The 57671-nt window shown below is 62.6% G+C and carries 50 protein-coding genes and 1 pseudogene (2 of these 51 cut by a window edge); 29 read left to right on the top strand and 22 right to left on the bottom strand.

All coding sequences use genetic code 11. The features are described 5' to 3' along the window. From prmC to B5G43_RS02145, 8 genes are all read right to left on the bottom strand, one after another. Window positions 1-701, bottom strand: the 5' portion of a protein-coding gene (gene prmC, locus B5G43_RS02180; protein ID WP_087258658.1) for a peptide chain release factor N(5)-glutamine methyltransferase. It extends 163 nt beyond the left edge of the window; only the first 701 of its 864 coding nucleotides appear in the window; it begins with the start codon at window positions 699-701; its stop codon lies off the left edge, out of view. A 25-nt stretch (window positions 702-726) separates the two neighbouring features. Next, a complete protein-coding gene (locus tag B5G43_RS02175) occupies window positions 727-1707 on the bottom strand; it encodes a DUF1385 domain-containing protein (RefSeq protein ID WP_164488726.1) in 981 nt (326 codons plus the stop codon). 91 nt (window positions 1708-1798) lie between these two features. Next, window positions 1799-3223, bottom strand: coding sequence for a HAMP domain-containing sensor histidine kinase (locus B5G43_RS02170; RefSeq protein ID WP_087258656.1), 1425 nt, complete (start codon window positions 3221-3223; stop codon window positions 1799-1801). 34 nt (window positions 3224-3257) lie between these two features. Then, entirely contained in the window at window positions 3258-3944 is a 687-nt protein-coding gene (locus B5G43_RS02165) for a response regulator transcription factor (protein ID WP_087258654.1), read from the bottom strand. Between the two features lie 22 nt (window positions 3945-3966). Then, window positions 3967-5346 carry a hypothetical protein gene (locus B5G43_RS02160; RefSeq protein ID WP_087258652.1) on the bottom strand — a complete coding sequence of 460 codons (1380 nt, stop codon included), beginning with the start codon at window positions 5344-5346 and terminating at the stop codon, window positions 3967-3969. 189 nt (window positions 5347-5535) lie between these two features. Beyond that, window positions 5536-7278, bottom strand: a complete 1743-nt coding sequence (locus B5G43_RS02155; protein WP_087258650.1) for a M56 family metallopeptidase — start codon at window positions 7276-7278, stop codon at window positions 5536-5538. Further along, window positions 7275-7655 (bottom strand): BlaI/MecI/CopY family transcriptional regulator, encoded by a 381-nt coding sequence (locus B5G43_RS02150; protein ID WP_087258648.1) that lies wholly within the window; start codon window positions 7653-7655, stop codon window positions 7275-7277. Before B5G43_RS02150 ends, B5G43_RS02155 begins: the two co-directional genes overlap by 4 nt. A gap of 114 nt (window positions 7656-7769) precedes the next feature. Next, entirely contained in the window at window positions 7770-8675 is a 906-nt protein-coding gene (locus B5G43_RS02145; RefSeq protein ID WP_087258646.1) for an NYN domain-containing protein, read from the bottom strand. A 316-nt stretch (window positions 8676-8991) separates the two neighbouring features. Between B5G43_RS02145 and B5G43_RS02140 the strand changes: the two genes are divergently transcribed. After that, entirely contained in the window at window positions 8992-10452 is a 1461-nt protein-coding gene (locus B5G43_RS02140; RefSeq protein ID WP_087258644.1) for a carbon starvation CstA family protein, read from the top strand. Between the two features lie 49 nt (window positions 10453-10501). On the opposite strand, the gene B5G43_RS02135 is transcribed toward B5G43_RS02140, so the two are convergent. After that, a complete protein-coding gene (locus B5G43_RS02135) occupies window positions 10502-11260 on the bottom strand; it encodes a CPBP family intramembrane glutamic endopeptidase (protein ID WP_143382819.1) in 759 nt (252 codons plus the stop codon). A 270-nt stretch (window positions 11261-11530) separates the two neighbouring features. On the opposite strand from B5G43_RS02135, the gene B5G43_RS02130 reads away from it, so the two are divergent. The 3 genes from B5G43_RS02130 (at window position 11531) to B5G43_RS02120 (ending at window position 14866) form a co-directional block, all read left to right on the top strand. Beyond that, on the top strand, window positions 11531-13795 hold the full coding sequence (locus B5G43_RS02130) for a vitamin B12-dependent ribonucleotide reductase (RefSeq protein ID WP_087258639.1): 2265 nt from the start codon (window positions 11531-11533) through the stop codon (window positions 13793-13795). Between the two features lie 119 nt (window positions 13796-13914). Next, window positions 13915-14565 carry a MerR family transcriptional regulator gene (locus tag B5G43_RS02125; protein ID WP_087258636.1) on the top strand — a complete coding sequence of 217 codons (651 nt, stop codon included), beginning with the start codon at window positions 13915-13917 and terminating at the stop codon, window positions 14563-14565. Next, window positions 14546-14866 (top strand): YbjQ family protein, encoded by a 321-nt coding sequence (locus B5G43_RS02120; RefSeq protein WP_087258633.1) that lies wholly within the window; start codon window positions 14546-14548, stop codon window positions 14864-14866. Before B5G43_RS02125 ends, B5G43_RS02120 begins: the two co-directional genes overlap by 20 nt. Before the next feature lie 59 nt (window positions 14867-14925). Here the strand turns inward: B5G43_RS02120 and B5G43_RS02115 are convergent, their stop codons facing one another. Beyond that, entirely contained in the window at window positions 14926-15990 is a 1065-nt protein-coding gene (locus B5G43_RS02115; RefSeq protein WP_087258630.1) for a GntR family transcriptional regulator, read from the bottom strand. A 566-nt stretch (window positions 15991-16556) separates the two neighbouring features. Between B5G43_RS02115 and B5G43_RS02110 the strand changes: the two genes are divergently transcribed. The 9 genes from B5G43_RS02110 to B5G43_RS02070 all read left to right on the top strand — a co-directional run bounded on the left by B5G43_RS02110 (window position 16557) and on the right by B5G43_RS02070 (window position 26786). Continuing rightward, window positions 16557-17696: a sugar-binding protein gene (locus tag B5G43_RS02110; RefSeq protein WP_087258628.1), complete on the top strand. Its 1140-nt coding sequence runs from the start codon at window positions 16557-16559 to the stop codon at window positions 17694-17696. A gap of 172 nt (window positions 17697-17868) precedes the next feature. Beyond that, on the top strand, window positions 17869-19419 hold the full coding sequence (mmsA, locus tag B5G43_RS02105) for a multiple monosaccharide ABC transporter ATP-binding protein (protein WP_087258625.1): 1551 nt from the start codon (window positions 17869-17871) through the stop codon (window positions 19417-19419). Beyond that, the gene (gene mmsB, locus B5G43_RS02100; protein WP_087258623.1) at window positions 19419-20618 is read left to right on the top strand and encodes a multiple monosaccharide ABC transporter permease; all 1200 of its coding nucleotides are present in this window, start codon (window positions 19419-19421) and stop codon (window positions 20616-20618) included. Before mmsA ends, mmsB begins: the two co-directional genes overlap by 1 nt. A gap of 28 nt (window positions 20619-20646) precedes the next feature. Next, window positions 20647-20934 (top strand): hypothetical protein, encoded by a 288-nt coding sequence (locus B5G43_RS02095; RefSeq protein ID WP_087258620.1) that lies wholly within the window; start codon window positions 20647-20649, stop codon window positions 20932-20934. 14 nt (window positions 20935-20948) lie between these two features. Further along, entirely contained in the window at window positions 20949-22544 is a 1596-nt protein-coding gene (locus tag B5G43_RS02090) for an FGGY-family carbohydrate kinase (protein WP_087258616.1), read from the top strand. Window positions 22545-22576: 32 nt separating this feature from the next. Then, the gene (araA, locus tag B5G43_RS02085; protein ID WP_087258613.1) at window positions 22577-24046 is read left to right on the top strand and encodes an L-arabinose isomerase; all 1470 of its coding nucleotides are present in this window, start codon (window positions 22577-22579) and stop codon (window positions 24044-24046) included. Window positions 24047-24113: 67 nt separating this feature from the next. Then, window positions 24114-25154, top strand: a complete 1041-nt coding sequence (locus B5G43_RS02080; protein WP_087258610.1) for an aldose epimerase family protein — start codon at window positions 24114-24116, stop codon at window positions 25152-25154. Window positions 25155-25227: 73 nt separating this feature from the next. Continuing rightward, window positions 25228-26148: an AEC family transporter gene (locus tag B5G43_RS02075; protein ID WP_087258607.1), complete on the top strand. Its 921-nt coding sequence runs from the start codon at window positions 25228-25230 to the stop codon at window positions 26146-26148. A gap of 143 nt (window positions 26149-26291) precedes the next feature. Further along, window positions 26292-26786: a hypothetical protein gene (locus B5G43_RS02070; protein ID WP_087258603.1), complete on the top strand. Its 495-nt coding sequence runs from the start codon at window positions 26292-26294 to the stop codon at window positions 26784-26786. Between the two features lie 41 nt (window positions 26787-26827). Here the strand turns inward: B5G43_RS02070 and rlmD are convergent, their stop codons facing one another. Next, window positions 26828-28186, bottom strand: coding sequence for a 23S rRNA (uracil(1939)-C(5))-methyltransferase RlmD (gene rlmD / locus B5G43_RS02065; RefSeq protein ID WP_087258600.1), 1359 nt, complete (start codon window positions 28184-28186; stop codon window positions 26828-26830). Then, the gene (locus B5G43_RS02060; RefSeq protein WP_087258597.1) at window positions 28174-29001 is read right to left on the bottom strand and encodes a DUF3298 and DUF4163 domain-containing protein; all 828 of its coding nucleotides are present in this window, start codon (window positions 28999-29001) and stop codon (window positions 28174-28176) included. The genes rlmD and B5G43_RS02060 overlap by 13 nt, the downstream gene beginning before the upstream one ends. Before the next feature lie 265 nt (window positions 29002-29266). Here B5G43_RS02060 and B5G43_RS02055 point away from each other — a divergent pair, with 265 nt between their 5' ends. The 14 genes and pseudogenes from B5G43_RS02055 (at window position 29267) to B5G43_RS01990 (ending at window position 41950) form a co-directional block, all read left to right on the top strand. Next, window positions 29267-30613: a butyryl-CoA:acetate CoA-transferase gene (locus tag B5G43_RS02055; RefSeq protein ID WP_087258594.1), complete on the top strand. Its 1347-nt coding sequence runs from the start codon at window positions 29267-29269 to the stop codon at window positions 30611-30613. Between the two features lie 150 nt (window positions 30614-30763). After that, entirely contained in the window at window positions 30764-31222 is a 459-nt protein-coding gene (locus B5G43_RS02050; RefSeq protein ID WP_087258591.1) for a MarR family transcriptional regulator, read from the top strand. Continuing rightward, the gene (locus B5G43_RS02045; protein WP_087258587.1) at window positions 31219-32550 is read left to right on the top strand and encodes an MATE family efflux transporter; all 1332 of its coding nucleotides are present in this window, start codon (window positions 31219-31221) and stop codon (window positions 32548-32550) included. The genes B5G43_RS02050 and B5G43_RS02045 overlap by 4 nt, the downstream gene beginning before the upstream one ends. A gap of 336 nt (window positions 32551-32886) precedes the next feature. Further along, window positions 32887-33090, top strand: a pseudogene (saoT, locus tag B5G43_RS02040) (thioredoxin-like (seleno)protein SaoT); the annotation flags it as partial. After that, window positions 33087-34196, top strand: a complete 1110-nt coding sequence (saoE, locus tag B5G43_RS02035) for an efflux transporter SaoE (RefSeq protein WP_087258580.1) — start codon at window positions 33087-33089, stop codon at window positions 34194-34196. The pseudogene saoT and the gene saoE, both read left to right, overlap by 4 nt. Window positions 34197-34210: 14 nt before the next feature. Beyond that, window positions 34211-34744, top strand: a complete 534-nt coding sequence (saoC, locus tag B5G43_RS02030; protein ID WP_087258577.1) for a Cys-Cys-COOH (seleno)protein SaoC — start codon at window positions 34211-34213, stop codon at window positions 34742-34744. 22 nt (window positions 34745-34766) lie between these two features. After that, window positions 34767-35582 carry an ABC transporter substrate-binding (seleno)protein SaoB gene (saoB, locus tag B5G43_RS02025; protein ID WP_087258574.1) on the top strand — a complete coding sequence of 272 codons (816 nt, stop codon included), beginning with the start codon at window positions 34767-34769 and terminating at the stop codon, window positions 35580-35582. Window positions 35583-35630: 48 nt separating this feature from the next. Then, window positions 35631-36572, top strand: a complete 942-nt coding sequence (gene saoA / locus B5G43_RS02020; RefSeq protein ID WP_087258571.1) for an ABC transporter ATP-binding protein SaoA — start codon at window positions 35631-35633, stop codon at window positions 36570-36572. A 60-nt stretch (window positions 36573-36632) separates the two neighbouring features. Continuing rightward, the gene (gene saoD, locus B5G43_RS02015; protein WP_087258567.1) at window positions 36633-36965 is read left to right on the top strand and encodes a DsrE-related protein SaoD; all 333 of its coding nucleotides are present in this window, start codon (window positions 36633-36635) and stop codon (window positions 36963-36965) included. A gap of 72 nt (window positions 36966-37037) precedes the next feature. Continuing rightward, entirely contained in the window at window positions 37038-37664 is a 627-nt protein-coding gene (locus tag B5G43_RS02010; RefSeq protein ID WP_158097333.1) for an ABC transporter permease subunit, read from the top strand. 364 nt (window positions 37665-38028) lie between these two features. Continuing rightward, on the top strand, window positions 38029-38691 hold the full coding sequence (locus B5G43_RS02005) for an ABC transporter permease subunit (protein ID WP_158097332.1): 663 nt from the start codon (window positions 38029-38031) through the stop codon (window positions 38689-38691). Window positions 38692-39003: 312 nt separating this feature from the next. Then, on the top strand, window positions 39004-40284 hold the full coding sequence (gene saoX, locus B5G43_RS17935) for an ABC transporter substrate-binding subunit SaoX (protein ID WP_263598084.1): 1281 nt from the start codon (window positions 39004-39006) through the stop codon (window positions 40282-40284). Between the two features lie 46 nt (window positions 40285-40330). Next, the gene (saoX, locus tag B5G43_RS01995) at window positions 40331-41650 is read left to right on the top strand and encodes an ABC transporter substrate-binding subunit SaoX (protein WP_158097331.1); all 1320 of its coding nucleotides are present in this window, start codon (window positions 40331-40333) and stop codon (window positions 41648-41650) included. 27 nt (window positions 41651-41677) lie between these two features. Beyond that, a complete protein-coding gene (locus B5G43_RS01990) occupies window positions 41678-41950 on the top strand; it encodes a DUF3343 domain-containing protein (RefSeq protein ID WP_087258553.1) in 273 nt (90 codons plus the stop codon). Window positions 41951-42113: 163 nt separating this feature from the next. Here the strand turns inward: B5G43_RS01990 and B5G43_RS01985 are convergent, their stop codons facing one another. The 7 genes from B5G43_RS01985 to B5G43_RS01955 form a co-directional block, all read right to left on the bottom strand. After that, on the bottom strand, window positions 42114-46433 hold the full coding sequence (locus tag B5G43_RS01985) for a S8 family serine peptidase (RefSeq protein ID WP_087258550.1): 4320 nt from the start codon (window positions 46431-46433) through the stop codon (window positions 42114-42116). 116 nt (window positions 46434-46549) lie between these two features. Further along, a complete protein-coding gene (locus B5G43_RS01980) occupies window positions 46550-47545 on the bottom strand; it encodes an oligopeptide/dipeptide ABC transporter ATP-binding protein (RefSeq protein WP_087258548.1) in 996 nt (331 codons plus the stop codon). Continuing rightward, on the bottom strand, window positions 47542-48561 hold the full coding sequence (locus B5G43_RS01975; RefSeq protein ID WP_087258546.1) for an ABC transporter ATP-binding protein: 1020 nt from the start codon (window positions 48559-48561) through the stop codon (window positions 47542-47544). The genes B5G43_RS01980 and B5G43_RS01975 overlap by 4 nt, the downstream gene beginning before the upstream one ends. Before the next feature lie 11 nt (window positions 48562-48572). Beyond that, entirely contained in the window at window positions 48573-49511 is a 939-nt protein-coding gene (locus B5G43_RS01970) for an ABC transporter permease (protein WP_087258543.1), read from the bottom strand. A 16-nt stretch (window positions 49512-49527) separates the two neighbouring features. Beyond that, complete coding sequence (locus tag B5G43_RS01965; RefSeq protein ID WP_087258540.1) at window positions 49528-50460, bottom strand: ABC transporter permease; 933 nt, start codon at window positions 50458-50460, stop codon at window positions 49528-49530. 107 nt (window positions 50461-50567) lie between these two features. Continuing rightward, on the bottom strand, window positions 50568-52229 hold the full coding sequence (locus tag B5G43_RS01960) for a peptide ABC transporter substrate-binding protein (protein WP_087258537.1): 1662 nt from the start codon (window positions 52227-52229) through the stop codon (window positions 50568-50570). An 83-nt stretch (window positions 52230-52312) separates the two neighbouring features. Then, window positions 52313-53002, bottom strand: a complete 690-nt coding sequence (locus tag B5G43_RS01955) for a GntR family transcriptional regulator (protein ID WP_087258534.1) — start codon at window positions 53000-53002, stop codon at window positions 52313-52315. Between the two features lie 262 nt (window positions 53003-53264). Here B5G43_RS01955 and B5G43_RS01950 point away from each other — a divergent pair, with 262 nt between their 5' ends. Next, window positions 53265-54305 (top strand): M42 family metallopeptidase, encoded by a 1041-nt coding sequence (locus B5G43_RS01950; protein ID WP_087258531.1) that lies wholly within the window; start codon window positions 53265-53267, stop codon window positions 54303-54305. A 146-nt stretch (window positions 54306-54451) separates the two neighbouring features. On the opposite strand, the gene B5G43_RS01945 is transcribed toward B5G43_RS01950, so the two are convergent. Then, window positions 54452-55639, bottom strand: coding sequence for a glycine C-acetyltransferase (locus B5G43_RS01945; RefSeq protein ID WP_087258528.1), 1188 nt, complete (start codon window positions 55637-55639; stop codon window positions 54452-54454). 18 nt (window positions 55640-55657) lie between these two features. Beyond that, the gene (gene tdh / locus B5G43_RS01940; protein WP_087259008.1) at window positions 55658-56683 is read right to left on the bottom strand and encodes an L-threonine 3-dehydrogenase; all 1026 of its coding nucleotides are present in this window, start codon (window positions 56681-56683) and stop codon (window positions 55658-55660) included. Between the two features lie 219 nt (window positions 56684-56902). Here tdh and B5G43_RS01935 point away from each other — a divergent pair, with 219 nt between their 5' ends. After that, window positions 56903-57100, top strand: coding sequence for a hypothetical protein (locus B5G43_RS01935; RefSeq protein ID WP_087258525.1), 198 nt, complete (start codon window positions 56903-56905; stop codon window positions 57098-57100). 147 nt (window positions 57101-57247) lie between these two features. Here B5G43_RS01935 and B5G43_RS01930 read toward each other — a convergent pair whose 3' ends face one another. Then, window positions 57248-57671 carry the final stretch of a LysR family transcriptional regulator gene (locus tag B5G43_RS01930; protein WP_087258522.1) on the bottom strand. Its footprint extends 515 nt past the window's final position, so 424 of the gene's 939 nt are visible here — the last part of the coding sequence; its start codon lies beyond the right edge, outside the window — the gene reads right to left on this strand; it ends in the stop codon at window positions 57248-57250.

Here is a 57671-nt window from a genome sequence, read left to right as displayed (position 1 = left end):
CAGTTCTGGGCGATGGCGCGGTAGAAGTCCAGGCCGTCCAGCCCGCCGTCCAGGGCCAGGTGGGGCTCGTAATCCCGTACCGAGGCCTCCAGCCCGGCGATGTCGCCGGTGGGGATGTAGGGCGGGTTGCAGGCGATGACGTCAAAGTCCCACAGCTCGGCGGTGGGCTTCTGCATGGCGTCGGTGTGGATACAGGTGACGCGGGCGCTCAGGTCGTTGCGGCGGATGTTGCGCTTGCACAGGCGGATGGCGTCCTCCGACACATCGGCCAGCACCACCCGGCAGTCGGGCACATTGGCCGCGACGGCCAGGCCCACGCAGCCGCTGCCGCAGCACAGGTCCAGCACCCGGGCGCCCTCTCCGGCGGCACGGGCCAGGAGGATGGCCTGCTCGGCCAGCACCTCGGTGTCCATCCGGGGGATGAGCACCGCCGGGGACACCTCCAGGGGCAGGCCGTAGAACTCCCACTCCCCCACCAGGTAGGCCACCGGCTCGCCGCCCAGACGGCGCTCCACCAGCTCCTGCACCCGCTGTTCCACGGGGTCGGAGGCGTAGAGCATCAGGTCCCGGTAGAACTGCTCCCGGCTCTTCTCCGCCGCGGCGCACACGATCTCCCGGGCCTCCAGCTGGGCCGACTCGATGCCGGCATGCTTGAGCCGCTTCCTGGCGTCCAAATACAGATTGTTATATGTGGTCGCCATATGATCCCTCTCTTATCGTTCTCTCTTACCAGGCGTCCTTGCCCGCTTCGCTGGGGAGCACCAGCTCAAAGGAGCGGATACCCACCTCGATCATGGAGTCATCGGGCTCGAAGGTGGTCCAGTTCTGGAGCCACAGGCCCGGCGCGGTGAAGAGGCGGCTGAACCAGTTGTCGTGCCGCCCCATCCAGCGGTTGATCTCATAGGTGATGCTGACCACCACGGGGAGCAGGACCAGGTGGGCCAGCATGCGGGCAAAGACGTTCGTCAGCTCCACAAAGGAGAAGAACACACTGGAAATGAGGATGGAGATGACAATCACGACGAATAGGAAGCTGGTGCCGCAGCGGGGGTGGTGCCGGGGCTGCTTGCGCACGTTTTCCACGGTGAGGGGGAGCCCCGCCTCATAGCAGAAGATGGTCTTGTGCTCGGCGCCGTGGTACTGAAAGACCCGGTGCATGTCCTTGGTCTTGGAGCAGAGCATCAGATAGCCCATAAAGATGATGATGCGCACCACGCCCTCCAGGAGGTTGCGCAACCACATGGGCATGCCGTTGGTGAGCCAGGCGATGCCGCCCACCACGGCGGTGGGCAGCAGGATAAAGAGGCCGATGGAGAAGGCCAGGCCCAGCACCATGGCCAGGGTGACCACCAAAGAGTAGAGCTTCTCGCTGCCCAGGCGCTTCTCCAGCCACTGTTCGAACTTGGAGGGCTCCTCGTCGGCCTCCTCGTCCTCCGGGTAGAACTCGGCCGAGAACATGAGGGCCTTCACGCCGTTGGCCAGGGAGGAGCCGAAGTTGAAGATGCCCCGGATAAAGGGCACGCCAAAAATGGGGTGGCGGTCCTTGATGAGGATGCGGTTTTCCACCTGCTCCTCCAGCCCGCCGTCGGGGCGTCGGACCACCACGGCCTTCTTTTCGGGCCCCAGCATCATGATGCCCTCGATGAGCGCCTGTCCGCCGATCATGGTCTTGTAGGCGGGACAGGCGCGCTGCTTTTCTTCTGACATAGTATCTCCTTACATCTTACGGGGGTGAACGGTTGATCCGCCGCCCCTATGGTATCAAATTTTCCGCCCTCTGGCAAGAGGAAAATCGAACTTACGTTCCAATCGGGAAGTGGATGGTCACCAGGCAGCCGCCGCCGGGGGCGTTGCCGATGTCCAGAGTGCCCTGGTGGCGGGTGACGATCTCCTCGCACACGGCCAGGCCGATGCCGGAGCCCCGGGCCTTGGAGCTGCCCTTGTAGAACTTGGTCTTGACGTGGGGGAGCTCCTCCTCGGGGATGCCGGGGCCGTAGTCCCGGATGGTGATGACCACGGTGTTCTCCTCGCCAGGGGCGATGGCGGTGTCGATGCGCTTGCCGGAGCCGCCGTGCTTGGAGGCGTTGTCCAGGAGGTTGCAAAAGACCTGCCGCAGCCGCTCGGGGTCGGCGTTCATCAGGGGGAACTCCTCCTCGCAGTCGGTGTAGGTCAGCTCGATGCCCTCCTTGCGGAAGAACTCCCGATAAGTGTACACCGCGTCCTCCAGCTCGGCCTTGATGTCCACCGGCTCGATGGACAGGGTGAAGCGGCCGTCCTGGATGCGGGAGAACTCCAGCAGTTCTTCCACCATGTTGGTCAGGCGCCGGGCCTCGCTGACGATGATGCCCATGCCCTTCTTCACGTCGGCGGCGTTGCGCACCTCGCCCCGCATGATGGTCTCCGCCCAGCCGTTGATGGCGGTGAGGGGGGTGCGCAGCTCGTGGGAGACCGAGGAGATGAACTCATTTTTCATCTGCTCGGCCTGCTTGATCTTTTGGGACATGTCGTTGATGGCGTCGATAAGGTCGCCGATCTCGTCGTCGAATTTTTTCTCCATCTGCACGCCGTAGCTGCCGGCGGCGATACGCTCGGCGGTTCCGGTGACCTCAGTGACCGGGTCCACGATGGAGCGCAGGAAGTAGAGGTTGGAGACGTAGATGATGGCCACGATCACCAGCCCCACCAGCAGGGCCGCGCCGATGATGAAGATGATCTGCCGGTCCACCCGGTTGAGGGAGGTGACCAGGCGGATGACGCAGGCCACCTCGCCGTCCACCATCAGGGGGCAGGAGACGGCCATGATGTGCTCGCCGGTGTTGGGGTCGGAGCCGGTCCAGACCTTCATCATGGGCTTTTCGGTCTCATTGTTCCCCAGGGCGCAGTCGATATCGGGGGTACTCGGCGCGTAGCCGGAGGACTCAAAGAAGCTGGAGAAGCGCACGGTGCCGTCGGTGTCCACCAGCTGGAAGTCCAGCTTGTCCTTCTCCTGGAACTGGTAGTTGATATAGGTGTAGGCGTTCTGGTAGAAAGCCTCCTCGGTCTTGTAGCTGCTGAAGAAGCTGACGGCGGAGCTGGCCTTTTCCTGGAGCTTGTTGCTCATGCTCTTGTAGTAGTAGCTCACCATGGACACCGAGAAGGTGGCCACGGCCAGCAGCACGATGAGCAGGGCGGAGCTCAGGCTGTTCACGATCCAGCGTTTGCGGATGCCCTTCAATTTTCTCATGGATGCACCACCCTGAAGCGTTGATAGGAGCCCGTCATGCGCCCCACTTGTACCCGTAGCCCCACACGGTGTTGATATAGGTGGGGTTGGTGGGGTCGTCCTCGATCTTGATGCGCAGGCGGCGGATGTTCACGTCCACGATCTTGAGCTCACCGAAGTAGTCCCTTCCCCACACGGTGTCCAGGATGTCCTCCCGGGAGAGGGCCTTGCCGGGGTTGTCCATAAAGAGCTTGATGATGGCGTACTCCACCTGGGTGAGTTTGATGCGCTGGCCGTTCTTCTCCAGGGTGCGGTTGCGGGTGTTGAGGAGGAAGGGCGGCTGGTTGATCTCGTCGGCGTTCTCGGCGACGGCGCCGCCGGTGCGGCGGTAGAGGGCGTCCACCCGGGCGGTGAGCTCAGCCGGGGAGAAGGGTTTCGTGACGTAATCGTCGGCGCCGGTCATCAGGCCGGTGACCTTGTCCATCTCCTGGGTGCGGGCGGTGAGCATGATGATGCCGATCTGGCTGTTGCTGGCCCGGATGCGGCGGCAGACCTCGAAGCCGTCGATGCCGGGGAGCATGATATCCAGCAGGGCGACCTTGATGTCGGGGTTGCGCTTGAGCTCCTCCAGGGCCTCCTCGCCGGTGCCGGCCTCGATGGTCTCGTAGCCGGCCCGCTTCAGATTGATGACTACAAAGCTGCGAATATTGGACTCGTCCTCCAATACCAAAACCTTTTTCATAGTAAACTCCTTTACTCCGGGATCAGCTCAGGCCGTCCCAATCGGCGCGGATGACCTGGAAGGACTCCTTCAGGCTCTCCTCATCCAGGCCGCAGTCCCAGCTGTTCTCCTCAAATTTGGCGGCGTAGAGGATGCTGGGCTCATCCTCTCCGCTGTCGCCCAGCAGGAACCGGCCGGGGAGCTTGGCCCGGGTCTCCCGGTTGCTGCCGCTCAGGCGGTAGATGGTGAGGAAGGGGATGGGCTCCACGCTGTTGTCCCCCTCCCAGTAGGAAAAGACCACCGCCCGCTCCCCGCCGCCGGCGGCGTCGTTGCGGGAGAGGGTGATGTTGCCCAGCCAGTGATCCGGGAGGATGAGATACCACCCGTCCTGGTTGTTGTAATAGGTGGTGAACACCGGCCAGGCGGTGCCTTTGATGTCGTACTTATACCAGCGGTTGATCCAGAAATTGGAGGCGGAGCTGGTCTGCCGGTACTCTTGGATGGCGGTGGAGATGGGGATCTCCATAATGGAGTCCTTGTCGATGTCGGTGGGGCCCACCACGGAGTAATAGCCCCAGGTGGAGGCGCTGAAGCCCTGTTCCTTGTCCAGCGTCACGTTGGAGAGGGTCTGGGTGGCCGTATCCCAGGCGAAGATGTCGGTGATGCTGCTGTTGCCCGTCTCGCCATAGGCGCAGGTGAGGAAGAGGGCGGGCACCAGCCCCTTCAGATAGCCCCGGCGCAGCTCCCCTTCGGCCACATCGGTGATCCCGGCGGAGAGGGGCGCGGAGGACTGCATCTGCATCATGCCGCCGTTGAAGTTGTACAGCTCCATATCGCCGCCGCCCTCGGTGGCGGCCTTGAGGACCACGATCTCCTGATCGCCGTTCTGGTCCATGTCCATGATCTGGTAGCTGGTGTAGTCGGTGCTGAACAGCTCCACCACCTGGTCAGGGGCCACGGAGTAGGCGGCCAGGAGGTAGACCTTTTCGCTGATCTGCCAGCTGACCACGATCTCCTTGTCCGGGTCGTCGTCCAGGTTGACATAGGAGACGCTGTGGATGTTGGTCCCCGCGCCCTCGATGACCGACTGGAGCTCATAGGAGTCCTCATGCTGGCGGTAAATATAGATTTTCAGGGGTTTTTCCTCCCCGCCCATGCGGAAAAAGGCCAGGGCGGACTCCGACTCGCCGTCGCCGTCCAGGTCCTGGAGCTGGATGTTCTGGATGTTCTCCCCGGTGAGGGGGGCGCTGTACTCGGCGCCCTGGTCGATGACGGCCTGGGTCTGGCTGGTCAGGTCCTGGTAATCCTTGGGCATCTCCGGCAGCTGATAGAGATCCTCCTCCGCCAGAAAGGCGGAGCAGCCGGTGGTACACAGCAGCGCCGCGGCCAGTACGGCGGCGCGCAGGAGCTTGGTCACTCTCATGGAAGGCCTCCTCGGGCGGGGACCGTCGGGTGGACGGTCCGCCGTCGTTCGGTTGATGGAATCCTTTTTATTTTAGCATACTCCCGCCCTGATTGGTATGCCCTATTTGTAAATTTCCCACCGCTCCGCCGGGAAAAACAACAGGGCCGCGGGCCGGAAACTCCGGTCCGCGGCCCTTCGCCGCACGCATTATCCCGCCTGATAGGGGGTCAGCCACTGGGCCTCCACGATGGCGCCGTCCACCACCGTCATACGCAGGAGGCAGTCCCCCTCCGAGTTTTCCAGCGGCTCAGCCCGAAAGACGTTCTGGAGATAGGTCTCCCGGTCCAGCTCTGTGCCGTTGGCGGGCAGGGAGATGGGAGGCAGTTGGGCCTTGGAACTCAAGGAGAACATCCAGGGCCCCTCTTCCCTCTCTTTCCAGGTCCGGGCATCCGGGTCCACTGTCAGAGGATAGAACTGGAAGGTCTGTGCCTCTCCGTCCCAGGTGCCGCAGCGGGCCCAGGTCACGCCGGTCCAGCTGCTACCCTGACAGGGGACCCAGGCCAAGCCGCTCACCGCGCCCCCTTTGTTCCAGTCGCAGAAGAGGACCCAGGACTCCCCGCTCACCGCCGGCCAGGCCAGGAAGTCGGCCAAACCGCCGCTTCCCTCCCACCGGAGCTCTACCTCCTCGGCCAGGGTCAGCTTCTCCCCCACGGCGTCCTCCGGGAGCCGAGCGCTCAGAAGACCCGACCCACTGGTCTCTACCGGAAACACCTCGATGGTCCGCTCCTCCAGGTCATACCCCTGGAGGAGATAGCCGATCTGGCCGGTCCAAATATCCGCTTCCGGGGTGGCACTGGGAGCGGGGGGCTCCTCCCAGAGCTGGACGCTGGCGGTGGGCTGCAAGCTCTCCACCGCGCCGGGCGCTTCCTCGGAACAGGAGACCAGCGTGCCCCCCAGCAGCGCCAGGCACAGCGCCAGAGCCAGGCTGCTCCGGCCGAAGGGGCGGCGGCGCTCCTCCACCAGGGCGGCGAAGCGCTTTTTGAGCCCGCTCATCCCCAGGGCAAAGCCGGTGGTCATGGCCCCCGCCGCCCCCATGGAGCCGGTGATGGTGTGGAGGAGGGCCTGCCCGTACCGCTGCCGGTACTCCAGGTCCTTTCCCTCCAGCACCGCCTCGTCGCAGGCCATCTCGATGTCCCGCTCCCCCGCCTGGCGGAGGAGCCAGGCCGCCGGGTTCCACCAGTGCAGGGCGTTGGCGGCCAGCAGGAGGAGCTTGCGCCACAGGTCGCTCCGGCGGAAGTGGGTGTACTCGTGGAGGAGGGCGAAGTCCCGGTCCTCCCCCTCCATGCCCCGGGGCAGGACGATGGTGGGATGGAGGAACCCCAGCAGCAGCGGGGTCTCCACCGCCAGACACTCCGCCACGGGGAGGCCCTCATAGGTCCCCGCCGGGCGGCTCCACCGCCGCACCCGCCGGGCAAAGCGGACATAGGCCACGGTGTGGACCCCCGCCATGGTCACAGCCCCCAGCCCCCACAGCAGGAGAAGGAGGGCCTCTGCGGGCAGTTCCCCGCCGCGTCCGGGCGTCACTTCCCCATCCAGGACCACCGCCCACTCCTGGTCCATGAGCTCGGTGTCGGCGGTGCCGGGCTGGATGGTGTCCGCCTCGAAATACTGCACCATCCCGTCGTTTTGAATCGTCATCTCCGCGCTGCTCTCCACCGCCGCCGTGGGGGTGGGGCGCTCGGAATCCACGGGGAGAAAGAGCTGGAAGGGGGACCAGGGTCCGCTCAGACTCCAGGGCAAGACCAGCCGGGCGGCCAGGATGAGCCACACCCAGCACCGCCACCGGGCGGGGCAGGCCCGCTCCAGCAGGGGGCGCAGCAGAAACAGCAGCAAAATCACCGCGCCGGTGCCCAGAGAGACCTCAGCCCAGTGGGAAAACAGGACGGTCACGGCCTCTTCCCCCCTTTCAGGATGGCCTCCAGCTCGGCCACGTCGTCCGAGGTGATGGCGCGGCTCTCCATCAGCGCGGCCACCAGACTGGGCAAGGAGCCGCCGTGGAGTTTTTGGAAGAACCGCCCGCTCTCGGCGGCCAGGTACTCCCGCTCGTCCACCAGGGGGCGGTAGCGGTTGTTTCGTCCCTCCTTCTCATTGGCCACAAAGCCCCGCTCTTCCAGGCGGGAGAGGAGTTTCAAGAGCGTGGGCAGCCGCCAGTGCCGCCCGGAGAGCTTCTCCATTAGCTGGGCGGAGGTGACGGGGTAGGGCTCCAGCTGCCACAGGGCCTGCATGACCTCCAGCTCGGCGTCGGGCAGGCGTTCCAGTTTCCGCATCGCGTTCCCATCCTTTCATTAGACATTTGTCGTTATAGTTATTTTACAATTGTCTAGTCGTGAAGTCAAGAGAAAACTCCGCCGGTGGAAGGAGCTTCCTCCGGCGGAGCCAATTTATGCCTTTTCCTCTTTGTCCCGCACATACATCTGCTTCACATGGGGCAGATTGGTGGGGCGGATGTCCAGCTCGAAGCGCTCCAGGGATTTAAAGAGCTGGCTGAGCTTGGAGAAGCCGAAGTTGCGGGGGTCGAAATCGGGCTGCTTCTTCACCAGAAGGTTGCCCACATCGCCCATGAGGGCGTAGCCGTCCTCGTCGGCCACGCTCTCCACCGAGTCGACCAGCAGCTCCACCACCGCCCTGGGCACCCGCTCCTCCTCCGGCTCGGAGGATTTGGCCTGCTTCTTGGCGCTGCGCTTGGGGTTCTTGGGCTCGGGGGCGTTCTTTTTCCCCTCGGCGGCCTTCTCGGCCTCGGCCCGGGCGGCGGCCTCCGCCTTCTCCTTCTTCTCCCGCTCCAGCCGGGCCTTTTCCGCCTTCTCCTGCTGCTCGGCGGCGCGGGCGGCGGCCCGGGCCTTCTCCCCGGCGGCCCGGATGACCTCGATGTAGATGAACTTGTCACAGGCCACGATGAAGGGGGCGGGGGTCTTGCGCTCGCCCATGCCGTAGACCATCATACCCGCCTCCCTCAGGCGGGTGGCCAGGCGGGTGAAGTCGCTGTCGCTGCTCACCAGCACGAAGCCGTCCACCCGGCCGGAGTAGAGGATATCCATGGCGTCGATGATCATGGCCGAGTCGGTGGCGTTCTTGCCGGTGGTGTAGGCGTACTGCTGCACGGGGCTGATGGCGTTTTCCAGCAGCAGGGGCTTCCAGGTGCTCATATTGGGGCTGGTCCAGTCGCCATAGATGCGCTTGATGGTAGGGGTGCCGTGGACGGCGATCTCAGCCATCACGTCCTTGATGGCCGAGCGGGGGGCGTTGTCGGCGTCGATGAGGACGGCCAGGCGCAGTTCCGTCCGCTCCATCAGCGTGTCCTCCCCATATATGAAATCCGATCGTCGTATAAAACCTTCATGATTTTACCTCCCAGTTGGATGTATATACCATATTTTATAGTTCTGTATCTATCTTCCAGTTCTCAAAAAGAAAGCCTCAATTTCACGAAATCACCGAAAACTTTGCCAAAAATTCTGTGCGATTCCCTTCTTGTGCCGGAGCACAGGAGGACTATAATAGAGCCGCTGAACAGGGAAGGCGGATGTGCTCCGCACTGCCCCGGATCTGCCGCGCCGGAAAAACGCATATTTTCCCGACGTTGCACCACGAAACGGAGGGATTTTTGTGATTAGTTTCCTGATCGCGCTGGTTCTCCTGGTGGTGGGCTTCTTCACCTACGGCAAGTTGGTGGAGCGGGTCTTTCACATCGATGACCGGCCGACGCCTGCGCTGGCCCATCCGGACGGCGTGGACTATGTCCCCATGAAGACCTGGCGTGTCTTTCTCATCCAGCTGCTGAACATCGCGGGTCTGGGCCCCATTTACGGCGCTCTGGCCGGCGCGTGCTGGGGCCCCAAGGTATACCTGTGGATCGTGTTCGGCACCATTCTGGGCGGCGGCGTCCACGATTTTCTGTCCGGTATGATGAGTGAGCGCCACGACGGCGCCTCCATCTCCGAGATCGTGGGCCTGTACATGGGCAAAGTGATGACCTTCATCATGCACATCTTCTCGGTGGTGCTGCTGGTGATGGTGGGCGTCAACTTCTCGGTGGGCCCCGCCAATCTGATCGCCAGCATGACCCCGGCGGCCCTGAACTCCACGTTCTGGCTGGTGGTGATCCTGCTCTATTACCTGCTGGCCACTTTCCTGCCCATTGATAAAATCATCGGCAAGCTCTACCCGGTATTCGGCATCTGCCTCATCATCATGGCGCTGGGTGTGGGCGGCGCCATTCTCCTCATGCCCCAGTATCATATGCCCGAGCTGTGGGATTCTCTGCTCATCACCCACCCCAAGGGCTACCCCGCGTGGGCCATGATGTTCGTCACGGTGGCCTGCGGCGCCGTGTCCGGCTTCCACGCCACCCAGTCCCCCATGATGGCCCGGTGCATGACCTCGGAGAAGGAGGGCCGCACCATCTTCTACGGCGCCATGGTGGCCGAGGGTATCATCGCCCTCATCTGGGCCGCCGCCGGCGTGACCTTCTACAACGGCGTGGGTCCCCTGCAGGACGCGCTGGACGCCCTCACCCAGGGCGGCGTGGTGAAGGATATCTGCATCACCCTGCTGGGCCCTGTGGGCGGTATTCTGGCCATCATCGGCGTGGTGGCCTGCCCCATCACCTCGGGTGATACCGCCTTCCGCTCCGCCCGCCTCACCATTGCCGACTGGTTCCATCTGGACCAGTCCAACGTAGGCAAGCGCGCGGCCCTGTCGGTGCCGCTGCTGGCGGTGGGCGCTGTGATCGCCACGGCGCTGCCCTGGGATATCCTGTGGCGGTACTTCTCCTGGTCCAACCAGACGCTGGCCATGCTGGTGCTGTGGACCGGCGCGGTGTTCCTCCACAAGCACGGCTTCCCGCCCATGGCCTGTCTGATGGCCGCCTTCCCCGCCACCTTCATGTCGGCGGTGTCTATCACCTACTTCTTCCAGGCCTCTGAGTGCCTGGGTCTGTCCACCGCCATTGCCTATCCGGTAGGCATCGTGGCCGCACTGGCCTTCCTGGCCATCTTCGTGTGGCGCACCCTCATCCTGCACAAGGACGATGTGAACCACGAGCTGATCGCCTCCATGGGGCGCTGATCGCTCTGACCGCTTCAGGACGCGGGTCCGTCGGACCCGCGTCCTGTTTTTATCCCAGCGCCATCCGCACTAGCGCATAGAGCAGCGCCAGCGGCATTCCGCCCTGCCGCCAGAAGTCGGCGGGCCAGCCGCCGCTTGCGGCCAGCGGATGGCTCCGCCACAGATGGACCGCGGCGGCGCAGCCCAGCAACAGCAGCGCCAGCACCACGGCCAGCTCCGTTCCGCTGCCCAGCTGTCCCAGGACCAGGGCAGCGGCATTGGCCAGGGCGTGCAGGAGCACACAGGGCCACAGCCGCCCGGTGCGGACGGCGGCATAGCCCAGCACCGCACCTCCGGCCAGGGCGTATAGAACCTGGTCGACGCTGCCGTGGGCCAGGGCAAAGCACAGGGCGCTGAGGGCCACGGCGGGGCGCTCTCCAAACGGGAGGAGCCGCCGCAGCATCAGCCCCCGGAAGAGGGTTTCCTCCGCCAGCGGGGCCAAAATCACAGTCTGGATGACCACCAAAGCAGCCGGATAGGTGGAAAGTCCCGTCTCCCCTCCGCCGGTCCCGCCCAGGGCGGCCTGTACCGTCAGGGTCATCAGATTGGCCCCGTACATCAGGCCCAACAGGGCGGCGGCGTACTCCGCCAGCTCGCCCCGGCGCAGGGCCGGGCGTGACCGGGAACCGGGGACCGCGGGGACGCGCTTCATGCACCAGGCCGCCAGCGGCAGCCCCGCGCCATAGGTGGAGACCACACCCACCGCCCACCGAAGGGTAGGGCCCAGCGGCGCTCCGCCGCTCCACCGGGCGGCCAGGGTCTGGAGCAACAGGCTGCACAGGTCCTGCCCCAGCGTCCAGGCCAGCAGGGCCCAGCCCGCCGCGCCCAGGGCCTCCCAGCCCGTCCAGGGAGCGCCGCCCCAGTTTTTTTCTCTCAGGGCCGCTCCCCCCTTTCTCCTTGCGCCGCAAGGGACACGGTATGATTATAACAGGTTTTGTCCGGGCTGTATACTCTGTCAATATCTTGCTTAAAATTTTTTCGGTGCTACAATATGTGGTATGTCACTCATGCGATACGGAATGAGAGGGGAGCGGAACACATGTCCATCAGCGAAAATGCCCGCGCCGTGCTGGAGCGGCGCTATCTCATAAGGGATGCCGAGGGCCGGCCCACCGAGACGGTGGACGGGCTCTTTCACCGGGTGGCGGACGCCATCGCAGCGGCGGACGGCATTCTGGACCCGGGTGCCGACACCACCGCCACGGCGGAGCGGTTCTACCGCCTCATGTCGGAGCTGGACTTTCTGCCCAACTCACCCACCCTGATGAACGCCGGGCGGCCGCTGGGCCAGCTGTCGGCCTGCTTCGTGCTGCCGGTGGGGGACTCCATGGAGGAGATCTTCGACGCCATCAAGTACGCCGCTCTCATTCACAAGAGCGGCGGCGGCACCGGCTTCTCCTTCTCCCGCCTGCGTCCCAGCGGCTCGGCGGTGAACTCCACCGGCGGCGTGGCCAGCGGCCCCATCTCCTTTATGAAGGTCTTTAATGCCGCCACCGAGGCGGTGAAGCAGGGCGGAACCCGCCGGGGCGCCAACATGGGCATCCTGCGGGTGGACCACCCGGACATTCTGGACTTCATCACCTGCAAGAACGACACCAGCCAGATCACCAACTTCAACCTCTCGGTGGGCATCACCGAGGAGTTCATGCGCGCGGTGGAAGCCGGAGCCGAGTACGACCTGGTGGACCCCTCCACCGGAAAGGTGACCGCCCGGCGCAACGCCCGCGCCGTGTTCGAGGCCATCGTGGACTCGGCCTGGCGCACCGGTGAGCCGGGCATCGTGTTCCTGGACCGGCTCAACCGGGACAACCCGGTGCCCTCCATGGGCGAGATTGAGTCCACCAATCCCTGCGGAGAGCAGCCTCTGCTGCCCTATGAGGCCTGCAACCTGGGCTCCATCAACCTGGTCAACCACGCGAAAAAGAGCCCCGAGGGCTATGCCATCGACTGGGACAAGCTCAAGGACACCATCCACACCGCCGTCCACTTCCTGGACAACGTCATCGAGGTCAACCGCTATCCCCTGCCGGAGATCGACCGGGTGACCCGCCTGACCCGGAAGATCGGCCTGGGCGTCATGGGCTTTGCGGACCTCCTGTTGCTGCTGGGGGTGCCCTACGACTCGGAGGAGGGCGTGGAGACCGCCAAGGCCATCATGTCCTTCGTCCAGCGGGAGGGCCACGCCGCCAGCCGCGCTCTGGCCAAGGTCCGGGGTCCCTTCCCGCTCTTCCATGAGAGCGTCTATCAGAACGGGGAGCCTCTGCGCAACGCCACCGTCACCACCATCGCCCCCACCGGCACCCTCTCCATCATCGCCGGGGTAAGCAGCGGCGTGGAGCCGGTGTTCGCCTACGCCTATATCCGCAACATCATGGACGGCACCCACCTGGTGGAGAGCAGCCCTATCCTCCGCGCCGCGCTGGAGGAGCGGGGGCTCCTGTCCGACGAGCTGATCCACCAGATTGCCCAGCAGGGCACCTTGGCCCATGTGGAGGCCCTCCCGGAGCAGCTGCGCCGGGTGTTCGTCTGCGCCCATGACATCTCCCCCCAGTGGCACGTCCGGATGCAGGCCGCGTTCCAGTCCTTCACCGACAACGCGGTGAGCAAGACGGTGAACTTCCCCAACTCGGCCACCCGGAAGGATGTGGCGGAGGTCTACCAGCTGGCCTGGAAGCTGGGGTGCAAGGGCACCACTATCTACCGGGACGGCTCCCGCAGCGAGCAGGTGCTGAACATCGGCGAGGTGAACGCCTCCGCCTCCGCGCCCGCCTGTCCCGACTGCGCTATGCCCCCCTACGGCTCCATCCAGCCCCGGCCCCGCCCCACCGTGACCACCGGTTTTACGGAAAAAGTCCACATCGGCTGTGGAAATCTCTATGTCACCGTGAACTACGATGAGAACGGCATCTGCGAGGTGTTCACCAACACCGGCCGGGCCGGCGGCTGCCCCAGCCAGAGCGAGGCCACCGCCCGTCTGGTCAGCATCGGCATCCGCAGCGGCATGGACCCCCGTGAGATCATCCAGCAGCTGCGGGGCATCCGCTGCCCCTCCTGCCTGCGGCAGAGCGACGTCACCGTCACCTCCTGCCCCGATGCCATTGCCCGCAGCCTGGAGAAGGTTCTGAAGGCCACCCAGACCGGGACCCTCCCCACGCCGCCGGAGCCGCTGGCACCCTCCGCCCCGGTGGACATGACCCCCGCCCAGGCCAAGCTGGCCAAGTACTGCCCCGAGTGCGGCAGCCGTCTGGAGCATGAGGGCGGCTGTGTCACCTGCCGGGAGTGCGGTTACTCCAAGTGCAACTGAGCCCTTTCTTCCCCGCGGCGGAACTCCGCCGCGGGGTTTTTTCGGCCTTCGAAAAAAATACTTGACCTTCCACCGGATGCAAGGTATATCATGGACCCGAAGAGAGGGGGACGACGCCGTTGAAAATCAATGAGGTCGAGGAGCTGGTGGGCATCACCAAGCGCAACATCCGATTCTATGAGGCGGAGGGCCTGCTCTCTCCCCGGCGGGACAGCCGCAACGGCTACCGGGACTACGGGGACGAGGATGTGGAGACGCTGCGGAAGATCAAGCTCCTGCGGAAGCTGGACGTGCCGCTGGAGGAGATCGGCAAGCTCCAGAGCGGACTGCTCACCCTGGAGGACGTGCTCCGCCGCCACATCATCCAGCTCCGCCGGGCCCAGGACAACCTGAACACCATGGAGGCCCTGTGCGCCAAGCTGGCCGACGCGGGCGTGCCCTACACCGGCCTGGACGCCCAGGCCTGGCTGGAGGACATGGCCCATATGGAACAGGAGGGGACGCGATTCATGAACGTACACAAGCAGGACACCGGGCAGCGGTATGTGGGCCCGGTGGTGGCCGCAGCGGTGTTCGTGCTGTTGATGGTGGGGCTGATGGCCCTGATGATCTGGGGCTTCACCATCAGCCCGGAGGAGGCGCCGCCTATGGTCCTCATCGTGGTATTCGCGGCCATTCCCCTGGTATTCATCATCGGGGTGCTGCTGGCCCTGCGCCAGCGCATCCGGCAGATCAAAGGAGGAGAAGAAGATGCTGCTTCTCAATATTGACCACATTCCCGGGAAGGAAGTGGAGGCGCTGGGCCTAGTAAAGGGCAGCGTGGTCCAGGCGAAAAACTTCGGCAAGGATTTTATGGCGGGCATGAAGACCCTGGTGGGCGGTGAGATCGAGGGTTACACCGACCTTCTGAATCAGGCCCGCCAGATCGCCACCAAGCGCATGGTGGACGAGGCGGAGGCCCTGGGGGCGGACGCGGTGCTGAACATCCGCTACGCCAGCTCCTCCCTCATGCAGAGCGCGGCGGAACTCACTGCCTATGGCACGGCGGTGCGCATCCTCTCCGCCCGGTGAGGCCCAAAACACAAAGCCCCCGCGTCCATTGGACGCGGGGGCTTTTCTCATGTACAAAATCAGCTGGTCTCTTTCTCCACCAGCACCCAGGGGGACACCATGGGCTGGCAGCTCTGCCCCTCCATCCAGCGGAAGAGGAGCTCGGCCGACATGCGCCCCACATTGTACTGTCCGTGAGAGAGGGACGTGATGCGCAGGGGGGCCATCTCGCTGTACTGGCTGTTATCGAAGCTGACCACCGCCATCTCCTCGGGGATCTTGACTCCCCGCTTCACCAGCTGGGTCACCAGACGGTTGGCGATCTCGTCGTTGTAGCACACCACGGCGGTGCAGTCGGTGAGCACCGCCTCCAGCTCCTCGGTGGAGCCGCCGGCCAGGAGGCGCTCCTTGAATTCGGTCCCATACCAGAAGATCTGTCCGTCCTCCATGGGCAGGTCGTACTCCCGCAGCGCGGCGGCGTAGCCGGCGTAGCGCTGATGGCCCTGGATATCGTCATTTTTAAAGATACCGGCGATGCGGCGGTGCCCCTTGCGGTAGAGGTACTCCACCAGCTGGCGGCCGCCGCCGTAATTGTCGTCCAGCACCGAGAGGGTGCCGGTGAGCTCCGGATAGTTGCAGTGCATGAAGAGGATGGGGACCCCTTTGGCGATGAGCTTGCGGTAGAGGTCCAGGTTGGGGTTGGGCAGCGCGGTCTTGGTGCCCTCCACCAGCACGCCATCCAGAGGCTGATTGATGAGCCGCTGGAGGATGCGCCGCTCATTGGCCACCTGGTTCTGGGTGGCGAAGAGGACGGGGGCGCTGTTGTTGGCGGCCAGCACCGTCTCGATCTCCCGGAGGATGGAGGGGAAGATGTAGTCTCCGATATAAGTCGTCACGACCGCGATGGACCGCTGGGGAGGCAGCACCGGCTGGGACAGGTCCCGGATGTGTGAGCCGCTGCCCTGGCGCTTTTCGATGAGCCCCTGGCTGACCAGGACAGACAGGGCTTGCCGGACGGTCTGCCGGCTGACCTGGAATTCCTGACAGAATTCCTGCTCTGTGGGCAGGAGGGAACGCTCCCCAAAATAGCCGCTGAGGATGCGCCCGCGGATCAGCTCCGCGATCTCCTGGTATTTGGCTGCCATGTCCATCTCTCCTTCCGGGGCTCCCTGATTGCAACCACTATATCATATCCCATTTCAAAATACAATGGACGAAGCGAAATTTGTCTGTTATTTTGTCTGCTTTTCTTTTCCGCCCTCCGATACAAATATCAGAATTTGTTTGGAGGGCACCCGTACAAGCGGACGAATTTAAGCGTTGATAGCCAAATTTTACCCGCCGTATTTCGCATTTTGTCAGTATGCTCTCCCCACCGCCCCCCTATTTTATCTATTTCCACGAAGGCTTTTCCGGGGTATTTGGCAGTTGTTATTTTTTTAACAAATCCGTTTTGTGCCTATTTTTCATCTATTGAAAAATAATAGAGAACTTATTGGTCAGGTTCAAAAAGTTTGTACGCTTTTTAGCTCCCACCATGCCGCCGATTTGTATTGTTTAGAGAAACGAAATTGCCATTTATGCGCACAAATTATTGACATCGCCCAAACCCAGAGGTATACTTTCAACCGAAGAAACCCAACGGGGCGCCCGGCAGCGCGGGTCTCCCACGGGTAACACGCAAACCAAAACGGAAAAGGAGAGTACTGAAATGAAGAAACTTTTCGCTCTGCTTCTCGCGCTGGCCATGGTCCTGTCCCTGGCCGCCTGCGGCGAGAAAACCGGCTCCACTCCCAGTGAGTCCACCAACCCCGGCACTGAGACCACCACCGGCGGCGAGACCGACAAGCCCGGCGAGGGCAAGACCGTCGCCATCGCCATGCCCACCCAGTCCTCCGAGCGCTGGATCAAGGACGGCGACAACATGAAGGCCCAGCTGGAGGCCCTCGGCTACGAGGTCCTGCTCCAGTACGCTGAGGACGATCCCCAGCAGCAGGTCTCCCAGATCGAGAACTTCGTGGCCCAGATGGTCGACTGTATCGTCATCGCCGCCGTTGACTCCGGCGCTCTGACCACCGTCGAGGCTCAGGCCAAGACCGCTGGTATCCCCATCATCGCCTATGACCGTCTGCTGATGGACACCGACGCTGTCTCCTACTACGCTTCCTTCGATAACAAGGGTGTTGGCACCGCCATCGCCAACTACATCGTGGATGCCAAGGACCTGGAGGCCGCCCGCGCTGCCGGTGAGAGCTACACCATCGAGTTCTTCATGGGCTCCCCCGACGACAACAACGCCGTGCTGCTGTATCAGGGCATCATGGAAGTCCTGCAGCCCTACCTGGACGACGGCACCCTGGTCTGCAAGACCGGCCGTACCTCCTTCGAGGAGACCTGTATCCTCCGCTGGAGCCAGGAGACTGCTCAGCAGTGGTGTGAGAACTACCTGTCCGGCTTCTACGCTGACGAAGATCTGGACATCGCCTGCTCCGCTTTCGACGGCTTCTCCTACGGCATCCGCTCCGCTCTGGAGGGCGCCGGCTACACCGAGGCCAACTGGCCCCTCATCACCGGCCAGGACGCTGAGCTGATGGCTGTTAAGAACATCATCTCCGGCAAGCAGACCATGTCCATCTACAAGGACACCCGCCTGCTGGCTGAGAAGTGCGTGACCATGGTCAACGCCGTGGTGACCGGCTCCGAGCCCGAGATCAACGACACTGAGACCTACGACAACGGCGTGTTCGTGGTTCCCTCCTACCTGTGCACCCCGCAGGCCGTCGATGTCAACAACTATGAGGAGCTGCTGGTGGACGGCGGTTACTACACCGCCGAGGAGCTGGCTGGCTAATCCAAGTTCACAGCTTAACATCGAGTCGAATGAGGGGCGGCGGCAGTCTGCCGCCGCCCCTTTCTTTCTCTCTCCCGGGGCGTATCTGAATGGTCCGCGGCGTCCGGCCGCCCGCCTTTCAGATGTGCCCCGGCAGGAAAGCGCGAGATGTGTGTAAGAAGGAGTTGAGAGAATGTCCGAATACATCCTGGAAATGAACCACATCGTCAAGGAGTTCTCCGGTGTGCGGGCCCTGGACGACGTCAACCTGAAGGTCAAGCCCGGAGAGATCATGGCCATCTGCGGTGAGAACGGCGCCGGCAAGTCCACCCTGATGAACGTGCTCTCCGGCGTGTATCCCTATGGTGAGTACAGCGGCGACATCGTCTACAACGGCGAGGTCTGCAAGTTCCACAGCATCAAGGACAGCGAGCACAAGGGCATCGTCATCATCCACCAGGAGCTGGCCCTGAGCCCCTTCCTCTCCATCGCCGAGAACGTCTTTATCGGCAACGAGCGCAAGAAGGGCGGCATCATCGACTGGACCGCCACCCGCCGGGAAGCGCAGGAGCTTCTGGCCCGCGTGGGTCTGGAGCATGAGAATGTCAACGTCCCCGTCAACTCCCTGGGCGTGGGCAAGCAGCAGCTCATCGAGATCGCCAAGGCCCTGGGCAAGAAGGCCGACCTGCTGATCCTGGACGAGCCCACCGCCGCTCTGAACGACAAGGAGTCCGCCCAGCTGCTGGAACTGATGCTTCAGCTGAAGAAGCAGGGCATGACCTGCATCATCATCTCCCACAAGCTCAACGAGATCAGCTATGTGGCCGACTCCATCACCATCATCCGCGATGGTCACACCATCGAGACCCTGCACAAGGGCGTGGATGACTTCTCCGAGGACCGCATCATCAAGGGCATGGTTGGCCGTGAGCTGACCAACCGCTACCCCAAGCGTGAGAACTGCCCCATCGGCGACGTGATCTTCGAGGTCAAGGACTGGAACGTCTATCACCCCGATGACGCCCACCGCCAGGTGCTCAAGAACATCAACATCAAGGTCCGCGCCGGCGAGGTCGTGGGTCTGGCCGGCCTGATGGGCGCGGGACGTACGGAGCTCGCCATGAGCCTGTTCGGCCACTCCTACGGCCAGAAGATCTCCGGCCAGGTACTGATGAACGGCCGCCCGGTGGAGATGAAGAACGTCCGTCAGGCCATCAACAACAAGCTGGCCTACGTCTCCGAGGACCGTAAGACCTACGGCCTGGTGCTCATCGACAGCATCAAGTTCAACATGACCCTCTCCGCCCTGTCCAACTTCTTCTCCCACAACGGCGTGGTGGATCATCACAACGAGGCTCTGAAGGCCGAAGAGTACCGCAACCTCATCAATGTTAAGACCACCTCGGTGGATCAGGCCGTGGGTTCCCTCTCCGGCGGTAACCAGCAGAAGGTGGTTCTGGCCAAGTGGATGCTCACCCAGCCCGACGTGCTCATCCTGGATGAGCCCACCCGCGGCATCGACGTGGGCGCCAAGTACGAGATCTACTGCGTCATCAATGAGCTGGCCAAGGCCGGCAAGGCCGTGATCATCATTTCCTCCGAAATGCCCGAGATCATCGGCACCTGTGACCGCACCTACGTCCTCAATGAGGGCGAGATCGCCGGCGAGCTGTCCGGCGACGAGATCACCCAGGAGGCCATCATGGGCTGCATCATGGCGCATAACAGAAAGGGAGATGCATAATGGAAAACACTGCTGTCAAGACTGCCCCCGCCAGCAAGAAAGTCAACCTGAGCATGAAGCAATACGGCATGGTGCTGGCCCTCATCGCCGTGTATCTCATCTTTGCCGCGCTCACCGGCGGCAAGAACCTCTCCGCCATCAACGTCAACAACCTGATCATGCAGAACGGCTACGTCATCATCCTGGCTGTCGGTATGCTGCTGTGTGTTCTGACCGGTAACGTGGACCTGGGCGTCGGCTCGGTCGTCGCCTCCTGCGGCGCTGTGGCCGGTACCCTGATCGTGGACTTCGGCGTCAGCACCCCCGTGGCCATGCTGGCCGCTCTGGCCGTGGGCGCCCTCTTCGGCGTGTTCGTCGGCTTCTTCGTGTCCAAGCTGGCCATCCCCCCCTTCATCGTGACCCTGGCCACCATGCTGATGGGCCGCGGCATCTGCTACGTCATCCTCCAGTCCCAGACCAAGGGCCCCCTGCCCGCTGACTACAACTGGATCTCCACCGGCTTCCTGCCCACCATCAAGGTCGGCGCCGTGGACGGCGCCAGCGGCGTGGATCTGGTGAGCATCGCCATCGCCATCGTGGTGGCCGTCCTCATCGTCCTGGCCGAGATCAAGAACATCGCCACCACCAAGAAGCACGGCCTGCCCATGGTCCCCACCTGGCAGCTGATCATCAAGGACGCCGTCATCATCGGCATCGAGTTCTTCTTCTTCTACAAGCTGGCCTGCTTCAGCGGCGTGCCTGTGCTCCTCATCCTGCTGGCTATCGTGGTCGGCATCTACCACTTCATCACCACCCAGACCGTGGCCGGCCGTCAGATCTACGCCATGGGCGGTAACGCCAAGGCTGCCCGCCTGAGCGGCATCAACACCGAGAAGGTGTTCTTCTGGGTCTACGCCAACATGGGCCTGCTGTGCGGCGTGGCCGGCATCGTCCTCTCCGCCCGTAACGCTTCCGCCACCCCCAAGGCCGGCGACCAGTTCGAGATGGACGCCATCGCCTCCTGCTACATCGGCGGCGCTGCCACCTCCGGCGGCGTGGGCACCATCATCGGCGCTGTGGTCGGCGCTCTGATCATGGGCGTGCTGAACAACGGCATGTCTCTGGCCGGCTTCGACACCAACGTGCAGAAGATCGTCAAGGGCGCCGTCCTGCTGGGCGCCGTGACCATCGACCTGCTGAGCAAGCGCAAGAAGGGTTAATCCCGTCCGTCACATAAGGAGGAACCACATGGAACGCACCCCCACCAAACACCGTCCGCCCCAGATCAGCCTGATCCTGCGCGCCTTGTGCGGGGCATACCTGATCTACCTGGCCTGGGACCTGCGCGGCGCCGCCGCCGGGGCCCTGCGCGGAGAGGAAAACTTCCTCTTCCTACCGGCCGCCGTGGTGTTTTTGGTGGTGGGTGCGCTCCTTTGTTTCTTCTCCATCCGCGCCCTGATCCGGGGCGAGTACCGTCTGCCCTACGAGTCGGATGACGACGACGAGGGCGACGAGCCTCCGGCCGGAGCGTCGTAAAAGGGGTTATTTGCATGGATCAAACGGTAATCAAGGAACAGATCGCCGCCGGTCAGACTTATCTGGGCATTGAGCTGGGCTCCACCCGCATCAAGGCGGTGCTCATCGGCAGCGACCACGCCCCCATCGCCTCGGGCGACCACGGCTGGGAGAACCGGCTGGAGGACGGGGTGTGGACCTATCATATGGAGGACGTGTGGGCCGGTCTTCAGGATGCCTACGCCAAGCTGAAGGCCGACGTGGCCGCCAAGTACGGCGTGGCGCTGACCAAAGTGGCCGCCATGGGCTTCTCGGCCATGATGCACGGCTATGTGGCCCTGGGCAAGGACGACCAGCTGCTGGTCCCCTTCCGCACCTGGCGCAACACCATCACCGGTCAGGCCGCCGAGGCCCTCACCCAGCGCTTCCAGTTCAACATCCCCCAGCGGTGGTCCATCGCCCATCTCTATCAGGCGATGCTCAACGGCGAGGCCCATGTGAAGGACATCGCCTATCTCACCACCCTGGCCGGCTACGTCCACTACAAGCTCACCGGGCGCAAGGTCCTGGGCGTGGGCGAGGCCAGCGGCATGTTCCCCATCGACAGCACCAAGTGTGACTACGACGCGGGCATGCTGGCTTCCTTTGACGCCCTGGCTTCCGAGGGTGGCTATCCCTGGAAGCTGCGGGACATCCTGCCCGGCGTGCTCAGCGCCGGCGAGGACGCCGGCACCCTCACCGCCGAGGGCGCCAAGCTCCTGGACCCCACTGGGTCCCTCCAGGCCGGCATCCCCCTCTGCCCCCCCGAGGGCGACGCGGGCACCGGCATGACCGCCACCAACGCCGTGGCCGAGCGCACCGGCAACGTCTCCGCCGGCACCAGCGTCTTTGCCATGATCGTGCTGGAGAAGGCCCTCTCCAAGGTCTATCCGGAGATCGATATGGTGACCACCCCCACCGGCAAGCCGGTGGCCATGGTCCACTGCAACAACTGCACCAACGAGATCAACGCCTGGGCCAATGTGTTCCAGGGCCTGCTGACCGCTCTGGGTCAGACTCCCGACATGAACGCCCTCTACACCGCCATGTTCCAGTCGGCGGCGCAGGGCGCGGCCGACGCTGGTGGCCTGGTGCTGTACAACTACCTGTCCGGCGAGCCCATCACCGGCCTGGAGGAGGGCCGTCCCCTGCTGGTCCGCTCCCCCGAGGCCACCCTGGACTTCGCCAACTTCATGCGGGCGCAGCTCTACTCCGCCCTGGCCACCCTGAAGCTGGGCATGGACATCCTGGCCGGGGAGCATGTAGCTCTGGACCGTCTGCTGGGCCACGGCGGCTTCTTCAAGACCCCCGTGGTGGGTCAGCGCATCATGGCCGCCGCTGCCGGCGCGCCGGTGAGTGTCATGGAGACCGCCGGCGAGGGCGGACCTTGGGGCATGGCTCTGCTGGCCGCCTACCGGGTGCGCAAGGCTGAGGGCCAGACCCTGGAGGACTATCTGGAGAACGAGGTCTTTGCCGGTCAGCCGGTGACCACCCTCTCCCCCGAGGCCGCCGACGTGGAGGGCTTCAACGCCTTCATCCGCCGTTACTCCGCCGGTCTCGCGGTGGAGCGCTCCGCTGTGGAGCACATCTGATTTATCTTTTCGAAAAGCGAGGTTGATCCAACATGAACAATAAAGAATTCTGGTTCGTGGTCGGCAGTCAGTTCCTGTACGGCCCCGAGGTTCTGGATACCGTGGCCGCCCGCGCCGCTGAGATGGCCGACAAGCTGAACGCCTCCGGCAACCTGCCCTGCAAGCTGGTCTACAAGGTCACCGCCAAGACCAACAAGGAGATCGCCGACGTGGTCAAGGAGGCCAACTACGACGACAACTGCCTGGGCGTCATCACCTGGTGCCACACCTTCTCCCCCTCCAAGATGTGGATCAACGGCTTTGTGAATCTGCAGAAGCCCTACTGCCACTTCGCCACCCAGTACAACCGTGAGATCCCCAACGACGAGATCGACATGGACTTCATGAACCTGAACCAGGCCGCTCACGGCGACCGGGAGCACGGCTTCATCGCCGCCCGCCTGCGCATGCCCCGCAAGGTCATCGCCGGCTACTGGCAGGACGAGGACGTGCAGAAGCGCCTGGGCTCCTGGATGCGCGCCGCCATCGGCGTGGCCGTGTCCAAGGAGATGAAGGTCATGCGCTTCGGCGACAACATGCGCGAAGTGGCCGTCACCGAGGGCGACAAGGTCGAGGTCCAGGCCAAGCTGGGCTGGCAGGTCAACACCTGGCCGGTGGGCAAGCTGGTGGAGACCATGGACGCTGTCACCGATGCCGAGATCGACGAGCTGATGGACGTCTACAAGGCCAATTACGACTTCGCCACCGACGACATCGAGACCGTCCGCTATCAGGCCCGGGAAGAGATCGCCATGAAGAAGATGATGGACGCCGAGGGCTGCAAGGCCTTCTCCAACACCTTCCAGGATCTCTACGGCATGAAGCAGCTGCCCGGTCTGGCCAGCCAGCACCTGATGGCCCAGGGCTACGGCTACGGCGGCGAGGGCGACTGGAAGGTCTCCGCCATGACTGCCATCATGAAGGCCATGGGCGAGAACGGCAACGGCGCTTCCGCCTTCATGGAGGACTACACCTATCATCTGGTGAAGGGCCAGGAGTACAGCCTGGGCGCTCACATGCTGGAGGTCTGCCCCTCTGTGGCCGCTGCCAAGCCCCGCATCGAGGTCCATCCTCTGGGCATCGGCGACCGTGAGGACCCCGCCCGTCTGGTGTTCGAGGGCAAGGAGGGCGACGCCATCGTGGTGTCCCTCATCGACATGGGCGGCCGGCTGCGCCTGATCTGCCAGGACATCCACTGCGTGAAGCCCATCATGCCCATGCCCAACCTGCCTGTGGCCCGTGTCATGTGGCAGGCCGAGCCCTCCCTGACCACCGGCGTGGAGTGCTGGATCACCGCCGGCGGCGCCCACCACACCGTCCTCAGCTACGACGTCACCGCCGAGCAGATGAAGGACTGGGCCACCATGATGGACATCGAGTTCGTCCACATCACCAAGGACACCACCGTGGAGGGCCTGGAGCAGCAGCTCTTCCTCAACGATCTGGCCTGGAAGCTGAAGTAATCCATTTTCATACGACCTTACAGAGGCGGGCCCCTGGCCCGCCTCTTTTGGCAGGGAGGAGATTTCCATGAAACGAACCTTTTACGGTACCACCCGCTCCGGCGAGGCGGTGGAGGCCATCACCCTGGAGAGCGGCGCGGCCTCCTGCACCATCCTGACCTATGGAGCCACCCTCCAGTCCCTCACCGTCCCCGGCCGGGACGGCAAGCCGGTGGACGTGGTGCTGGGCCTGGGCTCCCTGGAGCACTATGAGGACAACCCCGACAAGTGCCTGGGCGCCACCGTGGGCCGCCATGCCAACCGCATCGCCGGGGCCTCCTTCTCGCTCAACGGGGTGGAGTATCCCCTGGCCACCAACGATGGCCCCAACAACCTCCACGGCGGCCCCACCAACTTTTCCACCCGCGTGTGGAAGGCGGAGGAGGTCCCCGGCGGGGTGCGCTTCACCTATGTGAGCCCCCACATGGAGGAGGGCTTCCCCGGCACCCTCACCGCCCAGGTGACCTACCTCCTGGAGGGCACCACCCTGACCCTCCAGTACCGGGCGGTCAGCGACCGGGACACCCTGTGCAGCCTGACGAACCACACCTATTTCAACCTGAGCGGCCACGCCTCCGGGAGCGTTCTGGACCATGTCCTCACCCTCCACGCCCAGCGCTACACCCCCTCCGACGACGCCGCCATCCCCACCGGCGAGATCGCCCCGGTGGAAAACACCCCCATGGACTTCCGCACCCCCGCCACTCTGGGCTCCCGCATCGACGAGCCCTTCCAGCAGCTCCTCTGGGGCAAGGGGTACGACCACAATTATGTGGTGGACGGCCCCGTGGGCACCCTCCGTCCGGCAGCCGAGCTCGCCTCCCCCAAGACCGGCATCGTCATGGAGGTGGAGACCACCTCCCCCGGCGTGCAGCTCTACACCGGCAATTATCTGGACGGCCGCCCCAGCGGCAAGGACGGCGTGAGCTATCAGCCCCGGGACGGCGTGTGTCTGGAGACCCAGTTCTTCCCCGACGCCATCCACCACGCCAATTTCCCCCAGCCCGTCCTGCGGGCCGGAGAGGTCTGGGCGCACACCACCGTGTTCCGCTTCTCGGTCCAGCCCTGAGCCCCCGCCCCGCCTTGCCAGCGGTATCAAACTATGGTATAAAAGGGACAGTTTTGTTTGAGGAGGAGTAAGGATGGAGATCCTGGCCATTGTGCTGCCGGTCTTTCTGGTCCTGGGACTGGGGATGTTCTGCGCACGCCGGGGCGTAATTGACCGGTCCGGCATGGAGGGCATCAAGCAGCTGGCCACCGGCGTGCTGCTGCCGGTGACGCTGTTCAACGCCCTGGGCACCGCCGAGTACAGCCCCGCCACCCTGGTGCTGGTCGGCGTGATGTTCCTGGTATTGACGGCAGCTCTGCTGGCCGGATACCTGCTTCGCCCGGTGCTGGGAGGGCGCGGGGTATACCTGCCCTTCCTCACCACCACCTACGAGGGCGGCATGATGGCCTATCCCCTCTACATCTCCCTGTGCGGCGCGGCGGCGCTGTCCAACATCGCCGCGCTGGACATGGCCAACTGCATCTTCACCTTCACGGTCTATCTGACCCTCATCACCGCAGCCGGACAGGGCCGCTGCTCCGGGCAGGAGCTGCTGCGCACGGTGCTCCACGCCCCCGCCCTGTACGGCGTGGCCGGAGGCATCCTGCTGGGCGCCACCGGCCTTCTGCCCGCTCTGCTGGCCTCCCCGGTGGGACCGGTCTACGAGGCGGCGGTGGAGATGCTCTCCACTCCGGTGTCCGCGCTGATCCTCTTCTGCGTGGGGTACGACCTGCGCCTGGACCGCCAGGTCCTGGCCGCCGCAGGACTGGCCGTGCTGATGCGGCTGGTGCTCCAGTCCCTGCTGCTGGCCGCCGTGTGGTTCCTGCTGGGGCCCCTGTTTACCGTCCGGGAGCAGCAGATCGCCCTGGTCCTCTATCTCTGCATGCCCCCCTGCTTCATGGCGCCCCTCTACGCCAAGGGCACCGAGCACAAGGCCTTCGCCTCCACGGCGCTGTCTCTCTATACGCTGGTCTCGCTGGCGGCCTTTACGGTCATCACCATCCTGTTCGCCTGATGGCGGCAAAAATTTCGCAAAGGCCCTTTGACTTTTCCGCTCCGCGGGTCTATAATCATTCTTGCGTGTAGCACATATGCCGCAAAGCGTGTAATGACGAATGTCATTACACGCTTTTTCTTTGGGAAAGGAAGGATGTCATCATGCCAAAAACCAAGCTGCAGGGAATCGTATTCGGACTCCTCATGTCCATCACCATGGCCTACGGGATGGAAGTCTACAACGTGGCGCTGAAGTCCGGCGGGCTGTCCGCCATGACCAACCGGGTCTTTGGAGACGCGCTGCTGGAGGCGGCGTACATGTGGATCTTTGTGTTTCTGTTCTCCAATCTGTGGGGAAATCGGCTGGGCCACGCCCTGGCCGCCAAATTGGTCCGCCCGGAGGACAATCCTTTTGTCGATGTAGTGCTCCGCTCGGCCTGTACGGTGCTGGTCATGTGCCCCACCATGAGCGCAGTGGCGGCGGTGCTCTTCTCGGTGCTGCTGGGCGGCGGGTCCTGGAGCCAGCTTCCGGCCTACTGGGTGGGGACCGTGCTGAAAAACTTCCCCATGGCCCTGCTCTGGAACCTCTTTGCCGCCGGTCCGGTGAGCCGCCTGCTGTTCCGGCGGCTCTTCCGGCGTCAACTGGCCGCGGCCTGATCAAAAACGCCGCCTGCGAAGCATTCGCAGGCGGCGTTTTCTCATAGATCCGAAGGAATTCGGTCCAGCTGTACCACGGTCTCCACATGGGCGGTGCGGGGGAAGAGGTCCACGGCGGTGACCTGCCGGGCGGCGTAGCCCCGCCGGGCGAAGCGCTCCAGGTCCCGGCCCAGGGTGGCCGGGTCGCAGGAGACGTACACGATCCGCTCCGGCGCCATCTCCGCCACAGTCTCCACCACGTCCTCGCTCAGTCCCTTCCGGGGCGGGTCCACACAGACCACGTCGGGGCGCACCCCCTCCGCGGCCAGCTGACGGGCGGCCTCCCCCGCGTCCCCGCAGAGGAAGCGGGCGTTGGTGACGCCGTTGCGCTGGGCGTTTTGTTTGGCGTCCTCCACTGCCTCGGGCACCACCTCGGCGCCGATGACCGTCCCGGCCTGCCCGGCCATGGTGAGGCCGATGGTGCCGATGCCGCAGTAGAGGTCCAGCACCGTCTCCCCGCCGGTGAGGCCGGCGTACTCCGCCGCCTGGCGGTAGAGCACCTCGGTCTGCTCGGGGTTGACCTGGTAGAAGGAGGGCACCGACAGCCGGAAGGTGAGCCCGCACAGGGTGTCGTCCAGGTAGTCCTGGCCCCAGAGGGTGCGGTAGCTGTCCCCCAGAATGACGTTGTTGCGCTTTTCGTTGATGCCCAGCACCACGCCCACCAGGCCCGGCTCGGCGGCCCGGAGGGCTCCAACCAGCTCGGTGAGCCGTGGGGCAGTGCTGCCGTTGATGAGCAGGCAGTAGAGGGACTGTCCCTTCCGGTTGGTGCGGACGTAGACGTGGCGCACCAGACCCTTGCCGCTGCGCTCCAGATAGGCGGGGATGTGGAATTGCTTCATCCAGCTCCGGGTGGTGGCGCGCAGCCGCGCGGCGGCCTCGCTCTGGAGCAGGCAGTCCTCCACATCGGTGACGGCGTGGGTCCGCTTCTGGTAAAAGCCGATGCGGGGCCCGGGGGCCACAGGGAACTGGGCTTTGTTGCGGTAGCGCTCCGGGTGCGCCGCCCCCAGCACCGGCGGAACGGTCAGGTCCACGCCCCCGATGCGCTGAATGGCGTCCTCCACCCGCTGGCGCTTGGCCTCCAGCTCCTCAGCGTAGGTCATATGGCGGTAGCAGCACCCGCCGCAGCGCTCGTAATAGGGGCAATCCGGCTCCACGCGGCTGCTGGAGGCCACCTCCACCGCCGTCACATGGCCCCAGATGGCACTGCGGCCCACCTTGTCCAGATAGACCTGGCAGGTCTCGCCCCGGACGGCGCCCTTCACAAAGACCACCGCGCCGTCCAGCCGGGCCACACCGGCGCCGTCACTGGCGTAGCTCTCGATGTGCAGGCGCTGGGTGGTGTGTTCCATCATACGATCCATGCTTGCAGCAGCTCCTCAAAGACAGAATAGGGGACCACCGTCTCGATGGGGGAATTCCCCGACACGCCGGACAGCTCGCCCGGCTGGAACCAGAAGGTGAAGCCCTCCTCGGTGAGGTAGAAGTGGTCCGGCTGGAAGGCGGCCTCCACCGCGTCGGCGGTGACGGTCCCGGCGGAGACCAGCTCCCCCACCGTTCCGTGGGTGGTCAGGTAGGAGAGGGCAACGTCCGTAGCGGCCAGGCCGTCGGTGACGCAGTCGGCAAAGGTGAGCTTATGTCCGTCGGTGCGGGCAAACTGCTCCCCCATCCGCAGCACGGTGGGGTGGGCCATGCCCGCGCCGCCGGCGTAGAACTCCCGCCGGAAGCTGAGCACGCCGTCGCTCTGGTAGCTCAGCTCGCTCTTGATCTCCTCCAGCACCGGCGAAAATTCGATTCCGGCGGCGGTGGATACCTCATAGTCGCTCTTGGCGTCGGCGGAGCGGGTCCGGGCGCTGTCCAGCAGGCTCTCCCCCTCCTCCTCGTACCAGTCGGCGATGGCGGTCAGGACCTTGGAGTCCCCCTTATTTTCAAAGTCCGGCAGGGTATAGCTCACCGTCAGCACCACGGTGCCGTCGTCAGCGGTGTAGGTCTCGGCAAAATTCCGGCTGCTGAGCACCGGGTCCACCAGCGGCTCCGGCGTGGGCTCCGGGGTGGGCGTGGGCGTGACGGTGGGGGTGGGCTCGGGCGTAGCCGTGGGCTCGGCAGGGGCCGGACCACAGGCGGTCAGCGCTGCCGCCAGCAGGGCGGACAACGCCGCGGACACGATGCGTCGCTTCATGGGGAACCTCCTTGGCTGGGATGAAACAGCTTTCTTTTCCCTATATTGTACCATCTCTGCCGGGAGGCGTAAATAATAAAGTCGTGCAAAAAACCCGCGCTTCTCGTGCCGCGCCTGCACCATCTGTCGATTTTACCGCTGCATTCCCGTTGGAAACCGGAATTTTTCTCCCCCCGCTCTTGTCAGGACCCGGCTGGAATGATATAATAGCTTCGCTAGATTGTTAAAAAATAAACGAAGATTAGAAATATCGAGGTGTCTCAACATGAATTACGCGGCCCAGTATGAGAGCAAGCTCACCACAGCGGACAAGGCCGTCCAGGTCGTGCGGTCCGGCGACTGGATCGACTATGGCTGGTGCACCGGCACCCCCGAGGCGCTGGATCAGGCCCTGGCGGCCCGGTATCAGGAGCTGACCGACGTGAAGGTGCGCGGCGGCATCCTCTTCCACAAGCCCGCCATCATGTCGGTCCCCGACGTGGCGGAGCACTTCACCTGGAACTCCTGGCACATGTCCGGCGTGGAGCGCAAGATGATCGCCGACGGCTCCACCTTCTACTGCCCCCTGCGGTACTCCGAGCTGCCCCGCTACTACCGGGAGAACGTGGCTCCCATCCGCGCGGCCTTCTTCCAGGTCTCGCCCATGGACTCCCACGGCTACTTCAGCTTCGGCCCCAACGCCTCCCACATGACCGCCATGTGCGAGCAGGCTGAGATCATCGTGGTGGAGGTCAACCCCAACATGCCCCGGTGCCTGGGCGGCAAGGAGCATGTCATCCACATCGACCAGGTGGACATGATCGTGGAGGGCTCCGCTCCCGCGCTGGGCCAGCTGCCCGCCGGCGGCCCCGCCACCGAGGTGGACCAGGCCGTGGCCCGCCTGATCGTGGAGGAGATCCCCAACGGCGCCTGCCTCCAGCTGGGCATCGGCGGCATGCCCAACGCGGTGGGCTCCCTCATCGCCGAGTCCGACCTGAAGGACCTGGGCGTACACACTGAGATGTACGTGGACGCCTTCGTGGACATCGCCATGGCCGGCAAGATCACCGGCGCGTGCAAGTCCATCGACCGCTTCCGCCAGACCTACGCCTTCGGCGCGGGCACTCAGAAGCTCTACGACTACCTCAACGACAACCCCGCCTGCATGGCCGCGCCGGTGGACTACACCAACGACGCCCGCACCATCGCCCAGCTGGACAACTTCATCTCCATCAACAACGCCGTGGACGTGGACCTCTTCGGCCAAATCAACGCCGAGTCGGCCGGTATCCGTCAGATCAGCGGCGCCGGCGGACAGCTGGACTTCGTCCTGGGCGCCTACCTCTCCAAGGGCGGCAAGAGCTTCATCTGCTGCTCCTCTACCTTTATGAACAAAAAGACCGGCCAGCTGGAGAGCCGCATCAAGCCCACCCTGGACGTGGGCTCGGTGGTCACCGACGCCCGGCCCAACCTGCACTGGCTGGTGACCGAGTACGGCAAGGTGAATCTGAAGGGCACCTCCTCCTGGGAGCGGGCCGAGAAGATCATCTCGGTGGCCCACCCCCAGTTCCGGGAGGAGCTCATCCAGTCCGCCGAAAAGATGCACATCTGGCGCCGCTCCAACAAACGCTGATCCCCTCCCCCCCTTCCGCCCCTGCGGGTCCTCCGGGACCCGTGGGGGCCTTTTTTGTTGCCCACGGGGAAGCCCCTTGACTTTTGTCCGATTTCGGACTATACTCTCCGCTGTCCGATTTCGGACAATCTATGGAGAGGAGCGCTCCCTATGTCTGAGCTGCGGGACCTGCTGGTCCGCTACAACCGCGTTTATAAAGAGACCAACGAATTCTACCACCATCTGGCCCGGCGCTTTCAGCTGTCCGACTGCGCTTTTTGGATTTTATATACCCTGCGGGAGTCCACCGCGCCCTGTACCCAGGCGGAGCTGTGCGCTATCCTGTGCCTGAGCCGCCAGACCGTCAACTCCGCCATCCAGCAGCTGCGGCGGGCGGGGTATCTGGAGCTGCTCCCCGCCCCCGACGGCAAGGCGGGCAAGCCCCTGGTGCTGACCCCGGCGGGGCAGGCCCTGGCCGGTGAGACGGTGGACCGGGTCTTTGCCCTGGAGGAGGACGCCCTGGACCGCTTCACCCCGGAGGAGCGGGAGACCTTCCTCGCCCTGAACCAGCGCTATCTCACCCACCTGCGCCGCAGCGCCGACGCCCTTCTGGAGGATGTGCCGCTATGAGGATCCAGCTCTCCGAACACTTTGACTACTCCAAGCTCATCCGCTTCGTGCTGCCGTCGGTCATCATGATGGTCTTTACCTCCATCTACACGGTGGTGGACGGGCTGTTCGTGTCCAACTTTGTGGGCAAGACCCCCTTTGCGGCCATCAACCTCATCATGCCCTTCCTCATGGGCATCGCCGCCATGGGCTTCATGTTCGGCACCGGCGGCAGCGCCCTGGTGGCCATCACCCTGGGCGAGGGCCGCCGGGAGCGAGCCAACCAGTACTTCTCCCTCATCATCTACGCCGCCATCGTCACCGGCGTAGTGCTGGGCGCGGTGGGCTTCTTCGCCGTGGGCCCCATCGCCTCGGCCATGGGGGCCACCGGCTCCATGCTGGACGACTGCATCCTCTACGGCCGCATTCTGCTGGTCTTTCAGCCCACCTACATGCTCCAGATCGCCTTCCAGAGCTTCTTCGTCACGGCGGAAAAGCCCCGGCTGGGCCTGTGGTTCACCGTGGGAGCAGGCATGACCAACATCGTGCTGGACGCCCTCTTTGTGGCGGTGTTCCGCTGGGGCCTCGCCGGGGCGGCCTTTGCCACGGTGATGAGCCAGGTGGTGGGCGGCGGCCTGCCCCTGATCTACTTCGCCCGGAACAACGACAGTCTCCTCCGCCTGACCCGCACCCCCTTCACCCCCCGGGCGCTGCTGCGGGCCTGCGCCAACGGCTCCTCGGAGCTGATGACCAACCTGTCCTCCTCGGTGGTGAACACCCTCTACAACCTCCAGCTCATGGAGCTGGCCGGCGAGGACGGCGTGGCGGCTTACGGCGTACTGATGTACATCAACTTCATCTTCAACGCTATCTTCTTCGGCTACGCCATCGGCAGCGCCCCGGTCATCAGCTACCAGTACGGCGCCGGAAACACCGGCGAGCTGCGCAGCCTCTTCCGCAAAAGCCTCACCATCACCGCCCTGTGCGCGCTGGTGCTGACCGCCCTGGCGGAAGTACTCTCCCATCCCCTCTCCGTCCTCTTTGTGGGGTACGACCCGGCCCTGGCCGAGATGACCTACCACGGATTCCGCATCTACGCCCTGGCCTTTCTCTTCTGCGGATTCAACGTCTTCGGCTCTGCCTTCTTCACCGCCCTGGGAAACGGCGGTGTCTCGGCCGCCATCTCCTTCCTGCGCACGCTGGTGTTCCAGGTAGCCGCCATCCTGCTCCTCCCCTTCCTGCTGGGCCTGGACGGCGTGTGGCTGGCCATCGTGGCCGCCGAGCTGTGCGCCCTGGCGGTCACCGTGGCGTTTTTCCTCCTCTGCCGCAGGCGCTATCAGTACGCCTAGCGCGTACAATACCCCGGATGCTCCTCAGAGCTCCGGGGTTTTTTGTGCCAATTCGCCCGAAAACCGCGCATGTTTTTTCGCACTTCCGCTTGATTTATGCAAAATTGTTCCTTCCATCCATTTTTAGTTTTATGGAACTTTTTCTATATAATTTGGCCAGATATTGTGTTTTTCGATAATGTCTCCCCCCTTCTTTTCAATAAAGAATCGTGGTGGTATAATTTTTTCGTTTACATAGTCTGGTAAATTTTAGTGTTTTGTGTTGGAAGAGGAGGAAAAATCATGAAACATCCTTGTATCGAATACATCAGTGCCTGTGGGTGATGCGAGGTCTATGCGGGATTGGTCCAATCCCTGGCCGTGGAGTATCGGGGACGCGTGGATGTGAAGATTTACAAGTCCGGTGTCGATACGGAATATGTCGCCAAATATGGTGCGATTTCCAAGAGCATGCTCATCATCAACGAAGCCAAAGCCATCGCCAAATTGAGCAAGAGCGCGGTACGAAACGCGTTTGAGGAGGCACTGAAAACGGCATGAGCGAATTTGTCGATTTTTTATGGACGGTGCTGAAGTCGGCGGTCAACATGATCAACGGAGCGTCCTACTGGATGGTGCTCAGCCTGATCGTGGCCGGCTGTCTCCACGAGTTCCTCACCCCTGAGGCGCTGCAGAAGAGCAACCTGGGCACCACCAAGCCCACCGGCGTGCTGTGGGCCACCCTGACAGGCATGCTCATCCCCATCTGCAGCTGCGGCAGCATCCCGCTGGGCATCGGCCTGTACCACTCGGGGGCGTATCTGGGGCCCACGCTGGCCTTTATGACCTCGTCCCCCATGATCAACCCCATCGCCATCATCCTCTGCTATGGCCTGCTGGGCCCGGAGATCGCCACCGTGTACGTCATCACCGGCTTCGTGGCGCCCATGATCATCGGTCTCGTTGCCAATCACTTCGCAGGGGACGAGCTCTATCTGAAGCGGGAGGACAACGGCACCCAGCGCATCCAGCTGGAGATGGAGAAGCCCTCGGTGCCCCGCCGCATCCTGATGGGCCTGCGCTGGTCCTTCAGCGAGCTGGCCCTGATGATCGGCAAGTACACCGTGCTGGGCATGCTCACCGCCGCGCTGATCTTCAGCATCTTCCCCCAGACCGCCATCCAGCGCTACCTGGGCGACCCCAGCTTCATCTCCCTGCTGGGCATCACCGTCATCGCCGCCGTGATGTACGTCTGCGCCGTGGGACACATCCCCTTCATCGCGGCCATCGTGGCCAGCGGCGCCGCCCCCGGCGTGGCCATTACCTTCCTGATGGCCGGCGCGGCCACCAACATCTCCGAGCTCATCACCATCAACCGCACCATTGGCAAGCGGGCCATGCTGATGTACTTCGGCCTTGTGGTTTTCATCTCCAACTTCGTGGGCTATCTCACCAACCAGCTCTTCCCCGACTTCGTGCCGGTGCTGAACTATGACGCGGTGACCCACTCCATCTCGGCGGCCAACACCATGATGCACAACGGCCCTGACTGGCTCAAGTATGTCTGCACCTGCCTTCTGGTGTGCTACGCCCTCTACGCCGGCTTCAGCGCCCTGCGCAGCCGCCTGCGCAAGCTCTCCGCCCGACGGGACGCGGAGACCGTATGACGGCGGTGAATGCAATGACGAACAACAGCAAAGCAAAGCGCTCCTTCCCCCTCTGGGCCCGGCTCCTGCTGATCCTGGCCGCCGTCGTGGCGGTGTTTTTCCTGCGGCAGTACATCTACTCCCTGGAGGAGGAAAAGCAGAACAGCAGCAGCCGTCTCCAATACGCCGAGTCGGTGCCGGAGGACCACGAGGCGCTCCTCTATTTCCAGCAGGAAGTACCCGGCCGGGAGATTTTCCTGGCCTGTGAGGAGGACCTCACCGACGACGGGCGGAAGGACCTGGTGGTGCTCTACCACAACCCGGAGGAGGGCGTCATCAACTGGATGGTGGCCCTCATCAACCGGGGCGACGGCACCTACGACATCACCGAGCCCACCCGCGCCCCCATCGAAAACCAGGCCATCCGCTTCTTCAACATGGACAAGGAGGGCGAGATGGAGTTTGTCGTCACCGGCGAGAAGGACGGTGAGGTGGGCTATGCCATCTACCGCATCATCGACGGCGAGCTGATCAACCTGTTCGGCGAGGATATGGAAGACTGCTGCTGACCGGGAAGGAGGCTCGCACACCTTGAACGCCATGAAACGGGGGGCGATCTTTCTCAGCGCCGCCCTGGTCCTGGGTCTGCTGCTGGCCTTTGTCCTGCCCCGGGAGGGAAAACGCCCGGCGGACGACGAGACGCTGGTGGTGGGCGTGGGAGACGACATCACCGGCCGGCTGATGGAGCAGATCCTCCAGCGCTACGAGGCCGACGGCCAGGAGGGCCTGACCCACGCGGGCGGGGAGGATCTGGACTCCTATCTCTTCATCGACTGCTGTTCCAACGCCGGACAGTGGTCCCTGCTGACCCAGGACATCGACCTGGGCTTCTACTGCAGCCATATCTCCATGGCCATCGTCAACCAGAGCGAGGGCTTCTCCATTTACAGCCCCGTGGTCATGAACGGCGAGGTGCTGGGCTACTGGACCGACCCGGAGGACATCCGCACCATGGCCATCCCCATGAAGCGGGAGCATCTGGCCGAGCTGGTACGGGAGGAGTACCCGTGGGTGGAGAGCATCGAGGAGGTCTCCTCCACCTCCATCCTGTACGCCTTCGGCGACCAGCAGGTGGACGGGGCGGTGATGGACATCGCCCGCGCCTTCCAGATGCCGGAGTACCAGTACACCCGGGTCTGCGACCAGGACTATGTGTCCTACTGTCTGGTGGTGCGGGACGAGATCGTGGACACCCCCCAGTTCCAGACCTTTCTGAAGTATTACAACGAGACGGCGGAAGCCCTCAACGACAAGGCCAACCTCCAGGCCCTCTACGGCATGGACGACGCCTTCTGGGACTCCGTCAATCTGAAATTCCTGTACCTGCCGGAGGCCGGACAGGAGTGAACCGGCCCCTTTGGACACCACGAGAAACGAAACGAGGAATGGAAAACTATGTCGATCTCTGTGCAGGGCATCACCAAAACCTTTTCCGCCAAGGGAAACAAGAAAGAGAAGAAGCTGGTCCTGAAGGATATCTCCTTTGAGGTCCACGACGGGGAGTTTGTCAGCCTGGTAGGCCCCTCCGGCTGCGGCAAGACCACCACGCTGACCATCATCGCCGGCTTCCAGAAGGCGGACTCTGGCCAGGTGCTGGTCAACGGCAAGCCCGTGACCAAGCCGGGCCCCGACCGGGCCTTCGTGTTCCAGAACTACGCGCTGCTCCCCTGGCTGAAGGTGGGGGACAACATCATGTACCCCATGAAGAAGCAGGGCGTCCCCAAGGCCGAGCGGGAGCGGCGGCTCAAGGAGCTGCTGGCCATCGCCCAGATGGAGGGCAGCGCCAACAGCTACATCTACGAGCTCTCCGGCGGCATGAAGCAGCGCGTGGCCATCCTGCGCGGCCTGGCCTGCGACCCGGAGATCCTGCTGATGGACGAGCCTCTGGGCGCCGTGGACTTCCAGATGCGCAAGCTCCTCCAGATCCAGATGGAGGCCATGCTCCAGCAGCGGAAGGTGACCACCATGATGGTCACCCACGACGTGGACGAGGCCATCTATTTCAGCGACCGGGTGGTGGTCATGTCCCGGGACCACGGCCGCATCATGGCGGACGTGAAGATCGACCTGCCCCGCCCCCGGGACCGCACCTCCGAGCGGTACCACGAGTACATGGACCAGCTCACCGAGGTATTGAAGAACGCCCTCAACGGCGAGGTCTTTAACGATGAGGACAAGGACCTCATGAAGTTCATCGAGAATGTGGAGACCGGCGCCGACCTCACCGAGGGGCGCAGCATCCTGGGCACCGAGAAGGAGACGTCGGCGCCCAAAAAAGAGCGCAGGAACTTTCTGCGCAAGACCCGGCAGTGCCACGACCTGGACGACAAGCTGTAAGCCCGTCCGGCCGTGACCTGATAGAGAACCCAAAACCCAGTGACTATGGAGGGAACGAAAATGAAAGTCGCGTATCTGTTTGAATCCGAACACGCCCGGGAGATCCTGGAGAACATGATCATCCCCCAGCTGGAGCAGGGGACCCATGTGGCTGAGGTGGCCGGCATGATGTTCTTCTTTGACAACTGCTACATGCTGGTGGAGGGCAACGACATCGCCAAGCGTCTGGCCGCCCTGTCCGAAAAGACCGGCATGCTGCTCATGGCCTGCGACCGCTGCTGCATCCAGCGGGAGATCGAGGACAAGCTGGTGGCGCCCGCCGGCATCGGCTGCTTCCCCAACGTGTACACCGCGCTGGCCGGGGCCAACATCGACCAGGTGATCACCCTGTAACAGCCCCTATCTCCATCGGAAACGAGGCGATTGCAAAGCATTATGGATCAAGGTCAAAGAGATTTACAGCGCATGCAAACCTCGGTGCGGCTGGGCGACCGGCGCAACTTCCGCAACCTCTTCGGTTCGGTGGTCTATTACTTCGCCTTCGCCGGCTGCCTGGCGGTGCTGCTGCTCATCTGGTATTTTGCCGCCCACAAGGTCAACTACGTGGCCACCTTCCCCTACATCGAGGACGTGCTGGCCCGGCTCTTTGAGGCGCTGGTGGACCCCTACTTCTGGACCAACTTCCTCATCACCTTCGTCCGGGTCCTCAAGGGCGTGGGCATCGCGGTGGTCATCGGCTTCCCCATCGGGATGGCCATGGGGTTCTCCCCCTTCCTGATGCGCCTTCTGGCCCCCTACATCAACGCCCTGCGGCAGATCCCCATCACCGCCTGGGTGCCCATGGCCATCATCTGGTTCGGCCTGGGCGACGGCCCTACCATCTTCATCATCGCGTTCAACGCGGTCTTTGTGGTCATCCTGAACGTCATCTCCGGCGTGCAGGAGATCAGCCCCGACTTCTACAACGCCGTGCGCAGCATGGGCGCCACCAACAAGGATGTGCTGGTGGATGTGGTGTTCCCGGGGTGTATGTCCGGTCTCATCACCGGTATGCGCATGGCCCTGAGCGGCGCATGGATGACGGTGATGTGAGCGGAGTTCATTGCGACGAGTGACGGCTTCGGTTTCATCCTCAGCTACGCCCAGAGTCAGCTCTGGACCGACACGGTCATGGCCTACATGATCTTGGTGGGCGTGCTGGGCTTCGCGCAGGACCGCATCGTCCTGCTGCTGGAGACCGTACTGCTTCGCTGGAAGCGGTAACCGTCCGCGGACACTTTGGTCCGCAGCTCCCGCAATGGACAGCTCCCGGTTCGGGAGCAGGCTTTCCGCCCCACCCCCGCCCGGGGGTCTGGGCGAAGACAGGAGGCATCCTGTATGTCCCGGCTGGCCGGCGGCCCGGCCGGGCTACCCTGCCGCGGCGGACGCGGCGAAGAAGGAAGTGAGCTCTGAGAGCATGAAGCGTAACAAAACACCCCGCTCCGAAGGCGGAACCCCGGCTATCGCCCCTTCCGGCGGGAAGCGGATGGGCGCGGCCATCCGGAGCTGGGTGAGCTACTACGGCAGTCTGGTCCTCTCGCTGGCCTGCCTCATCGCCATCTGGTTTGTGGCGGCCCACGCGGTGGACGACTCCTTCCGCTTCCCCATGATCGAGGACATCCTGGGGCAGATCGGCTACTCGCTCACCGACATGCACGTCTGGCGCAGCCTGTACATCACCATGCGCCGGGTGACCGTGGGCGTGTTCTGGGGCGCCGTCATCGGCTTCCCTCTGGGGGTGGCCATGGGCTTTTCCAAGGCCGTGATGTACACCATCGCCCCCTTCATCAACTCCCTGCGCCAGATCCCCACCATGTGCTGGGTGCCTCTGGCCGTGGTGTGGTTCGGCCTGGGCGACGGCCCCACCATCTTTATCATCGCATTCCAGGCGACCTTCAACGTCCTGCTCTCCACCGTGGTGGCGGTGCAGGACATCAGCCCCGACTACTATAACGCCGTGCGCAGCATGGGCGCCAAGACCCTGGGGACCATCACCGACGTGGTGTTCCCCTCCAGCATGGCCGGTCTCATCACCGGCCTGCGGGTCTCCATCGGCAGCGCTTGGGGCGCGGTCGTCTGAGCCGAGTTCATTGCGACCACCACCGGTTTTGGATTTCTGATCCACGACGCACAGGTCCAGCTGGACACCACCGCCATCATGGCCTATATGATCATGGCCGGCATCGTGGGCTTCCTGATGGATCGCGTCGTACTGGTGCTGGAGGGTATACTGCTTCGCTGGAAGCGGTAATTCCAGGGGCGGGACGGCGGTCCCGTTCAGGCCGCAATGGACAGCTCCCGGTCCGGGAGCAGGAGGGGCTTTCGCTTGGAAGGCCGAAAGCCCGCGGCGGCAGCCGCAAGAGAAGACACGAGAAGGGAACAGGAGCAATACATGAACCTACACAACCTCACCGCGCTGGCTGTGGCGGGCGCACTGACGCTGGGGCTGCTCAGCGCCTGCCACGACAGTGAGCAGGACGCGCAGCTGAACGTCAGCTATGTGGAATTTGACGCCAACGAAGCCGTGGCGCCCTACCTGGAGAATCTGCCCGAGATCCCCGAGGCGGATAAAGATTTTGTCATCGAGATGGGCTTCTTTGACTGCGACCATATGGTGGGCGCCATCATCGGCCAGGAGAGCGGTATCTACGAGGCCCTGGGGCTCAACGTCAACGTGACCAAGAGCGGCCAGGCCATGAACGCCCTCATCGCCGGGGATATGGACTGCGCCTACGTCAGCTTCCAGAGCGCCATCAACAACTTCAACGCCGGAGCTCCCCTCATCGGACTGGTGGGCTCCCACCTGGGCGGCGCGCGGTACTTCCTGGTCCGGGATGAGATCACCTCCCTGGACCAGATCAAGTCCCTCACCGTCACCGAGACCTCCATGGAGAGCACCGAGTGGCTGCGCTTCAGCAGTGAGCTGGGCATGGACCCGGACTACCGCTCCTATGAGGGAGTCAGCATGAGCAACAGCGACGCCGTCACCGCCCTGAAGGCGGATCAGATTGACGGCTGCTTTGTGTGAGACCCTTATGCCTCCCGTGCGGAGGAAGAGGGCTACGGCAAGATCATCAACACCGCCTGGGGCTCCCTGTCCAATGAGCTGGGCATCGGCTGGGGCGTGTGCTGCACCGAAGTTTACAACCAGAATTTTGTGGACGAACACCCGGAGCTGACCGCCCGCCTGGTGCTGGCCAGCGCTCTGTCCACCAAGTACATGTATGAGCACCCGTACAGCGCGGCCATGATGTTCGCCAAGGAGTTCGGCACCAGCGAGGCGGCCGGCCTGCGCACCATGTACCTGAAAACCAACGCCGAGGGCCGCACCCTAAACTGGGAGATCAGCGGCGAAAACATCGACAACCTCTGTGCCTACCAGGAGTACTGGGGCATCAGCGAGGAAAACCGTTCCATTGTCGCCTCCGGCAGCGACAGCATCTTTGATCTGTCCTTCCTGGAGAGCTGCGGCATCGAGAGCTTCGACACCTTCCTGGAGGAGGCCGGCATCAACGCGAACTTCCCCGTGGGCATGTCGTACAGCGACTGGCTGTATGAGGCGGAGGAGATCGACGGCATCGATCACAGCAGCGAAGTGGGCAAGAACGTGGAGAAGTGGATGGACGGCGAGGTCATCACCGAGATCCCCCTCCACAGCGACAGCGAAGGATAAGCCACCTAAAGGCAGCATCTGTAACTGGAGAAAGGAAGGATCCGCCATGAAGTACACGAAAACACTGTCTCTTCTGTTGGCCGGCGCCATGCTGGCCGGCGCTCTGGCCGGTTGTCACGACAGCGGCCAGGAGACCGAACAGACTGCGGAGGTCAAATACGACCCCCAGGAGGCCATCGCCCCCTATGTGGACAACCTGCCCGAAATCCCCGAGGCCGACAAGGACTACGTCATCGAAATGGGCTACAACAACTGTGACCATATGGTGGCGGCCATCATCGGCCAGGACACCGGCCTCTATGAGGCCCTGGGCCTGAACGTCAACATCACCAAGACCAGCCAGGTGGCCTCTGCCATGGCCTCCGGTGACATGGTGGTGGGCTATGCCGGTTTCAGCGGTCTCATCAACAACTACAACAAGGGCGCCCAGGTCATCATGCCCGCCGGCTCCCACCTGGGCGGTGCCATGTACCTGGTGGTCAGCCCCGACGTGGAGTCCCTGGACGACGTGGTGGGCAAGACCCTGGACATGGGCCCCGACTCCCAGTACAGCACCTTCTGGCTGGAGATCTGTGACAAGCTGGGCATCCCCTCCGACATCGGAACCTACTACCAGGGCTCCAGCATGGGCGACGAGGACGCCATGATGGCCCTGCGGGCCGGCCAGCTGGACATCTTCACCTGCTGTGACCCCTACGCCTCCATCGCCGAGCAGGAGGGCTTCGGCAAGATCCTGGCCACCGCCTGGCACGCCGACGTGAAGGAGGACAAGTCCACCGGCTGGGGTATCCACTGCGGCTACTATATCAACGCCGACTTCGCCGAGGCCCACCCCGAGCTGACCACCCGTCTGGTGCTGGCCCACTGCCTGGCCATCAAGTACATGTACCAGCACCCCTACAGCGCCGGTGAGATGTTCGCCGAGACCTTCGGCACCTCCAAGGACGTGGGCCTGCGCACCATGTACCTCAAGACCAACGCCGAGGGCCGCACTCTGTGCTGGACCATCGACGAGAGCAACATGGAGAACTACGAGACCTGGTACGATCAGCTGGGCGTGCCCGAGGAGGAGCGCGTTCTGGTCACCGACGTGGATGGCTTCATGGACCTGAGCTGGCTGGACAAGTGCGGCATCGAGGACTTTGATACCTTCATTGCGGAGGAGAAGATCGACGAGGTCCAGCCCATCGGCATGAGCTACGCCGACTGGCTGTACATGGCCGAGGAGATCGACGGCATCGACCACGAGAGCACGGTGGGCAAGACCGTGGACAAGTGGATGGAGGGTGGCAACACCACCGAGAGCCCCATCGAGCCCTACACCGGCGACGGCGTCTATGTGGCGCCCTATCACCAGGCGAGCTGATGGAGCCGCAGCGGGAGGCGGCGCGGCATGGAAGAGGAACATATCTACTGTCTCATCGCCTTTGACGGCGCGTTGGGGGCTGTTCAGGCCCGCCGGACCCTGGAGGGGGCCGGTCTTACCGCCCACATCATGCCCACGCCCCGGGAGATCTCGGTCAGCTGCGGACTTTCGGTGCGCCTCCCGCCGGAGGAGTACCCCCAGGCCCGGGCGGCACTGGAAAGCTGCCGCGGCGACTGCCGGTTCTACCGCATGGCCTACGGGCCTGGCAGCCGGTCGCTGACGCCCCTCCCCCACACATAAAAATCCCCGTCCGCACCGTAAACCTTACCGTGTTCAATACCACCAACTGCATCTAAAACCAAACGAGCGGCACAGCCTTTGGCTGTGCCGCTCGTTCTTCGTCTGACTCCAGTCTGCTCTCCGCCGTATCTGGCGGGAACCGCCCTGAACTCACATGTTTTGTTTACTCAGTCTCCACGGCCACGCTCTCATAGAAGCGCATAAGCATGGAAGCCGCCTGTGCCCGGCTCGCCGCACCCTGAGGAGCCAGGGTGGTGGCGCTGGTACCGGTGACGAAGCTCTTCTGATTGGCCCACTGCATGGCAGACAGGGCCCAAGTGCTGATGCTGTCGGCATCGACGTAGGCGGAAAGGTCCGCGCCGCCGGTCACATCATAGCCTTTGTACTGGGCATAGCGGTATAGGATCACTGCCACCTGCTCCCGGGTGATATCCGCGTTGGGGGCAAAGAGGTCGCCGCCCACACCGCTGATGATCTGAGCCTGGGTGCCCCAGGCCACCGCGTCGGCATACCAGGCATCGGAGGCCACATCGTGGAAGGAAGCCGTACCAGCGGCCGGATTCTCCTCCAGGTTGTACAGGATCTGAACCAGCATGGCGCGGGTCAGATTGGTGTTGGGGGCAAAGGTGGTCTCGCTGGTGCCGTTCATCAGTCCATTGGCGTACACATAGTTCACAGCATCGACATACCAGGCATCCTTGTTCAGATCCTGGAACACATTGCTGGCCAGCGGCGTGTCGCCTTCCCCGATGTCCGTCTCAAAGACCGCCTCAATGGTGTGATTGGCGCGCACGTTCTCAAAGGTGTAGCGCTCCTCGGCGCCCACGCTCTTCCCGTCCACCAGGACGTCGGACAGGACATAGCCCTCTTCCGCCTTCATGGTGAAGGTCTGGTCATCGCCACGCTCCACACGAACCGAGCCGTTGGGAGAGATGGTGCCGCCCTCGCTGGCCTGGGCCTGGATGGTATAGCGGGTCACAGAGCTGCTCCCGCCGCCGGAAGTGGTGCTCTTGTTCGAGATGGTCACCTGCATAGAGTCCATATTGGCGGCGCGATAGGCATACAGGAACATCCAGGGCACCTTGTCGCCGGCATCCTGGGGGCCCCACTGCTCATAGCTCAGGCGCTGAGGATCAAAGTCCTTGCTGGCCTGCTCCTCGCTCCAGCCGTAGCGCTGGCCATTCGCATAGGCCTCACTGCCCACTGGCAGGAAGTGGTCGCCGTAGTACACCGTGGCGCTCTCCACGGGAGTACCGCTGTCGGGGATGCGGACGGTGAAGGTACCGTCCTCCTGAATGGTGGCGCGGTAGTAAGCGTCTCCTATCTGGACCACCACGATATTGTCCTGCTGGCTGGTCGTCTTGCCAAAGATACGCTGGTTCACGGTAGAGTTGAGGCCGTCGGCCTGCATCTCAGCAGTAGCTGCGTCGTAGATCCGACCGCTCAGAACCAGATAGCCGTTCTCATTGGTGTAGTACCAAGTAGACCCGCTGCTGTCAGAAAGGGTCAGCTCCGGCAGGGTATTGTCCACCACGAACGGCACGGCGTGCACGTCCTCCTTGCCGTCCAGCTTCTTGGCCTGGAAGAGCAGCTGGTACTGTCCCTCAGGCAGAGGCTGAGCGGTCTGGCTGGGGTGGCCGCTCTCATCATAGGGGTAATAGGAGCCCGTAAAGGTGCCATACCAATACCAGTTATCCCCCACGCTGGTGTCCGTGATCGTCTCCGGATACGCCAGGCCGATCGGGTTGCCCTCGGCATCTCCAATCAGCAGATTGAGCATATCGTAGGAATTGGCGAACTGATAGTGCAGCAGGGAGTCGAAACTGCTGTAATTGGGGATATCCTTGATCTGGCTGTGCTCGCCGTTGGAGAGAACTGCCACCTGGGTGAAGGTGAAGTCCTCGTTGAAGGCACCGCCCTCATCGGCGGGCTGGTTGTTGACGTAGATGGCAAAGGGCAGGACCAGGGTGATGTCGGAGCTCGCCTCGGTGAGGACCACATAGCCCTCGCAGAAGCCGGTCTCTGCCTCAGCCGAGACTGCGGCGGTCACATCGAAGCTGACCTGGCTGCCTCCCTCCACGGTCACGGAATCGCTGGCTGCCGTCACAGACACGCCGTTCAGCGCCTGGGTGGTGCGGATCTCCACCGAGAACTCGGCAGCATCGGCGCCGTCATTATAGACCGTCACAGGGACCAGTTTGGAAGTCTCCGCATAGTTGGACACGACGCCAAAGCTGATGGTAGTGCCCTCCACGGCGCCGTCGTTGGCAATACCATTGGTATCGGTACGGTAATAGGCGTTGAGGTTGCTGGCCGTGGCATAGAAATCGCTGTTGGCCAGAGCATCCGCCGGGCGCACCATACCGGAGCCCTGGTCGTAGACGCTCAGATAGCGGTCCTCGGTGTCCAGTTCATCCGGGTTGGCAGTATTGGCCAGATGTGCCTTCAGCTGGAGAGCGTTCCACTCGGGGTGCTCCTGCTTGAGCAGCGCGGCGAACGCCACGATGTGGGGGGTCGCCATGGAGGTACCGGTCATGGAGGCGTAGCTGTGCTCATGGGTCTCCAGATCCGGATCAAAGTACGTTCTGGGCACGGTAGAGAGGACGTTGGTGCCGGAGGCGGCGATGTCAGGCCGCACATCATAGGTGGACTCCACCGGGCCGCGGGAGCTGCCAGTGTAGATGTGAGGCTCAGACGTGGGCTCCTCAATGGCGGGGATGTTGACCTCGCAGGCCTGACCGGGCTCCAGAGCCTCAATGAGCTCCAGGCCATCCTCATAGCCCACGGTAAAGACCGGCAGATAGTTCTCAAAGGGGGACTGATAGTAGGAGATATCCGCGTCATCCCGTCCCTCGGTGTTGATCACGACGACGGTACCGCCGCCCAGCGCACGCAGGCGCTTGACCGTGTCGTCAAAGTTCTGGCCGCGCTTGAGCACCACCATGGTGTTGGTCCAGTCCCAGTCCGGATTCGCTTCGGCAAAGGCGTCCAGCTCCTCCTGGGTACCGGTAGCCAGATTGTCCCAATTGCTGCCGTCCTCAGTCGGCTCAGTCACCGGCAGGAGCAGCATCTGATAAGTGCCCGTCTCGCTGGGCGCAAAGTAGCAATCCGGGTCCTCATCCACGCCGCTCTGGAGGAGGTAGACCCCCTTGGCGTCGTCGAACTCCGCAGTGCTGCTCCAGTCATTGCGCACCAGACGGATCTGGGTGTCGTAGACACTCTCCACGTCCTCCGTGCGGTGGATCACATAGTGATAGCGCAGGAAGGGGATCTCCGCATTGGCCACGCAGAAGGCCAGAGGAGAGGTGGAGGGCGACCACAGCGTGTAGGAAGCAGAGCCGTTGTTGCCCGCGCACACCACAAAGAGGGTGTCCGGATACTGCAGCGCCAGATTGTTCAGCGCCAGCGTGGTCACATGGATGGGGCCGTTCTGGTTGCTCCAGCCCAGGGACATGTTCAGAATGTCACAGCCGTCCTTGCAGGCATCCTCCATCGCCTTGATGAGGTTGTTGGAGGAGACCGAGTCGCTGGCGGTGATGACCTTATAGCCCACCAGGGTCACCTCCGGCGCGATGCCCCGGGTGGAGATGGCATCCTCGCCCCGGCCGGTGATGGTACCGGAGACGTGGGTGCCGTGGCCGTGGTCATCCATGGGATCGTTGGCCTCGCGGCCATTCTTGATGTAGTTGCGGCCATAGAACTTGCCGTTCAGGAGCAAGTCATCGGGGGCCGTTTCCCCGGTACCGGGCATCTTGTCCGAGAAAGCTGCCGCCAGATCCGGGTGCTCATAGTCGATGCCGGAGTCGATGACGCCCACCGTCACCCCGGCGCCGGTGTAGCCGGCTTCGTTCAGGGCCTCTGTCTCATAGTAATTCCGGCTGGCCAGCATGCCGATGGGCTCTGCCGATGTCTCACCGTCGCCGGCGGAGCTGCCCAGGTCCACCCCGATGGTGTAGGTCTCGTTCAGCTCCTCGTCCAGATCCAGCTGGATCTCCTCATTGGGATAAATGGCATACACGCACTCCAGCTTCGCCAGTTCGGGAACCAGCGTGTCCGGCACGGTCAGCGCGTAGCCGTTGATGGCATTGGTATAGGTATAGGTGATCTCCACCTCACTGCCCGAAGCGGACTGCGCCGCCGGCATCGCGCTCAGCGCGTCCAGGAACTCCTCCCGGTCCTGCTCCGCCTGAGCCTCCAGATTTCCCTGGGAGGCCCCCAGCGTGCCCATACCGCTCATCTCCTGCAGCGCCCGCACCAGAGCGGCCGGCTGATGCTCCAGCTCCACGATGATGGAGACCGGGCTCCCGTCACCGGACAGCGCGTATTCCCCGTCGAAGCCTACCAGGCCGGATGGATGAACTGCGTTTTCCGACGTCTTGTCGGTTTCCGATGCAACTGTGTTCGCGCTTGCCGGTACCGCCAGCCCCACTGCAAGAGAGAGTGCCAGTACACCGCTGAGGATCTGTTTTCCTTTACCGCTCATTCTTTCACTCCTTGCTTGATTCAACGACTCACATTTCACATCTCTTGTTCCTGACGCGCAGCATGAACCTCCTTTCCCTCTGTGCGCAGGGGCAGTTGACCATTGTTCCAATGGGATTACTTCTTCTGGCTCTGATCCAGCTCCTCACAGCGGTGACAGGCCACGAAATGGCCCGGCTGGACCTCCCGCAGGACCGGCGTCTCCTTCCGGCACTGCTCACAGGCGTAACGGCAGCGCTGACAGAAGCGGCAGCCGTCCGGCGGGTTGATGGGACTGGGCACCTCGCCCTCCAGCTTGATCTGCTTGCTGCTCATATCCTCTTCCGGGTCGGCGGTGGGGATGGCCGAGATCAGCGCTTTGGTATAGGGGTGGAGGGGGTGGTCGTAGAGCTCCACATTGCTGGCCAGCTCCACCAGGTTGCCCAGGTACATAACGCCCACCCGGTCGGAGATGTGCTTAACCATAGCCAGGTCGTGGGAGATGAACAGGTAGGTGAGCTGATCCTCCTTCTGAAGCCGGATCAGCAGGTTGACCACCTGGGCCTGGATGGACACGTCCAGGGCGGAGATGGGCTCGTCGCACACGATGAACTGGGGGTTGACCGCCAGGGCCCGGGCGATGCCGATGCGCTGGCGCTGGCCGCCGGAGAGCTCGTGGGCGAAGCGGTTGGCGTAGTCCGCCGTCAGGCCCACCCGGTTGAGCAGCTCGTGGACCCGCTTGCGCTTCTCCTCCTCAGAGTAGCGGTAGTGGACATTCATGCCCTCGGTGATGATCTCACCGATGGTCATACGGGGGTCCAGAGAGGCATAGGGGTCCTGGAAAATGATCTGGGCGTCCTTTTTGAACTGGAGCAGCTCCTTGCCGGAGAGCTTGGAGATGTCCTTGCCGTTGAATTTGACCGTGCCGGAGGTGGGCTCATAGAGCCGGATCATGGTCCGGCCGCAGGTGGTCTTGCCGCAGCCCGACTCACCCACCAAGCCCAGGGTCTCGCCCCGGCGAATGCTCAGGGTCACATGGTCCACCGCCTTCAGCGTAGCCTTGCGGCTGACGCGGAAGTATTTACACAGGTCGGTGACCTCCACAATGTTCTGGGTGTTCTGCTGCTCGCTCATGACCGTGCCTCCTTGCCGTGAAAGGTGATCGTCCGGGGCGCGTCCGGATGCTGCAGCCAGCAGGAGACCTTGTGGGTCTCACTGAGCACCGTCTCCGGAGGCATCTGCTCCTTGCAGATCTGCATACAGTGTTCACACCGCGCCGCGAAGGGGCAGTGGTTCAAGGGCAGGATCAGGTCAGGAGGCGTGCCCTTGAGGGCGTAGAGCTCCTGCTTGCTCTCCTTGGCCAGTGTGGGCACCGAACTGAGCAGCGCCCAGGTGTAGGGGTGGCGGCTGTCCTGGAAGATCTCCCGGGTGGTGCCCCGCTCCAGCACCTGGCCGGCGTACATGACCTGCACCCGGTCGGCGAAGTTGGCCACTACACCCAGGTCGTGGGTCACCAGAATAATGGCGGTACCCAGCTTGGTCTTCAGGTCCTTCAGCAGATCCATGATCTGGATCTGAATGGTCACGTCCAGAGCCGTGGTGGGCTCGTCCGCGATGAGGATGCTGGGGCTGCACGCCAGGGCGATGGCAATCATCACGCGCTGGCGCATGCCGCCGGAGAGCTCATGGGGATAGCTGTCCACCCGGGTCTCCGGGCTGGGAATGTTCACCAGCCGCAGCAGCTCAATGGCCTCTTTCCGGGCCTGTTCCTTGTTCAGGTGCTTGTGGATTTTCAGGCTCTCCATGATCTGCTTGCCGATCTTCATGGTCGGGTTCAGAGAGGTCATGGGGTCCTGGAAAATCATGCTCACTTCCTCGCCGCGGTAGTTGCTCAGGGTCTTTTTATCCATATGGACCACGTCCTGGCCCTGATAGCGGATCTCGGACCCCTCCTTGATCTCGGCAAAGGGGGGCTTGAGCAGGCGCAGGATCGCCTTGGCGGTCACCGTCTTGCCGCAGCCCGACTCGCCCACGAAGGCCAGGGTCTCTCCCTTGTTCAGCGTGAAGCTGACACCGCGGACGGCCTTCACTTCCCCGGCATAGGTATTGAACGAGACGTGGAGGTCTTTTACTTCCAAAATCGGTTCCATGCTGTTTCCTCCTACTTTCTCAGCTTCGGGTCCAGCGCGTCCCGCAGTCCGTCACCCAGCAGGGTGAAGGACAGCATCGTCAGCGCGATCAGAAGCGCCGGGAAAAACATCTGATAGGGATAGAATGCGAAGGTCTGCTGGGCGGCCGAGGCCAGAGCACCCCAGCTGGTGTTGGGAGCCTGAATGCCCAGACCCAGGTAGCTCAGGAAGGCCTCGGAGAAGATATAGCCCGGGATATCAAAGGTGATGGCCACCAGGATGACGCCCAGAGTATTGGGCAGCAGGTGCTTGACAATGATCTTCCAGGGACTCACGCCCAGGGCGTTGGCCGCCAGCACGAACTCCTGATTCTTGAGCTGCATCATCTGTCCACGCACCAGACGGGCGGTGTTGCACCAGCCGGTCAGTGTCAGCGCCAGCATAAGGGTAAAGATGCTGTGGCTGTCGGTGATGACCGAAATCAGAATGACGATGAGCAGATAGGGGATGCTGAAGAGCACCTCCACAATACGCATCAGAATGGTGTCCACCGCGCCGCCGAAATAGGCCGCAATGCCGCCGTACAGGCACCCCACGACGGTGCTGATCAGGGCGCCGGCCACGCCGATGGCGATGGAGACCCGGCCAGCCTGCCACACACGGGAGAACAGGTCGCGCCCCAGGGCGTCCGTGCCGAACCAGTGCTCCGCGCTGGGTGCCTGGTTGAGGGCCCCCTGATCAATGTCTTCGTAGTTGATGCCGTTGATGTAGGGCCCGATGATGACCATAATGATCATCAGAAGCAGTACCACCAGGGAGACGGTAGCAATCTTGTTTTCCCGGAAGCGGCGCCAGGCGTCCTTCCAGTAGCCGATCTGAGGCCGGGCGATCACATCTCCGCTGAAGTCATCGGTGCCGATAACCTGAAATTTTTCCTTTGGGATGGGCTCTTTGACCATCGTTTCGTCCATAATCGCTCGATCCCCCTTAGTCCTTGGCTTTGATCCTCATACGAGGATCCAGAATTCCGTATACGATATCGATCAAAAGCTGCGCGATCACGAAAAGCGCACCGAAAAACACGGTGGTTCCCAGGATCATGGTGTAGTCCCGGTCATTGATGGACGAGATATAGTAGAAGCCCAGTCCGGGGATACCGAAGATCCGCTCCACGATGAAGGAGCCAGTGAACACGCTGGCGATCTGACCGCCCAGGATGGTGATGCAGGGCAGGAAGGCGTTGCGCAGCACGTGGTTCTTGACCACGTTGAAGGGCGTGACACCCTTGGCCTCCGCTGTCAGGATGTAGTCCTGGTTCATCACCTCCAGCATGTTGGATTTCACATACCGGGCATAGGTAGCGATGGTGTTGAAGCTCAGGACGATCACCGGTAGCACCAGATTGGATGGCTTGCCCCAGCCTGTGGTGGGCAGCAGGTGGAATTGCACGGTGAAGAAATATTGCAGCAGCGCCGCCAGAACAAAGACCGGCACTGTGATACCCAGAATGGCGATAAACATCACCAAGTAATCGGGCCATTTATTTTTGTTCAGCGCTGCTATGATTCCTAATGTCACACCGATGGCGATGCCCAACAGCAGCGCCAGTCCTCCCGTGGTACCCGAGACCTGAGAGTTGGTGGCCAGCGTGTCCGAGACGCTACGGCCCGGGTAACGGATGGATTCACCCAGGTCACCCTTCGTGACCAGGTTTTTCATAAAGATCAGGTATTGCTCCCAAACCGGTTTATCCAGACCGTATTTGGCATAATAGTTCTCCCGTGTCTGATCCGGCAGATTCCGGGCCATGCTGGCCAGAGGGTCACCCGGGATGCTGTGCATCAGAAAAAAGGTGACCGTGATAATGATGAACAAGGTCAACAGCATGTAGAAGACCCGTTTGAGTACAAACTTTAACATTCCAGTCCTCCCATGAACAGTTCGGCATAGGGTGGTTTTCTTTGGGGGTGCTTTATTCAAATGGGCGCCCGGAGACCGGGCGCCCATTTGTGAGTTCAGCCAATCAGTTAAGAATCCTGCTGGATGCTCACGTACTTCATGCCGCCGTTGTTGCTGGAGAAGTAGTTGGTGGGCAGGTTCTGAATGTAGTTGTAGTGGAAGCGGTTCACGGTCTCATTGACCACCGGGCAGACGATGCCGGCGTCATGGACCAGGATGTTCTCCGCCTGCTGGTAGAGGGCCAGACGGGCCTCGTCGTCCATCTCGCGGCCGGCCTGGGCCACCAGAGCGTCGTACTCCTCATTGGACCAGCCGGTGGGGATGGCGCTGGAGGTGGAGACAAACAGGGAGAGCATGGCCATGGGGTCGTTGTAGTCGATGGACCAGACCTGATAGCCCACCTGATAGTCGCCGGAGTTGATCAGGGACTGGAAGGTACCCCACTCGTTGAACTCCAGCTGGATCTGAACGCCCAGAGCTTCCTTATACACCGCCTGGAGGTACTCGCCGTAGTTGCGCAGCCACTGGGTGGTGCCGCCGAAGGAGAAGGTGATGTCCAGCGTGGAGGGATCAGAGCCCAGGCCCAGCTCCTCCATGCCCTGCAGCAGAAGGGCCTTGGCGTCGGGGTTCTCCTCAATGAGGGTGGTCAGGGGCGCGGTGCCGCGGCTGCTGTAGTCGGAGATGGTCTCGCCGCTGGCCACGCCCTGGGGCACCCAGCTGTAGGAGGGAAGCATGGTCCCGTGATAGATGGTCTCCACCACGTCGTCCCGGTCCAGGGCCAGAGTAAAGGCCTTGCGGATGTTTTCATTCTGGAAGATGGGATCCTGGGTGTTGTAGAAGTGGAAGCGGACGGAGGGAGTCACATACTCGGTGAAGGTCACGTTGTCCTTCTGGTTGAAACGGTCGATCCACTCAGGCTGACCCACGGTGACGATCTCCAGAGAGCCGTTTTCAAAGGAGTTGTAGCGGGAGTTTTCATCGCCCATGATCATATAGGTGATGGAGTCCAGAGACACATTGTCCTTGTCCCAGTAGGAGTCGTTCTTCTCCAGCACAAACTGGGAGTTGTGGGTCCACTGAGTCACCACAAAGGGCCCGTTGAAGACCAGGCCGGCGGCATCGGCGCCATAGGTGTCACCCAGAGACTCTGCAATATCCTGACGGGCGGGGTACATGGCCTTGCTGTAGGCCAGGGACAGGAAGTAGGGAGTGGGGCCCTCCAGGGTGATCTCCAGAGTCTTCTCATCCAGAGCCTTCACGCCCAGCTCACTGACCGGCATTTCACCGAGGTTGACGGCGTTGCCGTTCTTGATGCAGTCGGACAGGAGGAAGGAGATGGGGGAGCCCACCTCGGGGTCCAGGATGCGCTGGATACCATAGACATAGTCCTCAGCGGTCACCGGCTCACCATCGCTCCAGGTGTTGTCCCGCAGATAGAAGGTCCACACCGAGCCGTCCTCATTGGATTCCCAGCGCTCTGCGCCGGCGCCAGTGGGCACATTCTCGCCGTTTTCGTTCTCCTGAATGCGGATCAAAGGCTCCATGACATTGATCAGAATGGTGTCGCCTACCACATCGTTGCACCGAGACGGATCCAGGGTAGCCGGCTCCTCCGCCAGGGAAGTGACCAGCGTCTGCTCCGCCGTGCCGCTGTCTTCACCGCCGCAGGCGGTCAGACCGGCTATCATAGCCAGGGCCAGGAGCGAGGTTAACAGTCGTTTTGCTTTCATGTTCTTTTCCCCTTTCATCACTCTGATTGCTACTTACCAAAACCGGTGCAGCCACTGGCGCGGGGATCCCGCTTTGCCGTGAATTACAACCGAATCTTGACCCCAAATTGGAAATGCTCCGCATCCATGCCCTGCTCCACCATACGGCGGCGGGTAGTGAGCATGTAGTGGTCCATAATCGCATCGCAGATGTCCTGCATATTTCCGGTACAGCACACGTCGTACAGTTCTTTATGGATGGGATACTGCCGCTTGGTCGAAGCTGCATGGTCCGTACTACCGGTATAATAGGTGATGATGTTGCCGGAATTGAGCTGGCTCCACACTTTCGCCAGCCGCGGCAGTCCTACCTGACGGATAATTCCCTCGTGGAAGTCATTGTCATAGGAGATCGAGGCGTGGAAGTCCTGTTCCTCCAGAGTTTTCATTTTTTCCAGGGCTTCTTCCATCTGCCGCAGGCTCTCCGGTGCCAGCCTTCCTTCACAAAGTTTGACCGCCAGGATCTCATAGGTGGCGCGGAGCAGATAGATCTCATAGAGGTCCACATCGGTCACGCGCTTGACCGAGCACCCCACATTCCGGGTGTACTCGATCAGGCCCTCCTCCTCGATCTGCCGCAGGGCCTCACGCACAGGCGCCCGGCTCACGCCAAGCTCATTGGAGAGATCCTGCTCCACGATCCGGGCTCCGGGCTGCAGTTCGCCGCTCAAAATCTTCATCCGAATTGCATCCGCTACCCGCTCGCGTAATGTTTTAAACTGAATTTCAGCCATTTTTGCTGTTCCCCTATATATCTTTGCATTTTTATAGAAAGTTTGTTTTGTATATTGACTTTTACCATGCTTCGATGTAGATTAGAAAAGAAGATTGTATACAATCTACAATCTTGTTGGCATTAATATACCACATTTCGATTGTGTTTTCAACAAATATAGAAAGTTTCTTCAGATTTTTTTGTGCACTTTATTTCATACCTCGTTTTGTTCACCAAATTCATATAATGAGGTCACCAAACAGAAAAAATAGGAGGTTTCTATGAACTTTGACAGTGGGATTGATTTTCTAAAACAAACCGTGCACACCCTCATGTCCGCTGACAGCCCTACCGGATTTACCCAATCCGCCCTGGATCAGGCAGAAGCGCTGGTGCAGTCCATCGGCTACCCCACCCGCCGTACCAGAAAAGGAAATCTGGTCGTCTCCATCGAGGGCCGGGATGAGTCCCGCCGCGTGGGAATGTGCGCGCACCTGGATACCCTCGGCCTGATGGTGCGCTCCATCACCGACCAGGGCCGGTTGATGTTTACCGCCCTTGGCGCCCCTCTGCTCCCCTCTCTGGAGGGTGAATATTGCCGGATCTATACCAAGTCCGGAGCCTGCTATACCGGCACGATCCTCTCCCTCTCCCCCGCCATTCATGTGTTTCCGGACGCCTCCACTCGTCCCCGGGACGAAAAGAACATGGCGGTCACTCTGGATGAACTTGTCCATTCCAAGGAAGACGTGCTCGCTCTGGGCATCCGTCCCGGCGACTTTATCTGCTTCGATCCCAAGACTACCTTTACCGAGCGCGGTTATCTGAAGTCCCGCTTTATTGATGACAAGGGCAGTGTCTCCCTGCTCATCACCCTCCTGAAATTGATGAAGGACGCCAACGTCAAGCCCCGCTTCCATACTGAAATTTCCTTCACAGTCTACGAGGAAGTGGGCCACGGCGCTTCGGCCATATTTGAGGATGTGGAAGAGTTGCTGGTGGTGGATATGGGCTGCGTGGGTGATGATCTGACCTGTACTGAGGAGCAGGTTTCCATCTGCGCCAAGGACAGCTGTGGCCCCTACGACTACGGCATGGTCTCCCGTCTGGTCCAGCTGGCGGAGGAAAACAATGTGGACTTCGCACTGGACATCTACCCCCGGTACAGCTCGGACGCCAGTGCCTATTGGCACAGCGGACACGATACCCCTGCCGCTCTGATCGGTCCCGGTGTGTACGGCTCTCACGGCATGGAGCGTACCCACCTCCACGGCCTTCTGAACACCATGAAGCTGGCCGCTCTCTATTTGGATCTGGCCTGATTGACGCTTCTTTTCGGTACTGCAAAAAACGCCGCCTGCGGAATAAACCGCAGGCGGCGTTTTTTATACATTTGAAGAAATTTGGTCGAACCGGACCACGGTCTCTGCATGGGCCGTGCGTGGGATTTTTTCAGTCAGATTTTGCCTTACAGGCCCATCTCCTTCTTCACCTCGCCGAAGCACTTTACGGCGAAGTCCAGATCCTCCTTGGTGTGACCGGCGGAGATCTGGGTGCGGACGCGGTCGCGGCCCTTGGGCACCACGGGATAGCAGAAGCCCACCACGTAGACGCCCTTCTCCAGCATCCGGGCGGCGAACTCATTGGCCACCTTGGGATCGTAGAGCATGACGGGGACGATGGGGTGCTCGCCGGGCAGCAGGTCGAAGCCCAGCTTCTCCATCTCGGCGCGGAAGTAGCGGGCGTTCTCATGCACCCGGTCCCGCAGCTCGGTGGAGGAGGTCAGCAGCTCCAGGGTCTTGAGGGTAGCGGCGCAGATGGCGGGAGCCACGGTGTTGGAGAAGAGGTAGGGGCGGCTGCGCTGGCGCAGCAGGTCCACGATCTCCTTCCGGGCGGCGGTGTAGCCGCCGGAGGCGCCGCCCAGAGCCTTGCCGAAGGTGCCGGTGAGGATGTCCACCCGGCCCATCACGCCGCAGTGCTCAGGAGTGCCCCGGCCGTGCTCACCCATGAAGCCCACGGCGTGGCTGTCGTCCACCATGACCAGAGCGTCGAACTCGTCGGCCAGGTCGCAGATGCCCTTCAGGTTGGCGATGTAGCCGTCCATGGAGAACACGCCGTCGGTGGCGATGAGCTTCACCTTGCAGCCGCTGTCCCGGGCGTCCTCCAGCTGGCGGCGCAGGTCCTCCATGTCGTTGTTCTTATAGCGGTAGCGCTTGGCCTTGCACAGGCGCACGCCGTCGATGATGGAGGCGTGGTTGAGCTCGTCGGAGATCACCGCGTCCTCGGGGCCCAGCAGGGTCTCGAAGAGACCGCCGTTGGCGTCGAAGCAGGAGGAGTACAGGATGGCGTCCTCCATGCCCAGGAACTCGCTGAGCTTCTGCTCCAGCTCCTTGTGGATGGCCTGGGTGCCACAGATGAAGCGGACGGAGGAGAGGCCGAAGCCCCACTGGTCATAGCTAGCCTTGGCGGCCTCGATGAGCTCGGGGCGGTCGGACAGGCCCAGGTAGTTGTTGGCGCACATGTTCACCACCCGCTTGGCGGCGGTGGTGTCAATGCGGGAGCGCTGGGGGGTGGTGATGATGCGCTCGTTCTTGTAGGTGCCCTCCTGGCGGATCTGCTCCAGGGTGGCCTGATACTGCTTGAGTGCGGATTTCATGGCCCGTATCCTCCTTTTTTACTTGGTCCAGTCCAGGATGACCTTGCCGGACTTGCCGCTGTTCATGGCGTCGAAGCCCTCCTGGAACTGGGTGTAGTGGTAGCGGTGGGTGATGACCGGGCTCAGGTCCAGGCCGCCCTGCACCATGTAGGACATCTGGTGCCAGTTGTCCATCTTGCGGCCGTAGATGCCCTGGAGGGTCAGGCCCTTGCAGATGATGTTGTTCATATCCATGGGCACGGGCTTGTTGGAGATACCCAAGAGGCTGATCTTGCCGCCGTTGCGCATGACGCCCACCATCTGGTCCAGGGCGCTGCCGTTGCCGCTCATCTCCAGGCCGATGTCGAAGCCCTCCACCAGGCCCTGCTTCTGCATGACGGCGTTCAGGTCCTCCCGGGCCACGTTCACCGCGGCGTCAGCGCCCATGCTGCGGGCCAGCTCCAGGCGGTAGTCGTTCACGTCGGTGATGACCACCCGGCGGGCACCGGCGTACTTACAGATGCCGGCGGCGATGATGCCGATGGGGCCGGCGCCGGTGATGAGCACATCCTCGCCCACCAGGTTCCACATGAGGGCGGTGTGGGTGGCGTTGCCCACCGCGTCAAAGAAGGCCACCACGTCCTCGGGCAGGTTCTCGGGGATGATGATGACGTTGGACTCGGGGATGCAGACGTATTCGGCGAAAGCGCCGTCCCGGTCCACGCCCACGCTGTTGGTGTACTTGCACCACTGGATGTTGCCGTTGTGGCAGTTGCGGCAGTGGCCGCAGGTGATGTGGCCCTCGCCGCTGACCCGCTGGCCCACGGTCAGGCCGGTGACGCCGGCGCCCAGCTTGGCGATCTCGCCCACATACTCATGGCCGATGACCATGGGGGGCTTGATGTGCAGCTGGGCCCAGGGGTCCCAGTTGTAGATGTGCACGTCGGTGCCGCAGATGGCGGTCTTGTGCACCTTGATGAGGACCTCGCCGGGTCCGGGCTCGGGCACGGGCACCTGGCGCAGCTCCAGGCCCACACCGGGGGCGGTCTTGACCAATGCGTCCATCATTTGCATCTTTATGTCCTCCTATCATAAACATTCTAGGTTTTTTCGTCTTTTTCTTATGGACAATATACAATGGAACGGCCCGCCTGTCAAGTACGGAGACGGAATTTTCTCCGTGTTTTTTCTGCGCAGTCAGCCAGGTTTGTCCCCCTCTCTCCCGGTGCTAACCCTCTTTTCCCGCACATATCGTAAGAAAAAGTGCTTTGAGGAGGTACGCTTATGAAATGCATCATCCTGCGCCGCCGCGTGGTCACCCTGATCCTGTGCGCGCTGGCCGCCTGCGCCATCTTCGCGGTGGTGAACCATCCGGCGGTGGTGGGAGTGTCCGCCACCACCCGACAGCTGCCCATTTACAGCGTGGAGCGGGATCAGAAGATGATCTCCATCTCTTTCGACGCGGCCTGGGGTGAGGTGTGATTGCGGCTCCTCTCCCGCAGCAGGTCCGGATCACACAGATGCTCTCCTTTCTTTTAGAATAGCATAATTCTGCCCGTTTCGCCACCGGAACGTGCCCCAAAACAGCAAGCCCCCGATCCCAGGCCGTGGGATCGGGGGCGTTTGTGGTCAGGTGCTCTCTCGCCAGTCCAGGGCTGCGAAATGCTCCTTGATGCACTGGATGGCCACCTTTTCCTGGTAGCGCACGCTGGAGTCGGGGCGGTGGATGAGGCACATCAGAATGGCGTTCTCCTCTCGGGTGCCGGTCAGGGGAATGCCCAGCAGCTCTTCCGGGCAGTTCTCGCTGCCGTGCTGGATGGCATAGCCGCTCAGAAGAGAGACCACATTTCCGCTGCACACCGCCCGCTTCAGGAGGGTCACATTGGGGAAGGTGGTGTAGCGGTTGCCGTGGCCCAGGTAGCGGGGCTGGGCGATGGAGTCCTCCTGGGTGTTGAAATGGGCCAGAATGGCAAAATTCAGATCACACAGCTCGTCCACCGAAATGCTGCGCCGCCCGGCCAGCGGGTGGTCCCGGCGCATGAGGAGGTAGAGC

Origin of the sequence: Flavonifractor sp. An92, from assembly GCF_002159175.1 — a bacterium.
In the GTDB taxonomy this organism is placed as follows: domain Bacteria; phylum Bacillota; class Clostridia; order Oscillospirales; family Oscillospiraceae; genus Pseudoflavonifractor_A.
The sequence above is the reverse complement of the archived record's forward strand: the minus strand, read 5'-3'. Positions and strand labels throughout refer to the sequence as shown.

Excerpts from the sequence above, each read along its gene's own strand:
- B5G43_RS02175 (WP_164488726.1), bottom strand. The coding sequence starts at position 1,707 with ATGTCAGAAGAAAAGCAGCGCGCCTGTCCCGCCTACAAGACCATGATC.
- B5G43_RS02170 (WP_087258656.1), bottom strand. The coding sequence starts at position 3,223 with ATGAGAAAATTGAAGGGCATCCGCAAACGCTGGATCGTGAACAGCCTG.
- B5G43_RS02165 (WP_087258654.1), bottom strand. The coding sequence starts at position 3,944 with ATGAAAAAGGTTTTGGTATTGGAGGACGAGTCCAATATTCGCAGCTTT.
- B5G43_RS02160 (WP_087258652.1), bottom strand. The coding sequence starts at position 5,346 with ATGAGAGTGACCAAGCTCCTGCGCGCCGCCGTACTGGCCGCGGCGCTG.
- B5G43_RS02150 (WP_087258648.1), bottom strand. The coding sequence starts at position 7,655 with ATGCGGAAACTGGAACGCCTGCCCGACGCCGAGCTGGAGGTCATGCAG.
- B5G43_RS02145 (WP_087258646.1), bottom strand. The coding sequence starts at position 8,675 with ATGGAGCGGACGGAACTGCGCCTGGCCGTCCTCATCGACGCCGACAAC.
- B5G43_RS02130 (WP_087258639.1), top strand. The coding sequence starts at position 11,531 with ATGTCCATCAGCGAAAATGCCCGCGCCGTGCTGGAGCGGCGCTATCTC.
- B5G43_RS02120 (WP_087258633.1), top strand. The coding sequence starts at position 14,546 with ATGCTGCTTCTCAATATTGACCACATTCCCGGGAAGGAAGTGGAGGCG.
- B5G43_RS02115 (WP_087258630.1), bottom strand. The coding sequence starts at position 15,990 with ATGGCAGCCAAATACCAGGAGATCGCGGAGCTGATCCGCGGGCGCATC.
- B5G43_RS02110 (WP_087258628.1), top strand. The coding sequence starts at position 16,557 with ATGAAGAAACTTTTCGCTCTGCTTCTCGCGCTGGCCATGGTCCTGTCC.
- mmsA (WP_087258625.1), top strand. The coding sequence starts at position 17,869 with ATGTCCGAATACATCCTGGAAATGAACCACATCGTCAAGGAGTTCTCC.
- mmsB (WP_087258623.1), top strand. The coding sequence starts at position 19,419 with ATGGAAAACACTGCTGTCAAGACTGCCCCCGCCAGCAAGAAAGTCAAC.
- B5G43_RS02095 (WP_087258620.1), top strand. The coding sequence starts at position 20,647 with ATGGAACGCACCCCCACCAAACACCGTCCGCCCCAGATCAGCCTGATC.
- B5G43_RS02090 (WP_087258616.1), top strand. The coding sequence starts at position 20,949 with ATGGATCAAACGGTAATCAAGGAACAGATCGCCGCCGGTCAGACTTAT.
- araA (WP_087258613.1), top strand. The coding sequence starts at position 22,577 with ATGAACAATAAAGAATTCTGGTTCGTGGTCGGCAGTCAGTTCCTGTAC.
- B5G43_RS02080 (WP_087258610.1), top strand. The coding sequence starts at position 24,114 with ATGAAACGAACCTTTTACGGTACCACCCGCTCCGGCGAGGCGGTGGAG.
- B5G43_RS02075 (WP_087258607.1), top strand. The coding sequence starts at position 25,228 with ATGGAGATCCTGGCCATTGTGCTGCCGGTCTTTCTGGTCCTGGGACTG.
- B5G43_RS02070 (WP_087258603.1), top strand. The coding sequence starts at position 26,292 with ATGCCAAAAACCAAGCTGCAGGGAATCGTATTCGGACTCCTCATGTCC.
- rlmD (WP_087258600.1), bottom strand. The coding sequence starts at position 28,186 with ATGGATCGTATGATGGAACACACCACCCAGCGCCTGCACATCGAGAGC.
- B5G43_RS02060 (WP_087258597.1), bottom strand. The coding sequence starts at position 29,001 with ATGAAGCGACGCATCGTGTCCGCGGCGTTGTCCGCCCTGCTGGCGGCA.
- B5G43_RS02055 (WP_087258594.1), top strand. The coding sequence starts at position 29,267 with ATGAATTACGCGGCCCAGTATGAGAGCAAGCTCACCACAGCGGACAAG.
- B5G43_RS02050 (WP_087258591.1), top strand. The coding sequence starts at position 30,764 with ATGTCTGAGCTGCGGGACCTGCTGGTCCGCTACAACCGCGTTTATAAA.
- B5G43_RS02045 (WP_087258587.1), top strand. The coding sequence starts at position 31,219 with ATGAGGATCCAGCTCTCCGAACACTTTGACTACTCCAAGCTCATCCGC.
- saoE (WP_087258580.1), top strand. The coding sequence starts at position 33,087 with ATGAGCGAATTTGTCGATTTTTTATGGACGGTGCTGAAGTCGGCGGTC.
- saoC (WP_087258577.1), top strand. The coding sequence starts at position 34,211 with ATGACGAACAACAGCAAAGCAAAGCGCTCCTTCCCCCTCTGGGCCCGG.
- saoA (WP_087258571.1), top strand. The coding sequence starts at position 35,631 with ATGTCGATCTCTGTGCAGGGCATCACCAAAACCTTTTCCGCCAAGGGA.
- saoD (WP_087258567.1), top strand. The coding sequence starts at position 36,633 with ATGAAAGTCGCGTATCTGTTTGAATCCGAACACGCCCGGGAGATCCTG.
- B5G43_RS02010 (WP_158097333.1), top strand. The coding sequence starts at position 37,038 with ATGCAAACCTCGGTGCGGCTGGGCGACCGGCGCAACTTCCGCAACCTC.
- B5G43_RS02005 (WP_158097332.1), top strand. The coding sequence starts at position 38,029 with ATGAAGCGTAACAAAACACCCCGCTCCGAAGGCGGAACCCCGGCTATC.
- saoX (WP_158097331.1), top strand. The coding sequence starts at position 40,331 with ATGAAGTACACGAAAACACTGTCTCTTCTGTTGGCCGGCGCCATGCTG.
- B5G43_RS01990 (WP_087258553.1), top strand. The coding sequence starts at position 41,678 with ATGGAAGAGGAACATATCTACTGTCTCATCGCCTTTGACGGCGCGTTG.
- B5G43_RS01985 (WP_087258550.1), bottom strand. The coding sequence starts at position 46,433 with ATGAGCGGTAAAGGAAAACAGATCCTCAGCGGTGTACTGGCACTCTCT.
- B5G43_RS01980 (WP_087258548.1), bottom strand. The coding sequence starts at position 47,545 with ATGAGCGAGCAGCAGAACACCCAGAACATTGTGGAGGTCACCGACCTG.
- B5G43_RS01975 (WP_087258546.1), bottom strand. The coding sequence starts at position 48,561 with ATGGAACCGATTTTGGAAGTAAAAGACCTCCACGTCTCGTTCAATACC.
- B5G43_RS01970 (WP_087258543.1), bottom strand. The coding sequence starts at position 49,511 with ATGGACGAAACGATGGTCAAAGAGCCCATCCCAAAGGAAAAATTTCAG.
- B5G43_RS01965 (WP_087258540.1), bottom strand. The coding sequence starts at position 50,460 with ATGTTAAAGTTTGTACTCAAACGGGTCTTCTACATGCTGTTGACCTTG.
- B5G43_RS01960 (WP_087258537.1), bottom strand. The coding sequence starts at position 52,229 with ATGAAAGCAAAACGACTGTTAACCTCGCTCCTGGCCCTGGCTATGATA.
- B5G43_RS01955 (WP_087258534.1), bottom strand. The coding sequence starts at position 53,002 with ATGGCTGAAATTCAGTTTAAAACATTACGCGAGCGGGTAGCGGATGCA.
- B5G43_RS01950 (WP_087258531.1), top strand. The coding sequence starts at position 53,265 with ATGAACTTTGACAGTGGGATTGATTTTCTAAAACAAACCGTGCACACC.
- B5G43_RS01945 (WP_087258528.1), bottom strand. The coding sequence starts at position 55,639 with ATGAAATCCGCACTCAAGCAGTATCAGGCCACCCTGGAGCAGATCCGC.
- tdh (WP_087259008.1), bottom strand. The coding sequence starts at position 56,683 with ATGGACGCATTGGTCAAGACCGCCCCCGGTGTGGGCCTGGAGCTGCGC.
- B5G43_RS01935 (WP_087258525.1), top strand. The coding sequence starts at position 56,903 with ATGAAATGCATCATCCTGCGCCGCCGCGTGGTCACCCTGATCCTGTGC.